Source organism: Staphylococcus equorum, from assembly GCF_029024965.1.
Classification (GTDB): domain Bacteria; phylum Bacillota; class Bacilli; order Staphylococcales; family Staphylococcaceae; genus Staphylococcus; species Staphylococcus equorum.
Window position 1 is genome coordinate 1,095,760 of record NZ_CP118982.1, and the last position, 57,671, is coordinate 1,153,430.

Sequence of the window (57,671 nt, forward strand, 5' to 3'; positions counted from 1 at the left end):
GAGCTCAAATTGAAAAGTAGAAAAAGTAGTGAGTGCGCCTAAAAATCCAGTAGTTATACCTTTTTTAAGTAATGGATTATTTCTAAAATACTTTATTGTCAAAGTTCCAATAAGGCCCATTAAGAAAGCACCAACAATATTAGCAATAAATGTGCCTGTTGGAAATTCAGCAGTTTGATTGATGAATGTTAATAGATATCTTAGTAGAGCACCAATCGCACCACCTATAAAAATATATAAGTATTGCATTGTTTTTATTCTTCCTCTCGACAAAAAATAAAAAACTACAAAAGTATTATAACTTTTGTAGCATTAATTAGAAAATAATACCAAATGTTGAAAGTGAAGCAACGATATGGATGATAAGCACTACTAATATTACGTAAGGTAATATCTTACTAGCTTTTCTAACCCACCCAGAATTTTCATGTAAGTGTTTAATTGATTTATCTGCTAAAATAATTGAAATTATTAAAATAATAGCGTTAATAATACTACAAACAAAAATTAATTTGATCATTGAACTAAAATGCATAGTAATTAGAGGATTTCTAGTATTAAAATACAAGCTAATAATAACCAATAAACTAGATAAATAAAAATAAAGTTTTGAACGTGCCATAGTTACCTCCTAGTACAATTCATTAAATAATAATACCATAGATTTACAAAAAATTAACTAATTTGTAAATTTAGAATATATATAAATTTAGATTTACTGTAAATCATAACTGAATAGAGCTTCAAGTACGCGTAATGCTTCTTTTTACTCTAAAGATTTTGACAATTCAAGCAAAAAATTAGAATTTATTGATTAATGGTGGTATAAATGAGTTGTATGGTTAATAACCGTTATAAAAATAATTCTTTATTGAATTATTTATTTAAGTCAGGAGGAATTAGTAATGGCAAAATTAAATGTTGAAGTGTTTGCAGATGGTGCAGATATTGAAGAAATGAAAACAGCTTATAAAAATAAACAAGTAGATGGTTTTACTACTAACCCTAGTTTAATGGCAAAAGCAGGTGTAACAGACTATAAAGCTTTCGCAGAAGAAGCTGTTCGTGAAATTCCTGATGCTTCTATTTCATTCGAAGTATTCGCAGATGATTTAGAAACAATGGAAAAAGAAGCTGAGATTTTGAAACAATATGGTAAAAACGTATTTGTTAAAATTCCAGTTGTAAACACAAAAGGTGAATCAACTATTTCTCTAATTAAAAAATTATCAGCAGACAATGTGCGTTTAAATGTAACTGCTGTTTATACTTTAGATCAAGTTAAAGAAATTACAGAAGCTGTAACAGAAGGTGTTCCAACTTATGTATCAGTATTTGCTGGTCGTATTGCTGATACTGGGGTAGATCCAGTTCCATTGATGAAAGATGCAGCAGAAGTTACACATAGTAAAAAAGGCGTTAAATTACTTTGGGCAAGCTGTCGTGAAGTAATCAATGTAATCCAAGCGGATGAAGTGGGCGCAGATATCATTACATGTCCTGCAGACGTTGTGAAAAAAGTAAATAACAACCTTGGCCGTGATGTTAACGAATTATCAGTTGATACAGTACAAGGATTTGCTAAAGATATTCAAAGTTCAGGATTATCTATTCTTTAATAGAAGATTAAGAAATTTAAATTTCAGATAATAATAGGCTGAGGCAATTCATTCTAAATGAGTTGCCTCAGCTTTTTTATTGAGCATAAGTATAGGATGCTAAGATATCTGTTATACTGTTGAATGTCTTGAATTTCAAATACATATAACTACTTGTTCAATTAAACTATGAATAATAAAGAGGGGAAGATTATTTATGAAAATACAACAACCCAAAATTAGTGCAAATTTAGAACTTAAAGAATTAGAAGAAATTTTTCAAGATGAAGATGATATAGTTGAAGTCGCGAAAATAGAAAATGCTAATTTAAGTAATAAAGTTTTACAAAGATTTGTAGTTTATGGTTCTTATATCAAGGATTGTGATTTTTCTAACTCTGATTTAGGTCGCGCTGATTTTACAGATGTTATTTTTGAAAATTGTGATTTTTCGAATACGAAAATGGATCATGGCTCCATACATAGAGTGACATTTAAAAACTGCCGTATGACAGGAACTTTATTTAATTATATGAGATTTGGCAATATAGTATTTGATGAAGTGAAAGCTGATTTTATAAGTGTTGTGGATTCTAAAATAGAAGCACTAGTGACCCAAAAAAGTAACTTTGAAAATGCAGAATTTCATAATTCAACTTTGAAAAAGGTAGTTTTTGATGATAGTAACTTTGAAAATGCAGAATTTCATAATTCAACTTTGAAAAAGGTAGTTTTTGATGATAGTAACTTAGAGCATTTATCAATTTATCAAACCCCATTAAAAGGTTGTGATTTAAGCCAATCTTATTTTGAGTCATTTGTGGTTAACAAAGAAGACTTATTAGGTTGTAAAGTTTCTAGAAATCAAGCTGTACAATTTGCTGCATTAATGGGCTTAGTTATCGTAGAGTAGATAATATAACAATCAATAAAATTAAAGATAATAAAAATATTTTAAAATTTAATTGAATAACCTAGATAATTGATTTATTATTTAATGAGTATAAAGTTCTGCGTAAGTTCTAAAGGAGAAACATTTATGAAACTAGATATCTTTAAACAAAAAGTTAAAAAGCAATTATGGTTTTTAAATAAAAAAGAAAAAAATCAATTGAATGAAGTGTTAGAAGAAGTTACTAAGTCTAGTGATGGACAAAGTTTAAATCGTCCTATTGCATTTTCAAACCAATTTTTAAAGGAATATGTCTTTAAAGAGAAAGTTGTATCATCAACACAATTATTTGCATTGCTTATAGGTATTTTAATCACTTATATCGTGCTATTAGGTTTGTTTTTATTTGGGTTTTTGACAAGTCTATCATCTGTACAGTACTTTATTAAACCTGAAGTGCAATTATCTACTACAACTGTTATTTTGACCTTGATTGGCTCAATATTACTATTAATCGTCAGTTTATATTTGATTAAAATGGTAACAGCTTATTTTACGAAAAAATTATTAGAATATAAACATAATAAGGCGTTATAGTTGGATAGCGCTATGTTGAATGGTGAGAAAGCGTTAAACTTTCTTGCCATTTTTTATGAATAAATAGATAGGGAGCATTGACTGTAATATAGGTAGCGTTCTCAAAATATATAATTGTTTGTGTCCCCTTTGACTTTAGTCCCGTGATTGGAATTGCATTAATATAATATTGAATTGGTGAGCGCTGTGGCTTTATTGGGAATAATGTTATATCGCTATTAATAAATATTGGAACGAGTTTACGTATTTTTAGTAAATGTTTGGCTTGTTTTGTCTGAAGAGTTAAAGATAAATGTCTTGATTCTAAAAAATACTGTAATGTGAGATTAATTGTAGTAGGGTAAGTGAATTGGTGTGTCGTATATTGGCTTATTGTTAATATTTCTGGCCCAACAACTGTTTTGAAATAGAGTAGTTTAGTAAGTGGAGTCATATCATATTCACCTCAATCATGGGTATAAAATTTTAAATGTTTTTGTCGAATTCGTTTTTGATAGTTTTTTAAAGTTGAGACAGAACAATTAAGAAGTTTTGCAATTTCATATTGTTTAAGTCCTGCAAATTTTAATAGTAGCCATTGCTGTTCTTTATCAGTCAATAACGATAAAAATTGTTGAAATACTAGCATGTTGTCATAATCATCATTAATTAAAGAAGATTTAACTTCTTGTTCTGAAATATCAACTAGAGTTAGAGCTTGGTGTTTGCGGAAAAGGTCTATCAAATAGAAATTTAATCGTGAATATAAGAAAGTGTTTAATGAGCTGCGTTTTTGTGAATTGTAGATTTTACTTAGCTCCCACATTTTAATTAAGAGGAGTTGAGCATATTCATCATAATTGTACTGAATATTGTATTTTTTTAATAGATAATGAATAATATATTTGTATTTTTTATAAACTTCTTCGAAGGTCATTCATTCTCTCCATTGTCGTATATACAACATGTATTTCCGGATGTTATTATTTTATTATAAGAAATAGTAATTTTCATTTGCCAAATAGGGATAATAGGTGTTAAATAGTAGTCATAAGATAGATAAATTTTAAGTTTTATAACATTAGCGCGTATTCAACTTAAAGATATAACACTTTAGAGGTATATTATTATCTTCGGACAATTATCAGGAGGTTTATATGGATTACGCATATTTAAATTTAGAACATTTTTTTGCAAGGCATGATGATTTGGATCTGATTAAAGATAAATCAGATTTTGTTATGATAAACAACATGGCAAAAGAAATGATGTATCGGGACGGGGAAATAGAAGGTACGATTGATTTAAATCGTTATTTTTATAAAAATAGATCACAAGCTGCAAGCTTTATTATAATGGATTATTATAAAAGTCAAGAGTAATGAAATTAAAATTTCATTACTTTTTTTATGAATATGTAACAACGTTCATATTAAATTGTCTGTTCAAGTAATTAGTGTTAAACTTTATTATCGGATAGCTTTAAAGCTATGATACATATGACGAAGGCGTGTCCTTCCTAATTATTACCTAAGAGGTGTAAACATGACGAAGCATAAAAAAGGCTCAATTCTATCAATCATTGGTTTATTGATAGTCTTAGGTGTAGCTGCGGTTGTTGTTTTTTCAATGATCTCAGATCAAATCTTTTTTAAAGAAGTTGACGAACAAGAAAAAGTGGAAAATCTTAAAGTAACTTTGGATAAAGCATCTAAAAAACAAATCGATAATTATACTAGCCAACAAATTTCAAGTAAAGATAATAAAACATGGAGAGATGCGTCATCTACTGAGATAAAATCTGCGATGAATAGTAGTGAATTTATTGAAAGTGATACGCAAAAATACCAATTTTTAGAATTAGATAAGTATCAAGGTATTGATGAAAATAGAATAAAACGTATGCTCATAGATAACCCTACACTGTTAGAGCATTCAGATGATTTTATAAAAGCCGCACAAGACAAGCACGTTAATGAAGTTTATTTAATTTCACATGCGCTACTTGAAACAGGCTCTGCTAAAAGTGAACTTGCAAGTGGTGTAGAAATTGATGGTAAAAAATATTATAACTTCTTTGGTGTAGGTGCACTTGATGAAGATCCAATTAAAACAGGTTCAGAATATGCTAAAAAACATGGCTGGGACACACCACAAAAAGCAATTAGTGGTGGGGCTAACTTTATTCATGATCACTTTTTATCTAATGAAGATCAAAACACGCTTTATAGTATGAGATGGAACCCTAAAAATCCAGGAGAACATCAATATGCTACAGACATTAAGTGGGCTGAAAGTAATGCGACTTTAATGGCTCATTTCTATGAAGATATGAAAACAGAAGGCAAATATTATAAATATTTTGTTTATAAAGATGATGAAAAACACAAAAAATAGATAAGCGTTTGAAATAATAATTTCTACTACAATAGAAAATTAAGAGAACGTAGATAAGAGGCTGATACAAAATACATGTATCAGCCTCAATTATTATATTGGCAGTGGCTGACTGATTTGAAAATGCGCTTTTATCAAGCTTTTAAAGAACTACTACTTCATTTATGAAGAAAAGTAGTGCTTATGCAAGAGCTTCAACTCTTGTATTCCATTTTCTAGTCAGCTTTGCCGAACTGTCTCATACGACGAAATCTTGTTGAAAAATAGATTTCTGTCCCACTCCCATCAGGCTGTCGACAAAGCCCCTGACTTTGTCGACAGTCTTTTGTGCAGGCTTTCCGCGGCACTACCTTAGACTGTGATCTTCGGCTAGTACTTTATAAACGAGTCAAAAGTCAGCCCAAATTACTGCCAATATTATAATATATACAAAAGAGTCTCCAATTTTGGAAACTCTTTATTGTTATTCTATTTTATTTTTTTGGCTTATAAGAATGAAGAACATGAGTGCTGATATAAACACTTTTATAGTAAATTTCATATTATCACTTCCTAGTCTATGCCAACATATTAACATTAATTGGGTTTGAAGATACATCGATAACTACTCACAAGTGCATATACTGTGCATTATTCTTTTTCAAAGTAATTGTGCTCTTTTAAAAATTCTTCTGCAACAACTGCTGGTTCTTTGCCTTCTCCATCTGCTTCATAATTTAATTTTTGCATTTGCTCCGTACTTATTTTATCGTTTAATTTATTAAGTGCTTTCCTAACTTCTGGTTGCTCTTTTAAAAGTTTGTTTGGTGCTACAGCACTTGCATCATATGTTGGGAAGAACTTTTTATCGTCTTCAAGTACTACTAAATCATAAGCTGCAATTCTACCATCGGTCGTATAGCCTAGTGCAACATCTAATTTTTTGCTTTTCAAAGCATCGTAAACGAGTCCAATTTGCATCGGTTTAATTGAATTAAAAGCAAAACCATAATGCTCTTGGAAAGGTGCGTATCCATCACCACCACGTTTAATCCAAGTTGTATCTGTTCCTACGTCTACTTCATCTTTTACTTTTTCTAAATCTGAAACAGTCTGTAAATCATATTTTTCTGCAGTTTCTTTAGTTACCATAAAGGCAAAGGTATTTTCAAAACCATATGAATCAAAAAAGGTCTGATTAAATTTTTGCTGAAACAACTTTTTAGTTAAATCCATCGCTTTTTTAGGATCAGTAATGGGCTCAGACTCAAGGACACCCACTAAATCTGTTCCAGTATATCGGGTGCTCGAGATATCTGCATCGCCATTCATTAGTGCATTATGCTGGATTGTTGCTGAGCCTAAGTTATTAATGATTGAACCTTTAATTTCACCTTCTGTATCATGTTCGATAAGGTTTATTATCATATATGCCATGATTTGAGATTCACTCGTAGCCAACGCTGAAACTTTAATCTCGTCCTTTGACTGGCTACCACCAAGCCCTGGCAATCCACAACCGGATAATAATATTGTGCTTGCTATAATTAAAAAAAATAAATGTTTTGAAAATTTCATTGTCTAGCTCCTTAAAATAAGTACAGAAATAATATTTTGATGAATATATTAATATTAACATATTCATCAAAATATTATAACAACGCTAAATTGTACGATAGTTGAATAGATTAGCATGTAATATAAGGTTAATCATTGCTATAATGAATATAAATAAATTTAATAAGGATGTGTACAATGCGAATAGCTATCATAGGAATGGGCACAGCAGGTGTAAGCTTGCTGAAAGAATTAGTGAAACATGATAATTTTGCAACGATGAATATAGACATGTACGATAATCCTAAAAATATGGGGCAAGGTGTACCTTTTCAAAATGACAGTGATCAATTATTAATAAATGTACCTGCCAAACAAATGACTTTGAATTTAGAGAATCAAGGCGAGTTTTATGAATGGTACAAATCACAATCGATATTTAAGTTTTCAAACCCGGAGTATTTACCTAGGTTTATATTTGGACATTATATGAAAGATTTTTTAGAAAAATATAATCACCAATTTGAAAATATCCAGATGATTAAAGAAGAAGTGTCAGAAGTTTTCATTGAAGCTGATGTAGGTCAAATAGATGTTAAATATTATGTTTGTACTTCGAAAGACATGTCAAATTGTCAAAAGTATGATGTTGTATTTTTAACAATTGGTACAATGTCATACCATGACCCGTATCATTTGAAAGGGAAAAAAGGATATATTCATACACCTTATCCAACTTATAATACGTTAGATGATGTAAATGAAACTGACAGAATTGCAATCATTGGCACAGGTTTAGCATCTTTAGATGTAATTCGTTATGTTACTGCACATCATCCTAAATTACCAATTACTTTAACTAGTCGCAAAGGTCAATTGCCAAGTGTAAGAGGTGAAATGCCTGACATTGAATTTAAATACTTAACACCTGAAAATTTTAATGCAATAAAGAATGAAAATTTCGGAAACGTACCTTTGGAACAAGCGCTAAGTTTATTTTTGAAAGATTGTGCATATTATAATGTTGCAATTGAAAAATTAGTGCATCGTAGACAAAATGACCCGGTGAAGGATTTAACATATGATTTAGAACACGAAACTGAATTAGGGGCATTCCAAAGTATACTTGAATTAGTAAAAGAAAATTTAAATTGGATATGGAATAGTTTCAGTAGAGAAGATCAAAAACAATTTTTAAAAGATTACCAATCTATATTAAAAGATAATTCTAATCCTATGCCTCCACGTACGGCTAAATTAATAATAGATCATATTAAAAATGGGACTATTGAAATTAAAAGTGGTTTAGAGAATGTTCAGTATGAAGCAAGCCAATTTTATTTCAAATACAAAAATGAAACAGAGGCAGTTCATAAATTCGATGTCGTAATTAATGCTACTGGTTCAAAAACGCAACTTTCAGATCTTGATAGTGATGATCAATTGATTTTAAATCTTGAAAATAGACAGGTTGTACAAGCACATCCGCTTGGTGGTATCCAAATTATTGCTGAAACAAATCAAGTTATAAGTCCACGCTACGGAACTCTTAAACACATGTACGCATTAGGTCAACTAACAAATGGAATCAATCAGTCTCGTAATGGTGTAGCTATGATAGTTAAACAAGCGGTTAGCGTAGTAAATCAGTTGTTAGCAGATAAGTGATTGTAAAATGAATTCTTTAGCAGTATATTTTGTGAGAGTTTAATTTTTTAATAATAACTAAATTATAAAGCGTATAAAAGTCATAATAAAAAATTAATTTATTTTTTATTAATTTGAGTAAAAAGCTTTTTTATTAGTATTTAAAGCATTTTAATAATAATAATACGTTGAAAATAAAGCCGACTTAGATAATATGAATTGTCATTCTGCCTAAAATGTAGTACGATATTGATGTAACTTAATAAGAGTTACTTGACTCAATCATTATTTACAATTTCATAGATATTCTTTCGGGGCAGGGTGAAATTCCCAACCGGCAGTAAACAAAGCCTGCGACCTGCATTTGATTATTCAAATGTGGCTGATCTAGTGAGATTCTAGAGCCGACAGTAAAGTCTGGATGGGAGAAAGAATGAAGTATAACAAAAATGACACTTTTTAAGTGTTTATTTGGCATACACTTATATTTGAAAGTGGATAAGTGTATTTAGTTTGAAGCTAATGATGTTATATCAATATATATCCCACACCTGAAATGTTTTATTTCAGGTGTTTTTTATTATTTAGAGGTGATAATGTGAGTCAATATTTAAATTATGCAATCCAATTAGCAAAAATGGTAAGTGGTCAAACGGGTGTAAACCCGCCTGTAGGCGCGGTAGTTGTTAAAGACGGCCGAATCGTAGGTATGGGCGCACACTTGAAAAAAGGCGATAAACATGCTGAAGTACAAGCGTTAGATATGGCACAAGATGAAGCTAAAGATGCTACTATATTTATTTCATTAGAGCCATGTACACATTTTGGTTCAACGCCACCTTGTGTGAATAAAATTATCGATTTTGGCATAAAGAAAGTCATATATGCTGTTAAAGATACGACTTTACCCTCTAACGGTGACGAAATATTACAACACGCAGGAATAAAAGTTGAATTTCGTCATAATACAGAAGCAGAAGACTTGTATAAAGACTTCTTTATAAGCAAAAGTAAAGAGGTACCTGTAGTGTCAGTTAAAGTTGCTTGTAGTTTAGACGGTAAACAGGCTACTGACGAAGGTGAAAGTAAATGGATTACGAATAAAGCCGTCAAAGCTGATGTATTCAACTTACGTCATACGCATGATGCTGTACTTACAGGTAGAGGCACATTAGATGCAGATAACCCTCAATATACAACACGAATTGAGGAAGGTAAGCATCCAACAAAAGTAATTTTATCGCAATCAGGCCAAATTGATTTTGAATTAGACATGTTCAAAAATACTCATACACCTATTTGGATTTATACACAAAATGAAAACTTAAAAACAGATATTGAACAGGTGGAAATTATTATTTTAACTGATTGTTCAATTGAAAATATTTTAATAGATTTATATCAAAAGGGAATTGGAAAATTATTGGTAGAAGCAGGTCCAACCGTAACTTCAGCATTTCTTCAATCTCAATATACGAATGAACTTATCTTATATTATGCCCCGAAAATTATAGGTGGTTCTGGTAATTATCAATTTTATCAAACTAAAAATATTTTTGGATTATCAGAAGTACCACAATTCGAAATTGTTAATACCCAAATGCTTGAGCAAAACATTAAATTAGAGTTGCGAAAGAAGTGAATAACCATGTTTACCGGTATTGTTGAAGAAATAGGCACGATTAAAAAAATAACGACACAACAATCTGTAGTTAACTTAACAATTGATTGCGAGACCATCTTATCAGACATGCATATAGGAGATTCTATAAGTGTGAATGGCGCATGTTTAACTGTTGTTGATTTTAATAAGCATTCGTTCTCTGTACAAGTAATTAAAGGTACAGAAAATAAAACTTATCTAAATCATTTAAACCAATCTACAGAAGTGAATTTAGAAAGAGCGATGAGTGGTCAAGGTCGTTTTGGAGGTCACTTTGTGCTAGGACATGTAGATGAAGTAGCTAAGATTACACGTATACAAGCATCAGATAATTCTAAAATTGTAACAATTAAGCCTACTACTACGCTTATTAAACAAATGGTGCCACAAGGGTCCATAACTGTAGATGGCGTAAGCTTAACTATTTTTCAATTAAAAGATGCTGAATTCGATATCCATCTCATTCCTGAAACGCGAAGATCCACAATTTTAAATCAAAAACGTGTAGGTGATCCGGTCCATATTGAAACTGATATGTTATTCAAATATGTAGAGAGAATTGTCAGTAATAATGAATCAGGATTAAATACCGAAAAACTTAGAGCATTTGGATTTTAGGAGGGGTAGTATGAAATTAGATAGTATAGAGACAGCACTTATAGAACTGAAAAAAGGTAAAAGTATTGTTGTCGTTGATGATGAAAACAGAGAGAACGAAGGCGATTTAGTAGCTGTGACAGAATGGATGCAAGATAATACCGTTAATTTCATGGCGAAATATGGTAGAGGACTCATTTGTGCGCCAATTAGCAAAGGTATAGCTGGAAAGTTAGAACTCAATCCAATGGTGAATGATAACTCTGATATCTATGGTACGCAATTTACTGTGAGTGTCGATCATATTAATACGACGACAGGTATCAGTACTGGAGAAAGAACAATGACAGCAAAAGCGTTAATAGAGGAAAATGCAACAGCTAGTGATTTTAATAAACCAGGCCACTTATTCCCCTTAATTGCACAAGATGATGGTGTGTTAGAAAGACGTGGCCATACAGAAGCATCTGTAGATTTAGCTAAACTAACTGGCGCAAAACCAGCAGCATTAATTTGTGAAATTATGAATGAAGATGGTTCTATGGCTAAAGGTAAAGAATTAGAAGCCTTTAAGGAGAAGCATGCGCTTGTAATGATTTCTATTGAAGATTTAGAAACATATAGAAAATCATTAACATCTAAGTTAGAAGCAAAAGCAAAAGTGAAGTTGCCTACTAAACATGGTAAGTTTGATATGTATGGTTTTACTTCTCAGACGAATGAAGAAGAACTTGTGGCTATTGTAAGTGGAGACATAAAGAAAACAGAAAATGTACGTATTCATTCTTCTTGTCTGACAGGCGATATTTTTCATAGTCAAAGATGTGATTGTGGTGAACAACTTGAAGCTTCAATGAAATATATAAGTGAGCATGGTGGCATTATTTTATATTTACCTCAAGAAGGTAGAGGTATTGGTTTAATTAATAAGTTAAAAGCATATGAACTTATTGAACAAGGTTATGATACTGTGACAGCTAATATTGCTTTAGGTTTCGACGAAGATTTGAGAGATTATAAAGACGCCGCGAGAATTTTAAAATATTTTGGCATTGAAAGCGTGAATTTGTTAAGTAATAATCCCAAAAAATTTGAAAGTCTAGAAACTTATGGTGTGAATATTAATAAAAGAATTGATCTTGTAGTTCCAACAAATAAATTTAATCAAGATTATATGGATACGAAAAAAGAAAAAATGGGTCATTTAATATAGGAGGTCAATAGGATGAATTTTGAAGGTAAATTAATAGGTTCCGATTTAAAAGTAGCAATTGTTGTAAGTAGGTTTAATGATTTTATTACAAACCGTTTATTAGATGGTGCAAAAGATACTTTAGTACGACACGAAGTACCAAAAGAAAATATTGATGTGGCATATGTACCAGGCGCATTTGAAATTCCATTAGTAGCTAAGAAATTAGCTCAAAAAGGTGAATATGATGCAGTGATTACGTTAGGTTGTGTAATAAGAGGATCTACTTCTCATTATGATTATGTGTGTAATGAAGTGGCGAAAGGTGTTTCTAAGGCAAATGATGTTGCTGATACACCAGTTATCTTCGGTGTTGTAACAACTGAAAATATTGAACAAGCAGTAGAACGTGCAGGCACAAAAGCAGGGAATAAAGGTGCAGACGCAGCAATTAGTGCAATAGAAATGGCTAATTTATTAAAAGAAATATAATAGAATAAGATTGAAACGTCAACATTTATATAACTGGATATAGGCGTTTCTACTAAAATAAAAAGAATTGGACAATAACGATTTCGTTAAGTCCAATTCTTTTTTGTTCACTATTATTTTTTGAAAAGGCGATATACTAAGGCACTAGCTGCTCCAAAGGCTGCAACTATACCTGTAACAACGCCCGCTTTTTTCATTACTTCGGGTTTCATTAATTCTTTAAACATTAAATTTAAATTTTGAGGTCGTTCAGCTAGTCGCCTCATAAAGTAACTAAACCAATCATCCCCATATGGTACATAAATACAGAAATTGTTACCTTCCCCAGCTATTTTCTCCGCTAAATCAGTACGGAAACCATACAACATTTGAAATTCATACTGATTTTTTTCGATATTATTATCTTTGATAAATTGTTTTATATGTGTAATAACTTTATCATCATGAGTTGCAATTGACGTTACATTTTTAGCGTTTAATAATCTTTTTTCAATTAAACGTATGTAATTTTCGTCAATGTCTTCTTTAGTTTGATAAGCTATTGTATCACTTTCTTTATATGCGCCTTTAACCATGCGCAATCGTAATTCTGGATATTTTTCTACAAGTGTATCAGCTTCATATAAATAACCTTGAATTACGGTACCTACATTTTTGAATTCACCTTTTAAACGGTCTAACACTTGCGTGATGTCAAATAAACTATCATACTTTTCAGTATCGATATTAATATGCATATTATTAAACTCATTCGCTTTTAATAATATTTCACGTAGATTGCGATAAGCAAGATCCAAATCAAATTCAGAGCCTAACTGGCTTAATTTAATAGACATGTGACCATCTAAGCTATTATTATAAATAGCGTACATCACTTCTAATATTTGATCTTTTGATTGAATTGCTTCACCTTCAGTTACAACAAATTCTCCAAGGCAATCTACAGTAACTGTAATTCCCTTGCTGTTTAGACGTTCAATTGTGTTTAATAAGGCTTCGATTGTATTGCCAGCAACCACTTTATTAGCACCGAGCATTGGACCGATTTCCTTAGCAGTCTTATTTAAAAAAGGGTTGTTAGATAACCCGATAAAAAAATTTTTCACAATTGGCATATTAATTCCTCCCATTCTGCTTACAGCTGATCTTTCAATATAAGTGTAGCATGAATCTAAAGGGAATGAAATCGTTTACAATAGAATATATTACACTTTATTTTATTAAATACACTTATAGCAAAGTGTTGATTATAAGATGCTTTTTATTTTTAAAACAAATTGAGTTTTTCACGTCCATGGCTATCTTTAAAATGGAAAAAGTACATCATATTTTGATACAATAAATATAATGAAATTTAACGAGAAGGGGAAGTATGTATTATGTGGAAATGGGAAACCGAAAAGGAAGCTAAAGGTGTCGTTGTAATTGCACATAACATGCTTGAACATACGGGAAGATACGCATATGTAATTACGATGCTTCGCCGAAATGGATATCATGTTATTATGGGCGATTTACCTGGCCAAGGGCAAACGTCACGTTCTAACAAAGGTCAAATTGACAGTTTTGATGTATATCATGAGCATATTTTAGAGTGGATTAGAATAGCGAATGAGTATAAAATACCTACTTACGTGTTAGGTGTCGGTTTAGGTGGTTTAATTACACTTAATTTACTTGAAAAAGTAGAAGTACCAATTGAAGGTTTGATGCTTTTATCTCCACTTTTAGAATTTAAAAAGAGTAATAAATCTCGTAAAGATAAAATAATTTCAAATATAGGTAAAGTAGCTAAAGATACAAGATTTAAAGTGGGAATCACGGTTGAAGACTTAACACGAAACGAAGAAGTAATTGAAGAAATAAAAAATGACCAGTTGATGTTGCAGAAAGTAACTTATCACTGGTATAAACAAATCATAGAAATTATGAAAGAAACAGTAACACATTTAACTGATATTAAACCGTTACCACTACTGTTAATGTATGGTCTAGAAGATCAAGTTGCAGATACATCAACAATGGAATTAATTAAAGACAAAGTGAAAACGGATGAATTATATTTCAAAGCATGGGAAGGACTTTATCATGAGGTACATAATGAACCCGAAAGAGATGAAGTAATGAGATATATATTGGCATTTTTAAATAATAGTGCAAGCAATAACGGCTTTATTGTACATGATGAACATGAAGTATCTTAATTAAAAGCATCACCACACTAAAATAGAGTAAGAAAAGCGTCAGATACCATAAAATGTTATCTGACGCTTTTCTTATAAAATATCATTTAGAATAAAGAGTATGTACCACGCTATAATGAAGGTTGTTGAAATAATTTTGTGAAATAAATCACAATTTTATTGAAAAACTCATAGAATACTGTTATATTTATATTGTGAAATAAATCATAAATAATAACTTAACGATTGAATACGTGAGGAGCGTCATATAATGAAACAAGTTAAAAATAATAAAGTAGTTTTAATAGGTGATGGGGCAGTAGGCTCAAGTTATGCTTTTGCGTTAGTAGCTCAAGGTGTTGCAGATGAATTAGTAATTATTGATTTAGACGAAGAAAAAGTTAAGGGCGACGTCATGGATTTAAATCACGGTGCGCCATATGGTGATTCACCAGTGAAAATCAAAGCAGGTACATATAATGAATGTACAAATGCAGATTTAGTCGTCATTACTGCTGGTGCAGCTCAAAAACCAGGTGAAACACGCTTAGATCTTATTGAAAAAAACACCAAAATTTTTAAAGGAATTGTTTCTGAAGTTATGAAATCTGGATTCGATGGTATTTTCTTAATTGCTACAAATCCAGTAGATGTCTTAACATATGTGACATACAAAGTATCAGGTTTACCAAAAGAAAAAGTGATAGGTTCTGGTACAATTTTAGATACAGCACGTTTTAAATATGAGTTAGCTGAAGAATTTGGCGTTTCATCAGGAAGCGTGCATGGTCAAATTATCGGTGAACATGGTGATTCAGAATTAGCGGTATGGTCTCAAGCTAATATTGCTGGTCAATCTTTATATCAACTTTTAAAAGATGATCCTGAAAAGCAACACAGAGTTGAAGAGATTTTTACAAACACGCGTGATGCAGCTTACGATATAATACAAGCAAAAGGTGCGACGTATTATGGGATTGCAATGGGGTTACTACACATTACTAAAGCAATTTTAAATAATCAAAATGTTGTATTAACAGTTTCTAGTTATTTAGAGGGTGAATACAACCAAGAAGAAGTCTATATTGGTGTACCAACACAAGTAAATAAAGAAGGTGCTGTAAAAGTTTTTGAAATGCCTCTAGACAGCCATGAGCGCAAGTTATTCGAAAAATCAGCCACTATTTTGAAAGAAATGCAAAATAAAATAACTCATATAATTGCATAATTCATAGTTTAAATTTAAACTGTATATAAGATTAATTTTATTAAAAATTCTAATGTTAATTCAGTGAAGAATTTATTTACTAAGAATGATGTTTTTTGATAAATTAATTTTACATGTTTAACTTTATACTATGATTGGGGGATTATTCTATGGGGAAGACATTTACTGATAATGTTGATGGTGTTTTAAGATTAGAAATGGTGTTGAATGACATCGAAGATATCTTTAACAAAGTTCAAAAGCAGTACAAGATGTCGAAAGAAGAAATTTTGATTCTTTTAACACTTTGGAAAGAAGGATCGATGACTTTAAAGGAAATGGATGATTTTGTACACATTAAATCTTATAAGCGTACAAGAACTTATAATGATTTAGTGGAAAAAGCGTGGATCATTAAAGAAAGACCACAAAATGACGAACGTACAGTTATCATTCATTTCAATGAAGATTTAAAAGCGCAACGGGAAAGCCTTTTAAATTTCTTCAAAGAAGAAATTGAATCAAAATCAACTAGCATTCAAACTAGTCTTAAATCTATCATTAACTTATAGGGAATAAGCAAAGCCTCGGTAGTCAAATACCGAGGCTTTTGTTTGTCTTTTTTATTTTATTATAAATAAGGTTTGTGCATACTTTCCTCAGGGCTAGCTTTAGCCTGTAGTCTTTAGCTCATTCCTTCCACACAGAAGTCGTGCTAAATCATTGATAGTAATTAAAAATCTCAAACAAACTAAACGTAAATAATACAAGTTTGGTTTGTTTGAGATTTAAAATAGTTATTTTATCTTCGAATAAATTGTTAATAACCGTGGTTGCGTTAAGAAATATACCTTGAAATCATGGGGTATTCACAGTCTAAATTTTTTCAAGTGCACAGATAAACGGCGGGTTATTCTGTTGATTAATAAATTGATATTGCAATACATGTGCTTTAGTTTGGTCAAACTGTGATAAATAATCAATTAAAGCATCACGTTCTAACTTGCCTTCATCATGACCATGATAAATCACTAATATAATGACGCCTTCTGGAGCTAATATATCAAAAATTGCGTTGATAGCTGACAATGTACTTTCAGGTTGGGTAACAATCGATTTATCACCTTTAGGTAAATATCCTAAATTGAAAATGGCAGCATCCACTTTACCAACTTCAATATCTGGAATATGCTGTTTTACATGTGCATGGCTATCTTGAATCAACGTTACATTGTGATAACCTTCAGTTTTTAGTTTTGTATTGCTAATAGCTTCTGTTTGGATATCCAATGCATATACTTTACCGTGAGGCACTTGTTGCGCAAGAAAAAGTGTGTCATTGCCATTACCACAAGTAGCATCTATGACAATGCTTTCTGATGTAACATGTTGTTGAAGCAACGTTTTCGCAAATGGTAAAATACGTTCTAATTTCATGATTTTATCTTACTTTCAAAATGTTTTCCTTGATATGATTCTCTGCGACCAAGTTCATTATCGATTTCGTTCAGTACTTCCCATTTATTTACGCTCCACATTGGACCTACCATTAAATCAATCGGACCATCACCAGTAATTCTATGAACAATCATTTCTTTTGGAATAATTTCTAATTGGTCACAAACTAATTTAGTATATTCATCCTGTGACATAAATTCTAACATGCCTTTATCATACTGTTTCACCATTGGTGTGCCTTTAAGTAAATGTAGTAAATGGATTTTAATACCTTGGACGTCCATTTGAGCGACTTCTTTAGCCGTCTCCATCATCATTGTATAGTCTTCACCTGGCAAACCATTAATAATATGTGTACAAATATTAATGTTATGTTTCCGTAATTTGGCGATACCTTCATGATATGTTTGCATATCATGTGCGCGATTGATTAAATCTGATGTTTCTTGGTGAACTGTTTGTAAACCAAGTTCTACCCATAAATATGTACGCTCGTTTAACTCTGCCAAATACTCAACCACATCATCAGGTAAACAATCAGGTCGTGTACCTATTGAAAGGCCAACAACACCCGGTTCCTTTAAAGCAGTTTCATATTTTTCACGTAATTCTTCGACAGGTGCATGCGTATTTGTAAATGCTTGGAAGTAAGCAATGTATTGACCGTCACTCCATTTTTCGTGCATTCTATCTTTAATTTGTTGAAATTGTACATCGATTGGATCCACACGATTACCTGCAAAATCTCCGCTACCTGCAGCTGAACAGAAAGTACATCCTCCATGTGCTACAGTACCGTCTCTATTAGGACAATCAAAGCCACCGTCAATTGCTACTTTGAAAATCTTTTGTCCGAATTTATTTTTTAAGTGATAATTCCAAGTGTGATATCTTTTATTCTCGAATGCGTAAGGGAAAAATTGTCCCATAAAACATTTTCCTTTCTGAATTCATTCTAGTTAAAGATTTTAACATATTTTAATGATATAGTGTTTAGTGTAAAATTAGAAATTTTAAAAATAGAGAGGAGCTTACTGTTATGAAAATGCCTAAATCAGTGTGGTGGTTAGTTATTGGGATGGCATTAAATATCACTGGCTCAAGTTTTTTATGGCCCTTAAATACAATTTATATGAATGAACAATTAGATAAAAGTCTTACAATGGCTGGTTTTGTCCTAATGATCAATTCGTTTGGTATGGTTATTGGTAATTTATTAGGTGGTAATTTATTTGATAAATTAGGTGGCTACCCAACGATTATGATAGGTACAGTTATATGTTTAATCAGTACAACGCTATTAAATTTCTTCCATGGGTGGCCTTGGTATGCGGTTTGGCTCGTAGCATTAGGTTTTGGCGGGGGTATGATTATTCCAGCTATTTATGCACTCGCAGGCGCTGCATGGCCTCAAGGTGGCCGCCAAACATTTAACGCAATCTATTTAGCGCAAAATTTAGGTGTCGCTATAGGAGCAGCATCCGGAGGTTTTGTGGCAGAGTTGAGTTTCAATTACATATTTATAGCAAACTTATTAATGTATGTAGCATTTGCAGTTGTAGCAATCACACAATTTAATATTAAACTTGATGTGAAAGTAAAATCGAATGATACGATGTCCTTATTATCTAAACAAAACAGAGTTCAATTTATTGCGCTATCACTTTTATGTGTGATGTTTAGTATTTGTTGGATTGCATACATTCAATGGGAGAGTACGATTGCTTCTTTCACTCAAGAAATTAATATGTCAATGAGCCAATACAGTTTGTTATGGACTGTTAATGGTATTATGATTCTGGTTGCACAACCGCTAATTATGCCGGTAATCAGGTTACTAAAAGGTAATTTAAAATATCAAATGTTGGTAGGTATAGCGATTTTTATAATGTCGTTCTTAGTGACAAGTTTTGCTGAACAATTTTCAGTGTTCATGATAGGTATGATTATACTAACATTAGGTGAAATGTTTGTTTGGCCAGCCGTTCCAACAATTGCAAATCAATTAGCTCCAAAAGGAAAAGAAGGGGCGTTTCAAGGGTATGTTAACTCAGCAGCAACTGTAGGCAAGGCTTTTGGTCCGCTTATAGGCGGAGTTCTTGTAGATACATTTAATATGCAAGCGATGTTTTTAAGTATGATAGGTTTACTTGTTATCGCAGTGTTTTTCTTAATGATTTATGATAGGAAATTACCAAAAGATGTATAAATTTTACATGGAAAATAAAAATTATAATCATTTTCTCGAACAGGTGTAAGGTTGCTTGTTCGATTTTTTTATAAAAACTAATAAATCGCAACATAGAAACTTTTAGTGTAGCTTTATTTCGCGTTTTCCACTTGAAATAAAACCTTTTTTCAAATATCATTAGTAATGTATAGGAGTAGTAACTTGAAAGCTTTTCTACAGAGAACTAGGAAAGGTGGAACCTAGTGTTAAGCATTGAGTGAACTTACCAGGACTTAAATGAATTTATAACATCTCTAACTATTAATTTAAATGAGCGCACATTTAATGTGAAACTGGGTGGTACCGCGGTGAAAGTCGTCCCTTTTGAAATCGATAATAGTTTGAGGTGTTTTTTTATTGAATAGGAGGAAAAGTAGTGAACTACAATCATAATGAAATTGAAAAGAAATGGCAGGATTATTGGGCAGAACATAAAACTTTTAAAACGAGCGATAATTTAGGTCAAAAAAAATTCTATGCGCTAGACATGTTTCCATACCCATCAGGTGCAGGACTTCATGTAGGCCATCCAGAGGGTTATACAGCTACAGATATTATTTCTCGTTATAAACGTATGCAAGGTTATAATGTGTTACATCCAATGGGGTGGGATGCATTTGGTCTTCCTGCAGAACAGTATGCCTTAGACACTGGTAATGATCCTCGTGAATTTACTAAAAAAAATATTGAGACGTTTAAACGTCAAATTAAAGAATTAGGTTTCAGTTATGATTGGGATAGAGAAGTGAATACTACAGACCCAGAATATTATAAATGGACGCAATGGATTTTTATTCAATTATATAATAAAGGACTCGCTTACGTTGATGAAGTTGCAGTAAACTGGTGTCCAGAACTTGGTACAGTACTTTCAAATGAAGAAGTTATTGACGGTGTGTCCGAACGTGGCGGTCACCCTGTGGTAAGAAAACCAATGAAACAATGGGTATTAAAAATTACTGAATATGCAGATCGTTTACTTGAAGATTTAGATGACTTAGATTGGCCTGAATCATTAAAAGACATGCAACGTAACTGGATTGGTCGTTCAGAAGGGGCTGCTATCTCATTCGATGTAGAAGACAATGATGCCCAAATTGAAGTATTTACAACACGTGCAGATACTGTGTACGGTGCAACATTCTTAGTGTTAAGTCCTGAACATGAACTTGTAAATCAAATTACAACAGCAGATCAAGAAGTGGCTATCAAAGATTATCAACAAGAAGCGGCTAAAAAGTCAGACTTAGAACGTACAGGTTTATCTAAAGAAAAATCCGGAGTATTCACTGGTGCATATGCAACGAATCCTTTATCTGGACAACAAGTTCCAATTTGGATTGCCGATTATGTACTTTCCACATACGGAACTGGTGCAGTTATGGCAGTACCAAGTGGAGACCAAAGAGACTATGAATTCGCACAAACATTTGATTTGCCAATTTTAGAAGTTATCGAAGGTGGCGATTTATCGCAAGAAGCCTATGATGGAGATGGACCACATGTTAATTCTGGCGAGTTGAACGGTTTATATAACGAAGAAGCGATTGCTAAAGCAATTGAATTGTTAGAACAAAAAGGTGCGGGTACTAGAAAAGTAAATTATAAATTACGAGACTGGTTATTTAGTCGTCAAAGATATTGGGGCGAACCAATACCTGTAATTCATTGGGAAGATGGTTCAATGACCACTGTTCCAGAAGAAGAATTGCCGTTACTTTTACCTGAAACGGATGAAATTAAGCCTTCAGGTACAGGCGAATCTCCATTAGCTAACATTGCTGATTTTGTTAATGTGGTTGATGAAGAAACTGGAATGAAAGGTCGTCGCGAAACAAATACTATGCCACAATGGGCAGGTAGCTGTTGGTATTATTTAAGATATATTGATCCAGATAATGATCAAATGCTTGCTGATCCAGAAAAATTAAAACACTGGCTACCGGTTGATTTATACATTGGTGGTGTAGAACACGCAGTACTTCACTTATTATATGCGAGATTCTGGCATAAAGTTTTATATGATTTAGGTGTAGTCCCTACGAAAGAACCATTCCAAAAATTATTTAACCAAGGCATGATACTCGGTGAAGGTAATGAAAAAATGAGTAAGTCAAAAGGTAATGTAATCAACCCAGATGATATCGTGAAATCACATGGTGCTGATACTTTACGTATGTATGAAATGTTTATGGGACCACTTGATGCAGCAATTGCATGGAGTGAAAATGGTTTAGACGGCTCAAGACGTTTCTTAGACAGAATCTGGCGCTTATTAGTTACTGATGATGGTTTGATTTCCGATAAAGTGGTAAATATTAATAATAAAGCTTTAGATAAAAGTTATCATCAAACAGTGAAAAAAGTTACTGAGGATTATAATACTTTGAATTTCAATACCGCGATAAGTCAACTTATGGTATTTATCAATGATTGTTATAAAACAGATGAAATTTACAAACCATATATTGAAGGATTCATTAAAATGTTGGCACCAATTGCACCACATATATCTGAAGAATTATGGACGCAACTTGGACATGAAGAAACAATCACTTATCAACCATGGCCTTCATATGATGAATCATTGCTCGTTGATGATGAAATCGAAATTGTTGTTCAAGTGAACGGTAAAGTACGTGCTAAGATTAATATTCCAAAAGACACTTCAAAAGAAGAAATGGAACAATTAGCACTTGATAATGATAATGTTAAAGCTGAAATTGAAGGTAAAGATATCAAGAAAGTCATTGCAGTACCAAAAAAATTAGTTAACATTGTAGCTAAATAATAGTAGGAGGAATTATTTATGGAATCTATTACAATTGATGAGTTGAAAGATAAGGTCCTAAATTCTGATCCAATTCATATCGTTGATGTTAGAACAGATGAAGAAACAGCTATGGGTGTAATACCAGGCGCAGAAAAAATACCAATGAATCAAGTTCCAGATAAATTAAATCATTTTAACAAAGATGAAACATATTATATCATTTGTAAAGTGGGCGGACGTAGTGCACAAGTTGTTCAATTCCTTGAACAAAACGATATACATGCAGTTAATGTTGAAGGCGGTATGGACGCGTGGGGCGACGAAGGTTTAGAAATCAATAGTATTTAAGTTGAAATAAAGCTTAAAATATTGAATTGAAAATGTTTGATTTAATAAATTCTAATTAGCTTTCTTTTTAGAGCGTTAATTGTAATTTTAAAGTGTCGACAAAGTCTCTGACTTTGTTGGCATTTTTTTGTGCAAGTATTCCACAAGCGCAGCGTCATCCTATAGTCTTCAGCTATGAACTTGTCAAAGGCAAATATTGTCTCGATGACAATATAAATCAAAAAAACAAACAAAATGCTATAAGAGCATTTTGTTTGTTTTGATTTGTGAAGATTATATTTAAGTATTAAAGATGAAATTCACCCGCGTTTGAGCCAGCAACATTACCAGTGACTAAAGCGCTTGTGATATTATATCCACCTGTGTAACCATGTATATCTAATACTTCACCGCACAAAAATAACCCTGGTACGTGTTTTGACATCATAGTTTTAGGGTGTATTTCTTTTAATGACACACCACCACCAGTTACAAAAGCTTTATCAATGGGCAACGTTCCGTTGACAGTAAAAGTAAAACCTTTAAATAATTCAACTAACTTATTAATTTGTGCATTTGAAATATGATGGGCAGTTAAGTCATCACTAATTTGTGCTTGTTCAATAATGAATAATAAATAACGTTCTTCGATTAACCCGTGCAAGCTATTTTTAATATATTTGTCAGGTGTATCTTTTAATATATTTCTAATTTGTGCTTCTAATTGAGCGACACTCAGATTTGGAAAAGCATCAAGTTGCATCTGAATCTCTTTTTGTTTTTGACTTTTTTGCTCTTTATATACAAATTGACTACATCTCAGTGCGGCAGGTCCACTTATACCAAAATGTGTGAATAACATATCCATTTGATGTGTGATACGTTGTTTGCCATTCTTTTTCAATACGGATAGTGCAACATCCTTTAAACTTAAACCTTTTAAACGCTTGTTCTTAATAAAAGGTTCAGAAGACGTAATAGGGACTTCGGTCGGAAATAATTCTGTAATCGTATGACCTAAATGTTTAGCAAATTTATAACCATCTCCAGTAGACCCCGTTTTGGGTACACTAGTACCACCAGTCGCAATAATGAGACTCTTACTTTCAAATTGTTGTTGCTCATTTAGTGTAACTTGAAACGTTTGTTGTGGTGTATATTCAATAGATTGGACAGTAGATTCTTCTTTAACGTTTACATTGTTTTGTTGTAACGTATGAATGAGGGCATCTACCACGTCTTGTGCTTTATTAGATACTGGAAACATACGACCATGATCTTCTTCTTTTAAACCTACACCTCTTGATTCGAAAAATTGAATGATGGATTCATTATCAAATACAGAGAAAGGACTGTATAAAAATTTTCCATTGCCAGGTATGTTTTTAATAATTTCATCATAAGGAAGGCGGTTAGTAACATTACAGCGGCCGCCACCAGAAATTTTTAGCTTGCGACCCAATCCTTTTTTCTTCTCAATTAATAAAACATTTTCGCTATTTTGACTTGCTGCAGCGGCAGCCATGAGTCCACTTGGCCCACCACCGATTATAATTGTTTGATACATTTTATTGCCTCCCTTAGCTATATAGTGTTATTTTATAGTAATATACTTTTGAAAAAAAGTAGTTATAACGTTATTATTAAAGTTATGAGTGTAAAAATTAATTTGAGATAGGAAGATCTGAATGAGTGAAAGTAAAGAATTAGTGAGGGGCACCTTTTTAATTACGCTTAGTATTTTGATTACTAAGGTTTTAGGTGTTATATATATTATTCCATTCTACTCGATTATTGGTGGAGAGGAAAATTTGGCGCCTTTCAACTATGCATACACCCCGTATAATATAGCGATTGCTATTGCAACTGCGGGAGTCCCATTAGCAGCGTCTAAATATGTTTCTAAGTATAATGCAATGGGTGCATATAAGGTCAGTGAAAAACTGTATAAATCAAGCTTTCTTGTTATGACTGTAACAGGATTTATAGGATTTTTCATCTTATATTTATTAGCTCCAACAATTGCATCTATTACTTTAGCAAATAAAGCAGGTGCAAATGGCGGGTGGTCAGTAGACGAAATTACATGGATTATTAGAATTATTAGTATGGTAGTTATTTTTATTCCGCTACTTGCTACATGGCGCGGTGTGTTCCAGGGTTACAAATCTATGGGACCAACAGCAGTGTCAGAAGTTATTGAACAAATTGCACGTATACTATTTATTTTAGTTGGTAGTTATTTAGTTCTTAATGTATTTAACGGCAGTGTACTTGCAGCTAATGGTATTGCTACATTTGCAGCGGCTGTAGGAGCAATTGCAGGGATTTTCACACTATGGTATTACTGGAGAAAAAGAAAACCTAATATTGAAAAAATGGTTGCAACGGATACAACGGGCATTGATATATCATACGGTAAAATGTACAAAGAGATTATTTCTTACAGTATTCCGTTCGTCATCGTGAGTCTGAATTTCCCATTATTTAATTTAGTCGATCAATTTACACATAATAGCGCACTCGGTTTAGCAGGTGTGTCTAGCAATATGCATGACTATTTCTTTACAATTTTAAATATGACGACAAATAAAATCGTTATGATTCCAACAGCACTATCAGCTGGTTTTGCAGTAAGTTTAATTCCATTTATTACTAAAACGTATGCAAAAGGTGAATTACATGAGATGCACAGACAAATACGTACGTCATTAGGGGTTCTAATGTTCATCACAGTGCCTGCAAGTTTAGGTATTATGGCATTAGCATTACCATTATATACAGTCTTTTATAGTTATAATGTTGATGGTAGCCAAATGCTATTCTACTATGCGCCAGTAGCAATTCTAATTGGTTTATTGAGTGTAACAGCATCAATGTTACAAGGTATTGATAAACAAAAATTAACAGTATTTGTTATATTAGCGGCAGTTGTAATAAAAGTAGTGTTAAATACACCATTAATTATAGCGTTCCATTCTGCTGGTGCGATATTAAGTACGGCAATTGCATTATTATTTGCAGTGTCATGTAATCTGTATATACTTAAAAAACATGCTAAATTTGATTTTTCAGAAACATGGTTACACTTTGGTAAAATATTCTTGTATAGCTTAATTATGATGATATCAGTTGAATTAACATTCTTTATCTTACAATTCTTTATTTCAACACAATCTAAATTTGGATCGCTGATTATAATTATTGTTAGTGTGATTGTTGGTATGTTAGTTTATGCTAGCATGACTATGAAGACAAGACTTGCAGATCAGTTTTTAGGTGATATTCCACAGAAAATTAGACGTAAATTAGGTATCGCAGAATGAGAATAGATAAATTCTTAGCTAATATGGGCGTAGGAACACGTACAGAAGTGAAACAACTACTAAAAAAAGGCAATGTTACCGTGAATGATAAAAAAGAGAAATCACCAAAAACACAAATCAATCCAGATACGGATACTGTAAGCGTTAATGAAACGCAAATTCAGTATATAGATAAAATCTATTTGATGTTAAATAAACCAAAAGGGTATTTATCAGCTACTGAAGATAATAATCAACAGACAGTTATAGACTTAGTAGAAGAATTTAGATATTTAGAACTATTTCCAGTTGGACGTTTGGATAAAGATACTGAAGGGTTATTGCTCATCACTAATGATGGGCAGTTTAACCATCAATTGATGAGTCCAACAAAGCATGTTTCTAAGACATATGAAGTAATTTCTGAAAAAACTATTACAAAAAATGATATAGAATCCTTTAAAACGGGTATTGAATTAAATGAGGGATTGGCGAAACCTGCTCAATTAGTTGAAGGTGATGAAAAGAACAAATCATTTGTCACAATATACGAAGGAAGGTATCATCAGGTTAAGCGTATGTTTCATGCTATAGATAATGAAGTTTTAGCTTTGAAACGTATTAGCATTGGCGACTTAAAGCTAGATTCAGCATTAGCGCCAGGAGAATATCGTCATCTAACTCAACAAGATTTTAAACAATTAGGATTAAAATAATGAAGAGGTGTTTTTATGTCAAATTTATTTAAAGCAGTATTAGGTATCGGCGGAGCAGCGGCTGCAGTTGTTCTTTCTAAAAAAGAAAATAGAGATAGATTAAAAGACGAGTATGGCAAATACAAGTCTAATCCAGAATCATATAAACAAAACGCGAAAGATATCGCTAGTCAAATTAGTTCAAAAGCAGGCGAAACTTATAGTGAAGTAAAACAAGATCCTAAAGGCTATGCTTCAAAAGTAAAACAAGACCCTAAAGGTTACCTTAAAGATCAAAAAAATCATTTCAAAAATGGTGTCAAAAAAGAAGACGTAGAAATTGAAGAAGCTAGATTCGATGATGAAGGCGGAGATCCTTCTAATAATCTACGTGTCGTAACTGAAGAAGAATTAAAAAATAATAGTAATAAACGTGATAATAAGTAGTAGATTACGTTTTGACGGCCTAGTTCATTTTAGTGAACTAGGTTTTTTTATGTAAGTGCGACAGAAATTTATATTTTTTAACGAGATTTCGTCGTATGAGCCGAGTCCCACAAAGATAACTAGAAAATCGAATACATGAGCTGGAGCGCTTGCATAAGACCTACTTGTCTTCATAAATGAAGTAGTAGTGCTTTAAAAGATTAATATAAGCGCATTTTCAGTTCAGTCAGTCACTGCCAATATAATAATTAAGGATGAGACATGTATTTTGTCTCACTTCTTTTTTATATTAATACAGTTTTTGAAATATATTAATATATATAGGTTGAACTGTTTTCTTTGTTGACTAAACAGTTGGAATTTTTAAATAATAATGACATCTCACTGTAGTTTCTTCCACACTTCATGTAAAATATTAAATATATAAGTTTGGAGAAGGAAGTGGATCACAAATGTGGAAAGACAAAGTGAAAGAGTATGAAGATCTAATCGTTGATGATTTGAAAGGTTTATTATCTATTGAGAGTGTTAGGGAAGATAATAAAGCAACAGCAGAATATCCAGTTGGACCTGGTCCACGAAAAGCCTTAGATTACATGTACAAAATAGCTGAACGCGATGGATTTGGCACACATGATGTAGACCATATCGCTGGTCGTATTGAAGCGGGTGCTGGAGAAGATGTTTTTGGTATATTATGCCATGTTGATGTTGTACCTGCTGGAGAAGGTTGGGATTCTGATCCGTTTGATCCAGTTGTGACAGACGATAGAATTATTGCAAGAGGTACGCTTGATGATAAGGGTCCAACAATTGCAGCGTACTATGCAGTTAAAATATTAAATGATATGAATGTAAATTGGAAAAAACGTATACATATTATAATAGGTACTGATGAAGAATCTGATTGGCAATGCACTGAGCGTTATTTTGAAACTGAAGAAATGCCTGCATTAGGATTTGCACCGGATGCAGAATTCCCTGCAATTCACGGCGAAAAAGGTATTACTACTTTTGATGTGATACAAAATGAAAAAGCAGAAGACCAAGACGAGCCAGAATATGAATTAATTTCATTTAACTCAGGTCAAAGATATAATATGGTACCTGATGAAGCCGTGGCAAATGTATCTGTAAAAGAAAACATGACTGACGTCATTCAAAATTTCGAACAATTTGTTCAAGAGAACAATATTGAAGGGGAAAGTATCGTTGATAGTGGTGTACTTGTATTAAAAGTTCAAGGAAAAGCTGTACATGGTATGGATCCTTCTATCGGTGTCAATGCTGGTTTATACTTGTTAAATTTCTTATCAAGCCTAGATTTAGATAAAACAGCAGCTAATTTCGTAGATTTCAGTGAAAAATATTTATTCAATTCTCATTTCGGAGAAAAAATGGGTATGAAATTCCACACAGATGTTATGGGTGATTTAACGACGAATATTGGTGTTATGTCTTATGACAATGTCAAAGGTGGGACATTTGGTGTTAATTTAAGATATCCGCAAGGATTTGAATTTGAAGAAGCAATGACGCGTTTCAAGAGTGAAGTTCAATCACTTGGATTTTCAATTGAATTAGGTAAAAATCAAACACCACACTATGTAGAAAAAGATGATCCATTTGTTCAAACGCTCGTACAAGCCTATAGAAACCAAACAGGCGATGAAACTGAACCATACACAATTGGTGGTGGCACATACGCCCGTAATTTAGATAAAGGTGTTGCCTTTGGAGCAATGTTCAATGATTCTGAAGATTTAATGCACCAAAAAAATGAATATATCAGTAAGAAGCAATTATTTGATGCGACGAGTATCTATTTAGAGTCACTATATACTTTGTGTGTGGAGGAATAAATATGACAAAAGTGTTAATAAACGAAAGATTACTAGAAGAAAAAGATGCAAATGTAGCTTATAACGATAGAGGTTATGTATTTGGTGATGGTATTTATGAATATATAAGAGTTTATGACAATCATCCCTTTACTGCCAATGCACATTTTGAAAGATTATTAAGAAGTGCTAAAGAAATTGGCTTAGAATTAAACTATACTGTTAATGGCCTTATAGAACTCGTACGCGAACTGATAGCTGCAAATGGTGTAGTTAATGGCGGTGTATATATTCAAGTAACACGTGGTACTGCACCACGTGACCATGCCTTTCCTACGCCATCAGTAAAAGCGAACATCACAGCTTTTACAAAGACTTATGATCGTCCATATAAGCTATTAGAAGAAGGCATAAATGCCGTGACAACTGAAGATATCCGTTGGTTAAGATGTGATATAAAAAGCTTGAATTTATTAGGCAATGTATTAGCAAAAGAATATGCTGTTAAATATAATGCACAAGAAGCAATTCAGCACCGTGGTGAAACTGTTACAGAAGGATCTTCAAGTAATGTTTACGCAATTAAAGATGGAGTGATTTATACACACCCAATCAACAACTATATTTTGAACGGCATTACACGTATGGTTATAAAAGAAATTGCTCAAGAAAAAGGTGTTTCGTTTAAAGAAGAAACATTTACTTTAGATTTTTTGAAAAATGCGGATGAAGTTTTGGTTTCAAGTACATCAATTGAAGTGATGCCAGTTGTTAAATTAAATGGTGAAGCTGTGGGTGATGGAAAAGTAGGGCCAATCACTAAATCGTTACAAGAAGGATTTAATAGATATATTGACACGCATAGTTAATAATTTCAATAAATGGATAGAAAATGTAACATATATTAAGGTCAAATTATGTTATAATTCTTACTGAGCCGTTTAATAGAATTCCATAAAGGTATGGAATCAAAATGTGAATTTTAATTTCTCATTTATAGTTGAAATAAAGTATTAAAGATTATAAAATCTTTTATATGTCATGAAATTTGGAAGTAAAAAATTTCACAAAAAAAGATAAAGAAATATTAAATTAATACTCTGTTAAGAGCTAATTTATGATATGATGTAAAAGTTATTGTAAATTAGCTCAGATAGTATGAGTATTAATAAATTAAAAAGGACTTGAACCACGATGGGACAATGTGTCAGTCATAAAACTTGAGGCTGCACAATTTTGGTTGGAGTTTATAATTTTGAATTAAAAATTATTATATATGGCTCTCGAAAATTCTTTTCAGGAGCCATTTTCTAGTTGAAAGTGAGGTGAACGTGTTGGAGCAGTTTTATCAATTAGGATGGACGCTTGATTCAGCAGGTGGTGCATCTGGTGAAGCTTATATGGCTGAACAGGATGGACAGAAATTATTTTTAAAAAGAAATTCAAACCCTTTTATTGCAGCCTTATCTGCTGAAGGTATTGTGCCAAAACTAGTTTGGACGAAACGTATCGAAACTGGAGAAGTTGTAACGGCGCAGCATTGGAAAAATGGTAGAGAACTTACTTTCAATGAAATGTACGAACAAAGAGTAGCTAATTTATTGAAAAAAATTCATAGTTCAAGAACACTATTGAATATGTTAAAACGAATGGAAATGGAGCCGATCACACCCGATATTTTGTTAAACAAAATTAACGCTTCATTATCTAGAGAAGTTTTAACGCATCATGTAGTAAGAAAAGCATTGACGTATTTAGAAGATCATATGCCTAATTTAGATCCACGTTTCTTTACGGTTGTGCATGGCGACGTCAACCATAATAATTGGTTATTATCAGATCGTGACGAGCTTTACTTGGTTGATTGGGAAGGTGCGATGATTGCTGATCCTGCAATTGATTTAGGTATGCTGCTATACAATTACGTTCCTGAAAAGAAATGGCCTCACTGGTTAGATGTATATGGAACAAAAGATTCAATGGACTTACAAAAACGTATGAAATGGTATACAGTTATCCAGTCTATAGGTATGGTTCAATGGTACGAAGAACAAAAGCGCTACAAAGATATGAATATGTGGCTTAAATTCTTAAATGAAGTAATGAATAACAATGCTTTTATATAAGGAGTTATCAGAATGAGAATGCGTTACAAGCCTTGGGCAGAAGATTATTTAAAATCACATCCTGAATTAGTGGATATGGATGGTAGTCATGCAAGGCACATAAGTGACTGGTTTGATAAAGATCAAGAAATATATATTGAAATAGGGTCAGGAATGGGACAGTTTATTACGACACTTGCTGGTCAAAATCCTGATATAAATTTTATTTCTTTAGAACGAGAAAAAAGTGTAGTAGTTAATATTGTAGATAAAGTTAAAGAACTTGGCCTTACAAATATTAAATTGATATGTAATGATGCACTGGAGCTCAATGAATATTTCAAAGATGGCGAAATTGATCGTATATATTTGAATTTTTCAGATCCATGGCCTAAAAAACGACATACTAAGCGTAGATTGACGTATCATACGTTTTTAGCACTGTATAAGCAAGTTTTGAAAGAAGATGGGGAACTTCATTTTAAAACTGACAACAGAGGTCTTTTTGCTTATAGTTTAGAGAGTATGTCTCAATTCGGTATGTATTTTACTAAACTCAATTTAAATCTTCATCAGGAAGATGACGAAGATAATATAGAAACTGAGTATGAAAGAAAGTTTTCTGACAAGGGCTCAAGAATTTATCGCATGGAAGCAAAATTCCATAAAAATTTATAATTATTAAAAAATGCCAACAGAGTTATATAACTTTGTTGGCATTTTTTATATTATTCATAATAGTATTGATTGCGTAGAGGAAGGAAATTGAAGAATCAGTGTTTTCAAATCATATCCATTATTTTACGTAGTAAATGTATTGTATTACTATAGAAAGTAATCGACGTTGTTAAATGGAAGATGAGGAGGAATTAAATGATGAAATTAGGCAATTATAAAGTACATTATTTAAACGGGGGTATTACTCATATTGATGGGGGTGCAATGTTTGGCGTTGTACCAAAAGCACTATGGACAAAAAAATACGAGGTGAACGAAAAAAATCAAATCCCATTACCTACACATCCGATACTTATCCAAACTGAGGATAAAAATATTATTGTTGATACTGGTATTGGTACTGGAAAATTAACTGATAAAGAACGTAAAATATTTGGTGTCCATTATGAGAGTGATATGGAAAATGATCTAAAAGCATTAAATCTAACACTAGAGGATATTGATTATGTATTAATGACTCATCTTCATTTTGACCATGCAGCTGGGCTAACGGATAACGATGGACATGCTATTTTCAGTAATGCAATACATGTCCTTCAACAAGATGAATGGCATGAATTCCAAAGTCCCAATATACGTAGTAAATCGACTTACTGGCAGAAAAATAATGGAGATTTTAAAAATAAATTAATATTATTTGAGGACGAGATAGAAATATATCCTGGCATTCAAATCCGTCATACTGGAGGGCATAGTTATGGACATTCAGTAGTCACAATAGAAAGTGAAGGAGAAAAAGCAGTGCACATGGGAGACATCTTCCCGACGCTAGCTCATAGAAATCCATTGTGGGTAACAGCATATGATGACTATCCTATGCAATCCATAAGAGAGAAAGAACGTTTAATTCCAAATTATATCTTGCAAGATTATTGGTTCTTATATTATCATGATGCGAAATACTTTGCTGTGAAATTTGATAAGCATAAATTGAATGAGATAGAAACTTATATTACGAGAAATTAAAAAGGCTAAAGTTATGAACGAAGAGATACGGACTATTACTGTTTTAAAAAAGGATGGGTGTAGTCCTATGTCTAAACAGCGTTAATCTTTATCTCTCGTAATGTATAATCAGTGCTTTAAGCGATTGATACATTACATGTTCAAAACTTTAACCTTTTACTTTTATGATTCACATTCAAGAATATCTATAACTTCTCCACTTTTTGCATCTGCAAAAAAGTCATAATATGTTAATGTTTTATTGTTTTGTGTGGTAATACCACCTTGAAAAACAATAAAATTATTATCGGATTTTTTATACGTAATCGGTTCATTCAATATATAAGATCCTACAACATTCATAAAGTATGTTCTTACTTCAGTAATAATTTTATCTGGATCGTGATATTGTAGATCTTTTTGACGTTTATAAAAATAAGTCGCTCCGACAATTGTTGTTAGTGAAATAAATAAGATGATAAGCCTATTCTTTTTATTTAACATAACACAATCTACCTCCAATAAAGTCATATTTATAGTTTACCATAACGAAGATGATATAATAAATAGTAAGGAGTGAGAGACATTGAATATAGACAATAATAAAACATTAGCTAGAATGAAAACATTAACAGAATTACATGGCGCACCTGGTTTCGAAGATGATGTAAAAGCATACTTGAAAACAGAATTAGAACCATTCGTAGATGATTTTGTTTATAATCGCATGGGTGGCATTTACGGTGTTAAACGTTCGAAAGTAAAGAATCCAAAGCGTGTAATGGTGGCTGCTCACATGGATGAAATTGGTTTTATGATCACAAATATTACAGAAAATGGTATGATACAATTTACAAATTTGGGCGGCGTTGCTACAGATATTTGGCAAGGTCAACGACTTAAAGTAAAATCGCGTAAAAATGAAGAAATCACCGGTGTGGTTGCGAATATACCTAAACATTTTAGAACAGGTAATGAAGGTGCACCGAAAATTGAAGATTTACTTTTAGATATTGGCTGTGAAAATCAAAAAGATGTAAGAAAACGTGGCATTGAAATTGGTGATTCAATTGTTCCAGAAACACCCTTCACACAATTATCAGAGCATCGTTTCTCAAGTAAAGCGTGGGATAATCGTTATGGTTGTTTGCTTGGTATTGAATTATTGGAATTATTAAAAGATGTAGAGCTTGGCTATGACTTATATGTAGGTGCCAATGTTCAAGAAGAAGTTGGTTTAAGAGGAGCTAAAGCATCTGCTGAATTGATAGACCCTGATGTGGCTTTTGTAGTAGACTGTTCACCAGCCAATGATATGAAGGGTAAACAAAATTTATCTGGAGAATTAGGTGCAGGTACACTAATTAGAATTAAAGATGGTACGATGCTACTTAAGCCAACTTTTAGAGATTACTTACTAGATTTAGCTGATGAATTTAAAATTAAGCATCAATATTATATTTCACCTGGTGGCACTGATGGTGGCGAAATTCACAAAGCAAAAATCGGTATCCCAACCGCAGTAATTGGAGTTTGTGCACGATATATTCATAGTACAAACGCAGTGTTTGATATAAGAGATTACGAAGCTGCAAGAGAATTATTAACACAAGCTACTACCCAATTAGATGATTCGAAAATTGAAGAATTACAATATAAATAACACATGAAGGAGAGATTAGATGCAACAATTAGAAACTGAACAACAATTTGAGCAACTTAAAAACGAGCAAACAGTATTTTTATTTACGGCTGATTGGTGTCCTGATTGTAAAGTGATTGAGCCCGAATTACCACAGTTAGAGGATAAATACACTGATTATAAATTCATTTCAGTTGATAGAGATAAATTTATAGATATTTGTGTGGAAAATGGCATTATGGGCATACCGAGTTTTCTAGTTTTTCGTAACGGCTCACAAATCGGTAGTTATATTGGAAAAGAGCGAAAATCCATCGAACAAATTGATGACTTTTTAGCATCTTTATAAAAAAATTTATTTTGTAAATAATTCATGTTGAAATATAAAAATATATACCCTTAGAACTTACATTTTTTCTGTTCCTAAGGGTGTATTTATTGTAAACTATAATAAGGCACGTAAATAGGAGTGTTAACAATGAATGTCTTTCAAATGAGAGATAAATTAAAAGATCGATTAAGCAAACCAGAAGTGAAGTTTACTTTTAATCGAGAAGATGAAACGCTACGTATATCTAGAGTAGACAATGGCAAAGGTGTCACTGTAAAAGTTGCTACGATAGTAGCTAAATATAAAGAACAAAAAGAAAATATAGTAGATGAAATTGTATATTATGTAGAAGAAGCTATTGAACAAATGAAAGGGGAGGGGCTATCAGAGGTTAATAGTGCCCAAATCATGCCAGTATTGAGATCCCCAAGTTTTGATAAAAAAGATAAAGATGGTAATGCATTTGTTATAGAAGAACACACTGCAGAAACAAATATTTACTACGTAGTTGATCTAGGGAAATCATATCGTCTTATGGATGAAAAAATGTTAGAGTCAATGAAGTTATCTAAGCAACAATTAAAAGAAATGGCCTTATTTAATGTGCGAAAATTAGATAATAAATATACTACGGATGAAGTAAAAGGCAATATATTTTATTTTATTAACTCTAACGATGGCTATGATGCGAGTAGAATCTTAAACACGACGTTTTTAAATGAAATCCAAGACCAATGTGAAGGTGAAATGTTAGTTGCAGTGCCACATCAGGATGTGTTAATTATTGCAGATATCCGTAATAAAACGGGTTATGACGTAATGGCGCATTTAACTATGGAATTCTTTACAAAAGGTTTAGTCCCAATTACATCATTATCATTAGGTTACGACAAAGGTCATTTTGAGCCTATTTTTATATTAGGAAAAAATAATAAACAAAAAAGAGATCCTAACGTGATACAAAGATTAGAAGCAACAAGAAAGCAATACGAAAATAAAGATAAGAAATAAGGAGTCTATAGACATGAATTTATTTTATAACAAAGAAGCAGTAGGAGACGTTGCGTTTCTACAAGTTGAACCAGCTAGTGGTGAGTTCAATTATGAGTATAAAGGTGATGTTGTTGAAATTAAAAATGAATCTCAAGTTGTAGGTTATAACATTTTTAATGTATCAGAAAAATCAACTATAAGTGGAAATGGGCATGTTAAGTTAACTGAAACACTAGTTAATGAATTTCAAAAAGCCATTGAAGATGCTGGATTTACATTTAAATTAAATGCAGATTTGTCTCCTAAGTTTGTTGTAGGCTATGTTGAAACTAAAGAAAAACATCCAGATGCAGATAAATTAAGTGTACTCAGTGTTGATGTAAGTTCTGAAAAGTTACAGATAGTTTGTGGTGCAGCTAATATCGATGCTGGACAAAAAGTAGTAGTAGCTAAAGTAGGTGCTGTAATGCCAAGCGGTATGGTTATTAAAGATGCTGAGTTAAGAGGCGTAGCTTCAAGTGGTATGATTTGTTCTATGAAGGAACTTGATTTACCAAATGCACCTCAAGAAAAAGGGATTATGGTCTTATCTGATGATTACACAGTTGGCCAAGCATTTTTTGAAGAATAGAAGGAGGTAATGTACGAATGAGCTGGTTCGACAAGTTATTTGGAGAAGATAATGATTCTACAGAAGATTATCTTAGTAAAAGAAACCAACGACGTCAAAAAGCTACACAACAAGAACAAGATTCATTACTTCCTCAGAACAATGATGTTTATGAAAGACCCAAAGGAAAATTCAGGTTTCCAATGCGTATTTTAGAAGAAGCGAATGAAGCACAGCATCCAGAAGAAGATTCAATTTCAAAAGATAGTTCGAATCATAGTGATCAACAACACAGTGATCGTCATACTTCAGACTCTATAAATGCCAATCATAAGCAGAGAAGACGTAGACATTTGTATGATAAGACAGCTTCTAATGATGTTAATACACAAACAGAAAATCAGGAGTCACCAAAAGAAACATATTCAGAACCAAAACGAGAATCAAAATCTCATAAAGGTCAACGAATGAGAATACAAACTGATGTTTTACGTGCAAATGCTTCTAAGAAAACTAAAAGAGATACACCTATGTATCATGAGAGTGATTTTAAAGCGAGTGAAGTGCCATCTGCTATATTTGGTACTCAAAAACCCCACCCGCTGGAAAATGGTGTTATAAAACCTTCAGATGAAACTGAAAACGGCAATAACGAGCAAGTTTCAAATTATGAAGGTAACAAAACGCAATCGCAAACTTCAGCACAGGAATCTTCTGAAATACATGACACTAAAATTTATAATGATCAATTTGTAGAACCATCAATTGATGTAGCAGACGACGAAACTTCACAAGTTGATAATAAGCAACCATACTCTTTTGAAGGTAATGACTATATAGAAGCGCAAGTGGAAAAAGATAATAAACAACCACAACAACCTTCTGAACAAAAGCAGCAATCTTCAAATGAACAACCTAAAGTAAACAACACAATTAATATTGAAAATATTTACGCATCACAAATCGTAGAAGAAATTCGAAGAGAACGTGAACGTAAAGTACTCCAAAAACGCCAATTCAAAAAAGCGTTGCAACAAAAACGTCAAGAAAACCAAGATAATAACGAAGACAGCATACAAAAAGCAATAGATGAAATGTATGCCAAACAAGCACACCATTTTATTGGTGAAAGTTCTTTAGACGAAGAGAGCAAAGCCAAAAATGTTTCTGAAAATCAAACAGAAGCATCGATTCAAGACGCTCAACTGTCTGATGATAGTCAACAAAATGAGGATGATACCCGTATAGGTGCTACATCACCATTTAATTATGAAGAAATTGATTTAGATAATGTGCGCGATGTACATAAAATTAATGATGAATATGTAAATGTAGATGCAGATTTAGAATCAGAATCACCTGATAGTGATAATGACATTGAACATCATACATCAGCTGAACACAAATCACTAAATGATGATGTCGAAACAACCATTTCAAACGATGATACTTTAAATACAGTTGAAGATAATAATGAAAATATTTCTGATGAAGATCTTTATGTAGAAGTAGAAGATAATGACGATATATCAGACGCTCAATATAGAGAAGTGACAATGCCACAAAATGAATCACCAGAAGCGGAAAGTATTATACTTGAGTCTGAGACAGAGAGAGAGTTTGAAGATCAGGAATCAGCGACTGAAACAGAACTAAACAGTGCTCAAGATATGACACAACCATCAGAATCAGACATGTCATCGGAGTCTGTATCTAATGAAATAGCTGAAGTGCAACAAGGTTCAGCACAATACAATACAGCGCAATCTGATACTGATCAAGTTGAAACCGAAGATGAAGTTGCTAGTAAAGAAACACAGCTCCTTTCTAGTAGTACGCAATCAAATGCACTTGATAATGAAACAACTGAATCTAACGAATTGACTTCAAACAGAAAACAAACATCAATTAGAAAAGGTAGCAAACCGTTTAATGTTGTTATGACACCTTCTGATAAAAAACGTATGATGGATGCTAAAAAACTTAAGAATAGTAATCAGCATTTTACAAATTCAAGTAACACATCACAATCGTCACGAAATGAAAGTAAAGAAATTGAATCCAATGACCTTGGTACTGAAAGCGTAGTTAAAGCTGAAACAGTTGGACAAGAGCAACCACAGCAAAATCTGACATCGACGTCCGAAACGACAGAACATCCATCAAATTCAATAGATGCATCAAATCATAGTGAACAATCTATCAATCATGGAACGTCAGAAAAACATGACAATGAAATGAATCCATCTTCAGTGGATGGCAATCAATACGTAAGCCATGATGAAACTAAATTTAATAAAAACAATAATGAACATGTGTCACAAATAACACAAAATCAAGAACCAAAATTAAAACCTGAGAAGGTACACAATCAGTTAGATGCTAGTAAGACAACTGATGACAGTGGTAAGCCAACAATTAGAAGAGGGCCTAATATTAAGTTGCCTAACTTAGATTTATTAGAAGAACCTAAACAACACGAAATTGATAACGTTTGGATCGAAGATAAAAAACAAGAGCTTAATGATGCATTTTATTATTTTAATGTTCCAGCTGAAGTTCAAAATGTTACTGAAGGACCAAGTGTCACACGTTTTGAATTGTCAGTAGAAAAAGGTGTCAAAGTTTCTAGAATAACTGCATTGCAAGATGACATTAAAATGGCGCTAGCAGCTAAAGATATTCGTATAGAAGCACCAATTCCTGGTACTAGCCTTGTGGGCATAGAAGTTCCTAATCAGAATGCTGCCACAGTCAATTTACGTTCAATTATTGAAGATCCTACATTTAAAAATGCAGAGTCTAAATTAACTGTTGCTATGGGGCTTAGAATTAATAATGAACCATTACTTATGGATATATCTAAAACGCCACACGCACTTATTGCTGGTGCAACAGGTTCTGGTAAATCTGTATGTATAAATAGTATTTTAATGTCACTATTATATAAAAATCATCCAGAAGAGCTAAAATTATTACTTATTGATCCTAAAATGGTAGAATTGGCACCATATAATGATTTACCACATTTGGTAGCGCCTGTAATTACTGACGTAAAAGCGGCTACGCAAAGCTTAAAATGGGCTGTAGAAGAAATGGAACGTCGTTATAAAGTGTTCGCAAAATATCACGTAAGAAATATTACTGCTTTTAATAAGAAAGCAACATATGAAGATAGAATGCCAAAAATTGTTATAGTTATAGATGAATTAGCTGATTTAATGATGATGGCTCCACAAGAAGTAGAACAATCTATCGCACGTATTGCACAAAAAGCACGTGCTTGTGGTATTCATATGTTAGTAGCAACACAACGCCCATCAGTGAATGTCATTACAGGTTTAATTAAAGCAAATATACCTACAAGAATTGCATTTATGGTATCGTCTAGTGTCGATTCAAGAACAATTCTAGATAGTGGCGGTGCTGAACGCTTGTTAGGATATGGAGATATGCTTTATTTAGGCAGTGGTATGAATAAACCGATACGTGTTCAAGGCACATTTGTATCGGATGATGAAATTGACGATGTTGTTGATTTTATAAAACAACAAAGAGATCCAGAATATTTATTTGAAGAAAAAGAATTATTGAAAAAAACGGAAGCACAACCTCAGGATAGTTTATTTGATGATGTATGTAGATTTATGTTGAAAGAAGGTCATATTTCCACTTCATTAGTCCAACGCCATTTCCAAATCGGTTATAATCGTGCAGCGAGAATTGTAGACCAATTAGAACAATTAGGTTATGTTTCTGGAGCAAATGGTTCAAAACCAAGAGATGTATACATTACAGAATTAGATTTGAATGAGAATTAAATAGAGATAAAGGAGTGTTACAATGACACATTATCATTTTGTCGGCATAAAAGGTGCCGGCATGAGTTCATTAGCACAAATAATGCATGATCTTGGAAATGAAGTACAAGGTTCAGATATAAATAATTATGTTTTTACAGAGGTGGCATTACAAAATAAAGGTATTAAAATATTACCTTTTGACGAAAATAATATAAAAGAAGACATGGTAATTGTTCAAGGTAACGCATTTCCAAATTCACACGAAGAGGTTGTTAAGGCGAATGAATTAAAACTTGATGTCATACGTTATCACGACTTTTTAGGTCATGTTATCAGTCAATATACATCTGTAGCTGTAACAGGTGCACATGGTAAAACATCTACAACCGGTTTATTGTCACACGTGATGAATGGGGATAAAAAGACATCATTTTTAATTGGAGATGGCACTGGTTTAGGTATTCCTGCAAGTGATTATTTCGCATTTGAAGCTTGTGAATACCGTAGACATTTCCTAAGCTATCATCCAGATTATGCTATTATGACAAACATTGATTTTGATCATCCAGATTATTTTAAAGATGTTGAAGACGTGTTTAGTGCTTTCCAAGAAATGGCACATAACGTAAAAAAAGCAATTATTGCGTGGGGTGATGATGATCACTTACGTAAGATAGAAGCAGATGTCCCAGTATATTATTATGGTTTTTCAAAAAATGATGATGTATATGCGGATAACCTACAAATTAGTGAAAATGGAACTAAATTTGATGTATACATTAAAGATGAATATTATGATACGTTCTTATCTCCACAATTTGGAGATCACAATATATTAAATGGACTTGCCGTTATTACAGTTAGCTATCTTGAAAGTTTAGATATAAATAATATAAAAGAAGCCTTAGAAACTTTTGGTGGCGTAAAAAGAAGATTTAATGAGACAAAAGTGGGAAAACAAGTATTAGTTGACGATTATGCACACCATCCTAGAGAGATTAGTGCTACAATTGAGACAGCTAGAAAGAAATATCCAAATAAAGAAGTTGTAACTGTATTCCAGCCTCATACTTTTAGTCGAACGCAAGCATTCTTGGATGATTTTGCTGAAAGTTTAAATTTAGCAGATAAAACTTTCTTATGTGAAATTTTTGGTTCAATAAGAGAAAATACTGGTAATTTAACAATTCAAGATTTACTCCAAAGAATTGATAATGCGACATTAATTGATGAAACCACTGTGAATGCGTTAGAACAATATAGTGATGCAGTTATTTTATTTATGGGCGCGGGCGATATTCAGAAGATTCAACGTGCTTATATGAAAGAAATGGGTGTTACTACCTCATTTTAATATGTTTATGTTAAAATGATTTGGGTATTTATATTAAATAACAACATATGATTAATAGGAGGCGTTTTAAATGGAATGGATTTTACCTATAGCTGGTATTATTGCGGCGATTGCTTTTCTTATTTTAGTAATTGGTATCGTTGTAATTTTACTTTCAGTTAAGAAAAACTTAGATCACGTTGCAAAAACTCTTGATGGTGTTGAAGGACAAATTCAAGGTATTACACGTGAATCTACGGACTTACTTCATAAAGCAAATCGCTTAACTGAAGATATCCAAGACAAATCAGATCGTTTGAATTCTGTAGTTGATGCAGTGAAAGGCATCGGCGAATCAGCTCAAACGTTAAATGGTTCAGTTGATCGAGTTACAAACTCAATCACGCACAATATTTCTCAAAATGAAGATAAAATTTCTCAAGTAGTTCAATGGTCAAATGTAGCAATGGAAGTTGCTGACAAATGGCAAAACAGAAGAAATCGTAGAGATAGTGCAAATTATAAAGCGAGCAGTGTAGCAGATGATTCTAATCATAGCTATACTACACGTGTAGATAATAAATAATTCGTATATTTAAACAAACAAATGCACTTAAATGAGGTATGAAACTTATTTAAGTGCATTTGTTATAGGGGGCATTCAATTATGAAGTACTATAACCGTGATAATTACGAAAGAAATGTAGAAAGCTATGAAGTACCGGAATATTTTACTAAAGGTGCCAGAAATGATTTTGTTTACGGATTTCTCATAGGCGCATTTATTGGTTCAGCTGTTGGTTTAATTTCTATAAGCAAGTCACGCACTAAAGATAAATCTCAAGTTGATTCTGAAGATGAATCACGCTTTAAATCTAGTATTATTGAGCAGTCTGAAAGTGAACATGCTGACGCTGAACAACAAGTAGATGGTATTAAATCTACTGTTGCAGATGCGCAAAACAAAGATACTGAAATAACAGATTCTGAACTTGCTGCTCAAAAAGTGGCAATTCAGCAAGAAACTTCAGACAACAATTTAGCAGATACGTCACCACAAGCACAAGACCTTCAAGATGATAATAATTTGGAGCAGAGTGACGATACAACAACACATATTGATCCTAATTCAGAACCGACTGAGGACGAGGTCAATGCGCAACAGAATGCTATTAAAGAAGAATCTGCAGATAATAACTTAGCTGATTCTAGTACTACACCTTCAAATAATAATGGTGCACAAACTGCAGCTGCAGCAACAGGTGGTGCAATAGCAGCAGGTAGTTTAGCTAAAGTTGCACATGATAAAAAGCAATCATTAAATAATGATTCACAAGTTTCAGAAAACACTGATAATCTTTTGAAATCTGAAGAAACAACGAAAGGTGATACTCAAAAAGATGCGCCTAACCTAGAAACTAAAAACTCAAAAGAAGATGAAAGCAAAAATAATAGTCATTTGAAAGCAGGCGCTTTAGCAGGTACTGTCACAGCATCTGGATTAGCGTTAGCAGCTAAAAATAAAAACAAAGCTTTAAATGACGATGATAAAGTTGCAGAAAACACAGCAAGTTTATTAAAACCAGAATCACCTAAACAAAGCATCAAAAAAGATGTGCCTAATTTAGTAACACCAAAAGTTGGTCATGCTGTAGAATCAACTGATAAAGTAGAAAACTCTGCAGACAAAAATAAAAGTAATGCGATTGTAAAACCAGAAAAAGCTGAACAACGTGTAAAACAAACACATAAATCTGTAAATTTCAAAGATGGTATTATTGTTCATAATGAAGCAGAAACTGGTCTTAGCAATCAAACTGCAAACACAGCACATCAGAGCGAAGCTACTACAAATGAAACAGATAAAACGTCAACATTTAAAGATGGTATCCTTGTGCATGATAAAGCAGAAACTGATATTAGCAATCAAAGTGCAAGCAAAGAGCAACAGAACGAAGCCACTACAAATGAAACAGATAAAACATCATCATTTAAAGATGGCATCCTTGTGCATGATGAAGTAGAAACTAATAAAACAACAAATAATAGTGAGACACAACAAAGTAAAGATGTAGATAATGAACCAACTTACTCTAAAAACAGATCGCAATTGAAAAAATCAGAAAAATCTCAAAGTAAAATAGATAAAAGAACTTTTAATGATTAATCATTACTACAAATGAAATATAATAAAAGGCATCGAACAAAACTTGTTCGATGCCTTTTTAATTTATACTTTTTAGGATCTAGGTTATGTAAAGTGTAATACGAATTAGAATTTATTATACTCATTGTGTCTCTTGAAACGATTATTTTGCCATTTTTGAAGTATTATAATTACACAAATAACTAGGATGCATCTAGAACGTTATTTAAGTCATCTAGAATGCTTATAAATGCTTTATTGCATATATTTGATTGATTAGACGATATAGCTATATTTTGATGCCTCAACGTGCAATATGCTTTAAAAATTTAATCGGACGCTTAAAATTAACGAGAACCTTTTTTTAGTGCTTTTTAAAGGAAAAAACTGTGTGACATAAATGTATTTATTTAATAGATGAATGATTAAATCATCATTTAGAAAGTACAATTCAGCATTTATATGAAAAATAAATTGAATTAAATGAAACTTAAGTTAATAAAGTATAGAAAATGAATGAATAGTGTAAAATATTACTGGTAAATGACTGAAAATTCAGTTACCATTAGGGATATTCACTTGCAGAAAGTGAAATTTTAACAATCATGACTTGAACTTATAACTAGTTATTGTTAGAATTACGTTTAACAAATATTTTATCGCTTTAAAGCAGAATAAAATATCGATTTTAAATTTTTCATAGAGGTGAATAAAATGACAGACAAATTACAAGAATTCAGAAGCGAGATTGTTAATATTAATGAAGAAATTTTAAATCTTTTATCTAAAAGAGGAAAAATAGCACAAAACATTGGTGAGGAAAAACGTAAGCAAGGTACAGCTGTGTACGATCCTCAACGTGAAAAAGAAATGATTAACAAACTAATAGATAAAAATGAAGGTCCATTTAACGATAATGTGATCAAACAATTATTCAAGGAAATTTTTAAAGCCTCTACTGATTTACAAAAATCTGAAAATGAAAAACATTTATATGTATCAAGAAAATTAAAACCAGAAGATACAATCGTTCAATTCGATAATGGAGGTATTATTGGAAGTGGTAACAAATCATTCGTATTTGGACCATGTTCAGTTGAATCTCAAGAGCAAGTTGATGCAGTTGCAGCTAATTTACAAGCTAGAGGCGAAAAATTCATTAGAGGTGGTGCTTTCAAACCACGTACATCTCCATATGATTTCCAAGGCTTAGGTGTTGAAGGTCTTAAAATTCTTAAAAATACTAAAGATAAATACGGTCTAAATGTAGTAAGTGAAATTGTAAATCCTGCAGATTTTGAAGTAGCAGATGATTATTTAGATGTATTCCAAATTGGTGCACGTAATATGCAAAACTTTGAATTATTAAAAGAAGCAGGTCGTTCAAATAAACCAGTATTATTAAAACGTGGTTTATCTGCAACAATTGAAGAATTTATCTTTGCAGCAGAATACATTGCTTCTCAAGGTAATGAAAACATTATTCTTTGTGAACGCGGAATCCGTACTTACGAAAAAGCAACAAGAAACACATTAGATATCTCTGCAGTACCTATTTTAAAACAAGGTACTCACTTACCAGTAATGGTTGACGTTACCCATAGTACAGGACGTAAAGATATCATGTTACCAACAGCTAAAGCTGGCTTAGCAGTAGGTGCAGATGGTATTATGGCTGAAGTTCATCCTGACCCATCAGTTGCATTAAGTGATAGTGGACAACAAATGGACTTCGATGAATTCGAGAATTTCTATAATGAAATTAGACCATTAGCTGATATGTACAATAACAAACAATTAAAATAAGAAATATAAAAAAGCCCCTGTTACGTTACTACTTAAGTAGTGAACTGTAATAGGGGTTTTTTTGCTTTCATATTGTTTTTAAAATGAATGAAGTATAATGTTAGCAATTTATAAAATGCTCATACTTTGGAGTGATATGACAAATGTATAGAGTATTTAAATATAAAATAAAAAATAAATGATGAATCATCATATTACGCTTGATTTTAATGAAAAACATAAAAATTTAAACGAAAAAGGTTTGTTTTCACTGGAAATAAGAAATATAATACATTTAGTAGGTTTATAATTTTATAAGATGACATAATTATGACATTCAAAACAAAACTATTTTACATTTAGTAAAAATATGGTAAACTTTGAAAATATTATGAAAACAGAGTATAATAATAAAGAAATCGCTTTCAAGGAGGAAATTATGACTGTAACTATATATGATGTAGCTAGAGAAGCAAGAGTTTCTATGGCAACTGTCTCACGTGTTGTTAATGGCAATCAAAATGTTAAACCCGAAACACGTGACAAAGTAAACGATGTTATTAATAAATTGAACTACCGTCCAAACGCAGTAGCAAGAGGATTAGCTAGTAAACGAACTACAACAGTAGGCGTTATTATTCCAGATATTTCTAATGTCTATTATTCGCAACTTGCTCGAGGGTTAGAAGATATAGCAACAATGTATAAATATCATTCAATTATTTCAAATTCTGATAATGATCCAAGTAAAGAAAAAGAAATTTTTAACAATCTTTTAAGTAAACAAGTAGATGGTATTATTTTCTTAGGTGGAACAATTTCTGAAGAAATTAAAGAATTGATTAATAAATCTTCAGTACCTGTAGTAGTTTCAGGTACAAATGGTAAAGATGAAGGTATTTCATCTGTAAATATTGATTTTAAATCAGCAGCTAAACAAATCACGAACCAATTAATCGAAAACGGCGCAAAAACATTTGCTTTTGTCGGTGGCGATTATTCTAAAAAAGCACAAGAAGATGTGCTAGTAGGATTAAAAGACGTTTTAGCAGAGCATAAACTTTCATTAGATGAATCATTGATTTTTAATGGTAATGAAACATATAAAGATGGTCTACGTGCATTTGATGCATTGAAATCTGCTAAGCCAGATGCAATTCTATCAATCAGTGATGAACAAGCAATAGGTCTAGTTCATGCTGCTCAAGATGCAGGTATTAACGTTCCAGAGTCATTACAAATTGTAAGTTTTAACAATACTAGACTTGTTGAAATGGTAAGACCTCAATTATCTAGTGTAATCCAACCGTTATACGATATTGGGGCAGTGGGTATGAGACTTCTTACTAAATATATGAATGATGAAGAAATCGAAGAGCCTAATGTGATTTTACCTCATAGAGTTGAGTATAGAGGTACTACAAAATAGATTTTTTATAGATTCAACAATGTATAATTAACAATAACTTCAGTGTTAATAAATGATAATGAAATATAAAAAACGAAATTCTTATTAATTAAGAATTTCGTTTTTTTATTTAAATTGAAAACTTAAACCAGTATGATAAGATGTTGATTTATTTAAAACCAACTCAGTACTTGTTTGGCATATTTTAAATTTGTTTCTGTAATTTCTTTTTGCCTAGGTATTATTTGATAGTCAGTTTTTTCATCGGTCCAAGTTTGTGGTAGTTCGCAAGGCGCGTATTGTTGCCATTTTGTTAACCATTTATCAGGCAAACGGCCAGTTTGTGGTTTTTCTCCGATTAAAGCTAAAAAAACGTGGCTCCAAGCCCGTGGGACAACTTTCCATATATTATAGCCGCCGCCACCAAACATTAATACTTTACCTTTTGTGTATTTATCTGCTAAATCTTTAATGATATATGGAATTTCATAGAGTGATTCTAGAGTACAATTCAAATGCGTGAGTGGATCTAAGTAGTGAATGTCAACGCCATGTACACTCACAATAATATCTGGTTTAAATGATGCCACTATAGGTTCTATCGTTTCTTTAAAGGTTTCTAAAAATGAATCATCTTCTGTATAAGGTTCAAGTGGAATATTTACTGTATAACCGAAACCTTGTTCACTACCTCGTTCCGTGTAACGTCCTGATCCAGGGAAAAGAAATTTTCCAGTTTCGTGTATCGAATAAATTAAAGCTTGATCATTTGTATAAAAACTCCATTGTGTTCCATCACCATGATGTGCATCTGTATCAATACATAGCACGCGTTGGTCATATTTTTGTATGAGATAAGCGATAGTAACTGCAACGTCATTGTAAATACAAAATCCATTCGCACGACCTGGTAGGCTATGGTGTAAACCGCCACCTAAATGGCAGCCATTGGTGACTGTATCATCCATGATGTGATCAGCCAAATTCAATGCTCCACCCACAATACGTGCACTGTGCTTGTGCATCATTCTAAATTGCATCGTATCATCACCGTCTAATCCATACTTCTTAGCTTCATTGTCACTTAAAATACCATGTGAAGCACGTCTGATAGCTTGGATATAATCATGAGAATGAATTAATGATAATTCGGTATCATTAGCTATACGTGGTTTAATAATATGATGTGATTTTAAATAACCTAAATCTGTTAATAATTCTGTTGTTAATTTTAATCTCATTTGGTTAAATGGATGGCTATTACTAAAACGATATTGCAGTATTTCATTAGAATAGACAAAGCCCGTTGATTGTTGCGTATTACTCATATGTTTCTCCCCTTTAAAAGAAAAAGCGATTCATGAAGCGAATGTCATCAAATGCTTGTAATTGTTCTATAGAAATTCTTGAACCAATTCTTGCCATAAGACAATTAGCAGGATGACTTGTAATTTCTGGGTCATCTGTGGCAAATACTTCAAGGCCCCCATAACCCATCAGTTTTTGCATTAATTTTTTATATTCATATACATCAAGCCCAGAATTTTTCAAATCCCAATGCCAATAATATTCAGTAGTTAACACGATGTAATCTTCATATTCATCAGCAGCTAAACTGACTTTGATAAGCTCACTTCCTAAATGTAAATCGCGATAAGCTAAACTTAATTCTATAGCTCCTAATTCTATTAAGTATTCCAAATTACCACTAGACCAACGTTCTAATGGATCTGGGTAATGATAAGTGACATAACCGATAATATGTTGTGAATTGCGCAACACAAAAATTCTACCTTCTTCTAATTCACTAATTTCTTTTATTGCTTCAAATTGATCCGTAGGTGGGCGAAATGCAAAGAGCCCATCATCAAATGTCATAGATTCAAGACTACTTCTTAAAACAGGACCTTCTATCACAAATGTTCCTTCATCCAAGTGATAAGTTTGAGATTGATATGTTTTTATATGTTCCATTTTTTCACTCCAAACTACCGCATACACATACAGTAAACAATCTAATATAAGTCTATTATAAGTTAAAAAAGTTTAAAATAACACAATAATGTATTCGTTTACACACTATTATTTTGAAAATTTTGACAATATTAGTTATAATAATTTTTAAGCAAGCGATTTCATTAAGAGGGGGATTCAAAATGAAAGTAGAAGTATACAAAGGGGAAAATGGAAATTTTAACCTTAAAGACTATGAAAAAGAGTACGCTAATTTTGACTGGAAAGAAATAGAAAAAGCATTTTCATGGTCAGAAACTGGTAAGATCAATATGGCACACGAGTGTATTGATCGCCATGTGGATGAAGGTAATGGTGAAAAAGTTGCGTTACATTATAAAGATGATAAACGTAAAGAAAGTTATACTTTTGAAGAAATGAAATCAAATTCTAATAAAGCGGCAAATGTATTAAAAGATAAAGCAAATATTGAAAAAGGTGATCGTGTTTTTGTATTTATGCCTAGAACGCCAGAACTTTATTTTGCTTTATTCGGTATATTAAAAATAGGTGCAATTGTAGGACCATTATTTGAAGCATTTATGGAAAAAGCTGTTGCAGATCGACTAGAAAATAGTGAAGCAAAAGTGATTGTGACAACGAATGCATTATTGCCACGTATTCCTAAAGATAAATTACCACATTTAGAAACGATTGTAGTTGTAGATGAGGAAGTAGAAAGTGAATATGTTGATTTTAATAGTGAATTAAAAAATGCTAGTGATCAATTTGAAACAGAATGGCTAAACTTAGATGACGGTTTGATATTGCATTATACTTCAGGTTCAACAGGCCAACCTAAAGGCGTGCTACATGCTCAAAAAGCTATGCTCGTTCATTACATTTCTGGTAAATATGTACTAGATTTTAAAGAAGACGATGTATATTGGTGTACTGCTGACCCTGGATGGGTAACAGGTACTTCATATGGTATTTTCAGTCCTTGGTTAAATGGTGTGACAAATTGTATTGTTGGTGGTAGATTCTCACCTGAAGCTTGGTACGGTATGATTGAAGAGTATAAAGTTACAATATGGTACACAGCGCCAACGGCATTAAGAATGTTGATGAGTGCAGGCGATGATGTTATAGACAAATACGACTTATCATCACTAAAAAGTATCTTATCCGTAGGTGAACCACTTAATCCTGAAGTCATTAAATGGTCCAAAGATGTCTTTGGCAAACGTGTCTTAGATACGTGGTGGATGACTGAAACAGGGGGCCATATGATTGTTAACTATCCATCCATGGATGTTAAATTAGGCTCTATGGGTAAACCTTTACCAGGCATAGAAGCATCTATTGTTGATGATCAAGGTAACGAGTTGCCACCGAATCGAATGGGTAACCTCGCAATTAAAAAAGGATGGCCATCTATGATGGTTTCCATTTGGAAAAATCCTGAAAAATATGACTCATACTTCATTGGTGATTGGTATGTTTCTGGAGACTCTGCTTATAAAGATGAAGATGGTTATTATTGGTTCCAAGGTCGTGTAGATGACGTTATTATGACTGCAGGCGAACGTGTCGGTCCATTTGAAGTCGAATCAAAATTAGTGGAACATGAATCGGTTGCAGAAGCAGGTGTGATTGGTAAACCAGACCCAGTAAGAGGAGAAATTATTAAAGCGTTCGTTGCTTTACGACCTGAGTATGAAGCATCAGATGAACTGAAAGAAGAAATTCGTGTATTTGTCAAAGAAGGTTTAGCCGCACACGCTGCACCACGCGAAATAGAATTTAAAGAAAAACTTCCTAAAACACGTTCTGGTAAGATTATGCGTCGTGTCCTTAAAGCTTGGGAACTTGATTTACCTGAAGGCGATTTAAGTACAATGGAAGACTAATTAAACAAAATAGTAGTTTAATCAGAAATAGCTAACCTGTATTTCCAATTTAAAATTAAGCAAGTTATTTCCAGACTCCCTTTATATCATCAACTTTAAGTATGTGTTTATTCGACACACTAGAGATTATGATGATATCTAGGGAGTTTTTTGGTGTAAAATAACATTTTCAGCGTAACATAGGACACATAAGGTGAAAATATTCACTAATTATTTTGAAAGCGCTGTCTCTGTTAATCGACAACACAACATAAGTTAGTTAATATTAATATGTAAGGATTTATTTTTATCAGTAGCATATATGGGAAATATATTTATTGATTTAAAATTTATTTAAGAAGGGGCGAACGAATTTGGCACACTTATCTGATTTAGATATTGCAAATCAATCAACATTAAAACCGATTGGAGATATTGCTAAACAGGCGGGTATCCCTGCAGATGCATTAGAACCATACGGGCACTATAAAGCTAAAATTGATATTAATCAAGTTCAACAAAAAAATGGTAAGGGTAAAGTAGTATTAGTTACTGCGATGAGTCCAACGCCAGCAGGTGAAGGTAAATCAACAGTTACAGTTGGATTAGCAGACGCATTCAACGAACTTAAGAAAAGCGTCATGGTAGCGTTACGTGAACCGGCTTTAGGTCCTGTTTTCGGAATAAAAGGTGGTGCAACTGGTGGTGGCTATGCACAAGTATTACCAATGGAAGATATAAATCTACACTTCAATGGCGACTTCCACGCAATCACTACTGCAAATAATGCACTGTCAGCATTTATTGATAACCACATGCATCAAGGTAATGAATTAGAAATCGATCAAAGACGTATTGAATGGAAACGTGTTTTAGACATGAATGACCGTGCATTACGTAACGTAAATGTAGGTTTAGGTGGACCAACGCAAGGGGTCCCAAGAGAAGATGGTTTTAATATTACTGTTGCTTCTGAAATAATGGCAATTCTTTGTTTATCTAATGACCTTAATGATTTAAAAGCAAAAATCAGTAGAATTACTATAGGTTATACTAGATCACGTAAACCTGTTACTGTAGCTGACTTAAAAGTAGAAGGCGCATTAGCGATGATTCTTAAAGATGCAATTAAACCAAACCTAGTACAAACAATTGAAGGCACACCAGCTCTTGTACATGGTGGGCCATTTGCAAATATTGCACATGGTTGTAATTCAATTTTAGCGACAGAAACTGCGAGAGATTTAGCAGATGTCGTTGTAACTGAAGCAGGCTTTGGCTCAGATTTAGGCGCTGAAAAATTCATCGATATTAAAGTACGTGAAGCAGGATTTGAACCTTCAGCAGTTGTAGTAGTTGCGACAGTTCGTGCGCTTAAAATGCATGGTGGTGTAGCTAAAGACAACTTAAAAGAAGAAAATGTTGAAGCGGTTAAAAAAGGTATCGTGAACTTAGAACGCCACGTTAAAAATGTTAAAAAATATGGTTTAGAACCTGTAGTTGCATTGAATGCGTTCGTACATGATACTGAAGAAGAAACACAATATGTACAACAATGGGCAAAAGAGAATGGTGTGAGACTTGCTTTAACTGAAGTATGGGAAAAAGGTGGCAAAGGTGGTGTCGATCTAGCGAATGAAGTGCTAGAAGTACTTGATGAACCACAAGATTTCAAACATTTATATGAATTAGATTTACCACTTGAAGAAAAAATCGAAACAATTGTTAAAGAAATTTATGGTGGATCAAAAGTCACATTTAGTAGTAAAGCACAGAAACAGCTTAAACAGTTTAAAGAAAATGGCTGGGATAACTATCCAGTATGTATGGCTAAAACACAGTATTCATTCTCAGATGATGCAACACAATTAGGCGCACCTGAAGGTTTTGAAATCACTATTCGTGAATTAGAAGCTAAAACAGGCGCAGGATTTATAGTTGCATTGACTGGAGCAATCATGACTATGCCTGGTCTCCCTAAAAAACCAGCAGCATTAAACATGGATGTTACTGATGATGGACATGCAATTGGACTATTCTAAATTTTAACTATTATATGATACAAACATATTAAAAATAGCTGTAAGGAAATCTATAACGATAGATTTCTTCACAGCTATTTTTTATTTGCCTGAGTAGTTTATGAACTAGCCATTTTATTTTGTCATTAAATGTTGTTTGATATCGTATTTTTCAGCCTTTTTAAAATCATAAGCAGTAATTTCACCTTCAACCAACATCCGTTTGAGCACATAGTGTTGGCGATCCAAACCAATCTGTATCTGAGCGTCAGATTTGAGTGAACCATCCGTGTCATAAGGGGTATAATAATAAGGGCTTTGTAAAAGTCCAATCAGATAGGCTGATTCAGCAATATTTAAGTTTGTAGCGGCTTTTCCAAATAAACTATAAGATGCTGAAGCGATACCTGTGATATCAGAACCATTATAATCACGTCCAAAAGGCACGATATTCAAATAAGTATAGATAATTTCATCTTTGGTTAAAATCTTTTCAGTTCGCATAGATAAGATAAGTTCATTAGCTTTGCGATTATATGTTTTTTCATTTGTCAGTAGTTGATTTTTTACGAGTTGCTGGGTGATGGTACTACCTCCAGTTGCAGCTTCTGTATTAAATATATCTTGCCCAACTGCTCGAATGATAGCTTTTGGTAAAATACCATTATGATAGAAAAATAAGCTGTCTTCTGAAGAAGTCAATGCCTTTATCACGTTGCTATTTACATGTTTAGGTCCTACAATGAGTGAATTTGTCGATTTATTGTATTCTGCTAAAATATGCTTATTGTTATAATTTATATCTTGGTTACCAGCAATGCTCAGCAATTTTGTACGTAATTCATTATCTGACATGTTTACAGATTCATCAGTCAAACTTTGGAAGTAAAATACTGATATGGCCAATAAAATAATAAAGGTACATGCGAAAATTGCAAACAAGCCAATGAAAAGATGCTTTAATTTTTTATAGATAATTTCAAATTTAGAGAATTTAGAGTTATGTAAATGATTGTGAACATTATTTTCATGTGTTTGATTTTCCATGTTTGACCTCCTTACGTATGCAATATTATAACATAATAAATGATGTTGACTTTTAAAATAGAGTTACTTATAATTAATATCAATTCGATATCGTTTTTGGATAAAGGAGAAGTAACATATGGTGTCATCTTCAGAGAGTTAGTGGTTGCTGTGAACTAACGATGATTAATATGTGAATACACCTTAATGATTTCAATCATCCAAACGTTTAAGTTAATGAACGTATCATTAATAAAGTTGTTTGACTTAGAGTATGGTGGTACCGTGCGCATGCGCCCTTACATTAATTTGTAGGGGCGTTTTTTTATTTTTTAAGTGTTATTCGGTCGTACTTGCTAAAAGTGACTTGAACTTTGGACGGTATTTAAAATCTATTCAAAATAATATCTTAATAAATATAGGAGGTAAATACAATGACAAATGCATTATTAGAAGATTTAAAATGGAGAGGCTTAATTTATCAACAAACAGACGAATCTGGTATAGAAAATGTATTAAATAAAGAACAAGTTACATTATACTGTGGTGCCGATCCAACTGCAGATAGTTTACACATCGGTCATTTATTACCATTTTTAACTTTACGTAGATTCCAAGAACATGGGCATCGTCCACTTGTATTAATAGGTGGGGGAACAGGAATGATTGGTGATCCATCAGGTAAATCTGAAGAACGTGTCTTACAAACAGAAGAACAAGTTGAATTAAACGTACAGGGTATCAGTGAACAAATGCATAAAATTTTTGAATTTGGTACTGATAAAGGTGCTAAACTTGTTAATAATAAAGATTGGTTAAGCCAAATTTCATTGATTGATTTCTTAAGAGATTACGGTAAACATGTCGGTGTAAATTACATGTTGGGTAAAGACTCAATTCAAAGTCGCTTAGAATACGGCATTTCGTTCACTGAGTTCACATATACAATACTCCAAGCAATTGATTTTGGTCATTTAAACAAAACTTACAATTGTAAAGTACAAGTTGGTGGTTCTGATCAATGGGGCAATATCACAAGTGGAATTGAATTAATGCGTCGTATGTACGGTCAAACAGAAGCATACGGACTGACGATTCCTTTAGTCGTTAAATCAGATGGTAAAAAATTCGGTAAATCAGAAGGTGGCGCAGTTTGGTTAGACGCTACAAAAACGAGTCCATACGAATTTTACCAATTTTGGATTAACACTACAGACGATGATGTAATCAAATTCTTGAAATATTTTACATTCTTAGAAAAAGAAGAAATTGAAGCATTAGAAAAATCCTTAAATGAAGCACCGCATTTACGCGAAGCACAAAAAGCTTTAGCAGAAAATGTCACACGTTTCATCCATGGTCAAGCTGCATTAGATGATGCAATTCGTATCTCAAAAGCATTATTTGCAGGTGACTTACAATCATTGTCAGCTTCAGAATTAAAAGCAGGATTCAAGGATGTGCCACAAGTTGAATTGAGTAAAGAAACTACAAATATTGTTGAAGCGATTGTTGAAACTGGTATTTCATCATCTAAGCGTCAAGCACGTGAAGATGTGAATAATGGTGCAATTTATATCAATGGTATAAGACAACAAGATGTGAATTATGAATTAAACGATGACGATATAATCGAGAATGAATTTACTATTATTCGTCGTGGTAAGAAAAAATATTTCATGGTTAATTATAAATAATATTTGAAGATAGATAGATGAATAACGCGATATATATATAAATTATCGTCAAAACAGCCGACAAAACCTTATGATTTTGTTGGCTATTTTTGTGTAAGTTTTTCTTGGAATAGACTCATCTTGGATTCCTCTGCGAGTGTATTTCCTGTAGTAGTAGGCCTAAAGCATTGTCAATTTTTAAAATGAAAATTGTCATTTTGTATACTTTATGTAGTATTGAACTAAACATACTTTATACTGAAACAAATATTATTAGAGAACTAGATAAGGATAATTTATAAAATATAAAAAACCAATCAAGTAAACTAATCTTACTTGATTGGTTCAAAATAACTATTAAGTTTAAGTTATTGTTTTAATTAAATGGTGCAGGACTTTCATTTTCTTTTTCAGATGACTCTGAAGATGTTGATTTTTGTTCTTTTAATGGTACTTCCACTGTTTGCTCCTTACCATTTCTTTCAATAGTCATTTCTACTGAATCACCAGGTTTTTTATTTTCATATAAATAAGAGCGTAAGTCAGCATCTTCTTTGACTTTTTTATCATCTATCGCAGTGATGATATCACCTTCTTTAAGCTCGTTATCAGCATGAACTTTGGCAATATAGACACCATCATTGCGTTTTGTATTCAGTTCTTCTTTATATTGTTCTGGTATCTCACTTACATTAAGTAAACTAATACCAATGGAAGGGCGCTCAATCTCGCCATTTTCTACAAGTTCTTTAATGGTAACTTTAACTTCATTACTTGGGATTGCAAAGCCAATACCTTCAACTTGTTCACTTGCAATCTTCATTGAGTTAATACCTACGAGATTACCATTAATATCTACGAGTGCACCACCGGAATTACCAGGATTGATTGCCGCATCTGTTTGCAATACGTTTACTTTATTCGTACCAGCAGATGTTTTCGTATCAATTGTACGTTCGCTAGCAGAAATAATGCCTGAAGTCACTGAGTTAGCAAATTCTAGACCTAGGGGATTACCCATTGCAAAAACACTATCTCCTGTATTTACTTTTGAAGAGTTGGCAAAGTCAATTGCTTTAGTGCCTTTCGTATCATTGATTTTTAGTACTGCTATATCAGTTAAGGCATCTTTGCCTACTAATTTCGCATCGACTTGTTTAGAATTGTGCAATTGTACCTTGATTTCATTCGCACCATCGATAACGTGATTATTCGTTACGATATATGCAGAACCATTATTTTTTTGATAAATGACACCTGATCCAACACCAGCTTCTTCTGATTTAGAAGAATCACCTTTTAGCAAACTATCTAAATTTTGAGCTTTTTGCATATTAATAACACCTACAATAGCAGGGGAGACATCGTTAATCATTTGGTTCACAGAATCATATTTTTCACTTTTTCCATCGAGTGTATTGCCACCATTACTACTATTAGAAGCTTCTTGAACGGAAGAACCGTTATCATTTAAGCCTGTGCTTTCCATGATTTTCCCAATACCTAATACCAAAAGTGCGCCTATAATACCGGCAACTAAGGCCACAATTATCGTTTTAAACCATGGGAATTTGGTTTTGTTTTTTGACCTTTTATTGTGAGCTTGTTCCGGTTGTTGCGGCTGCCGAGGGTTTTGTGTTTCATTAGAGTTATGATCGTTATTAAAATCTGACATACTTTACCTCCGATTTATTCTATATAACCTATTATGATAGGTTTATACAACTTTTTCTAGTATAGCACTATACAACTTTAGACTGAAATATAAATATTCTTGTTCATAAGGTGACTAAATGATAGAATCAATAGGTAAATATAATGGAAAATGAAGTAGGTGGAGAAATGTATAAATTCATTAGCGGTTTGTTAAATATAATTATTACTAAGCTAAGTAAATCATTAGAAGTGCAAGGTAAAGAAAATATACCTCAACTTCACAGATATGTAGTGACTTGTACGCATGAAAGCTATAATGAAGTTATCATGTTAGCTACTGCGATTTACCCAAATCAAACACATTACATGGCGAAAAAAGAGTTATTCAATAATAAATGGTTTGGTAAGTTTTTAACTTCTTTAAATGCTTTTCCTGTAGATAGAGAAAATCCAGGACCTAGCACATTGAAAAAACCGGTTAAATTATTAAAAGAAAATAAAACAGTAGGAATATTCCCAACTGGTCATCGCATGAAGTATGATGAGGGATCA

Annotated in this window: 52 protein-coding genes and 1 riboswitch (2 of these 53 only partly in view); of the genes, 38 read left to right on the plus strand and 14 right to left on the minus strand. The window is 32.6% G+C overall.

What is annotated here, in order from left to right; genetic code table 11:
* Together crcB and PYW44_RS05390 are read right to left on the minus strand one after the other, a co-directional pair.
* Nucleotides 1-249 carry the 5' portion of a fluoride efflux transporter CrcB gene (crcB, locus tag PYW44_RS05385; protein WP_021339028.1) on the minus strand. 117 nt of this gene lie to the left of the window's left edge, so the window shows 249 of its 366 coding nt (coding positions 1-249); it begins with the start codon at nucleotides 247-249; its stop codon lies off the left edge, out of view.
* A gap of 67 nt (nucleotides 250-316) precedes the next feature.
* A complete protein-coding gene (locus PYW44_RS05390; protein WP_002507278.1) occupies nucleotides 317-622 on the minus strand; it encodes a hypothetical protein in 306 nt (101 codons plus the stop codon).
* 283 nt (nucleotides 623-905) lie between these two features.
* On the opposite strand from PYW44_RS05390, the gene PYW44_RS05395 reads away from it, so the two are divergent.
* The 3 genes from PYW44_RS05395 to PYW44_RS05405 all read left to right on the plus strand — a co-directional run bounded on the left by PYW44_RS05395 (nucleotide 906) and on the right by PYW44_RS05405 (nucleotide 3,087).
* Nucleotides 906-1,619, plus strand: a complete 714-nt coding sequence (locus PYW44_RS05395) for a transaldolase (RefSeq protein WP_002507279.1) — start codon at nucleotides 906-908, stop codon at nucleotides 1,617-1,619.
* A 196-nt stretch (nucleotides 1,620-1,815) separates the two neighbouring features.
* Nucleotides 1,816-2,511 carry a pentapeptide repeat-containing protein gene (locus PYW44_RS05400; RefSeq protein WP_115075981.1) on the plus strand — a complete coding sequence of 232 codons (696 nt, stop codon included), beginning with the start codon at nucleotides 1,816-1,818 and terminating at the stop codon, nucleotides 2,509-2,511.
* 126 nt (nucleotides 2,512-2,637) lie between these two features.
* Entirely contained in the window at nucleotides 2,638-3,087 is a 450-nt protein-coding gene (locus tag PYW44_RS05405) for a hypothetical protein (RefSeq protein ID WP_002507281.1), read from the plus strand.
* A 10-nt stretch (nucleotides 3,088-3,097) separates the two neighbouring features.
* On the opposite strand, the gene PYW44_RS05410 is transcribed toward PYW44_RS05405, so the two are convergent.
* Nucleotides 3,098-3,520, minus strand: coding sequence for a competence protein ComK (locus PYW44_RS05410; RefSeq protein ID WP_021339030.1), 423 nt, complete (start codon nucleotides 3,518-3,520; stop codon nucleotides 3,098-3,100).
* 12 nt (nucleotides 3,521-3,532) lie between these two features.
* Entirely contained in the window at nucleotides 3,533-4,003 is a 471-nt protein-coding gene (locus PYW44_RS05415) for a sigma-70 family RNA polymerase sigma factor (protein WP_065367463.1), read from the minus strand.
* Nucleotides 4,004-4,223: 220 nt separating this feature from the next.
* Here PYW44_RS05415 and PYW44_RS05420 point away from each other — a divergent pair, with 220 nt between their 5' ends.
* Entirely contained in the window at nucleotides 4,224-4,448 is a 225-nt protein-coding gene (locus PYW44_RS05420) for a hypothetical protein (protein WP_002507285.1), read from the plus strand.
* Nucleotides 4,449-4,611: 163 nt separating this feature from the next.
* Nucleotides 4,612-5,463, plus strand: coding sequence for a peptidoglycan release complex glucosaminidase SagB (sagB, locus tag PYW44_RS05425; protein WP_002507286.1), 852 nt, complete (start codon nucleotides 4,612-4,614; stop codon nucleotides 5,461-5,463).
* A gap of 630 nt (nucleotides 5,464-6,093) precedes the next feature.
* Here sagB and PYW44_RS05430 read toward each other — a convergent pair.
* Nucleotides 6,094-7,020, minus strand: a complete 927-nt coding sequence (locus PYW44_RS05430) for an osmoprotectant ABC transporter substrate-binding protein (RefSeq protein ID WP_021339033.1) — start codon at nucleotides 7,018-7,020, stop codon at nucleotides 6,094-6,096.
* A 177-nt stretch (nucleotides 7,021-7,197) separates the two neighbouring features.
* Here PYW44_RS05430 and PYW44_RS05435 point away from each other — a divergent pair, with 177 nt between their 5' ends.
* The 5 genes from PYW44_RS05435 to ribH all read left to right on the plus strand — a co-directional run bounded on the left by PYW44_RS05435 (nucleotide 7,198) and on the right by ribH (nucleotide 12,590).
* A complete protein-coding gene (locus tag PYW44_RS05435; protein WP_021339034.1) occupies nucleotides 7,198-8,667 on the plus strand; it encodes an FAD/NAD(P)-binding protein in 1,470 nt (489 codons plus the stop codon).
* A gap of 282 nt (nucleotides 8,668-8,949) precedes the next feature.
* Nucleotides 8,950-9,083, plus strand: a riboswitch (FMN riboswitch).
* Nucleotides 9,084-9,244: 161 nt separating this feature from the next.
* Complete coding sequence (ribD, locus tag PYW44_RS05440; protein ID WP_021339035.1) at nucleotides 9,245-10,288, plus strand: bifunctional diaminohydroxyphosphoribosylaminopyrimidine deaminase/5-amino-6-(5-phosphoribosylamino)uracil reductase RibD; 1,044 nt, start codon at nucleotides 9,245-9,247, stop codon at nucleotides 10,286-10,288.
* Between the two features lie 6 nt (nucleotides 10,289-10,294).
* Nucleotides 10,295-10,927, plus strand: a complete 633-nt coding sequence (ribE, locus tag PYW44_RS05445; protein ID WP_002507290.1) for a riboflavin synthase — start codon at nucleotides 10,295-10,297, stop codon at nucleotides 10,925-10,927.
* A 10-nt stretch (nucleotides 10,928-10,937) separates the two neighbouring features.
* Complete coding sequence (locus PYW44_RS05450; RefSeq protein ID WP_021339036.1) at nucleotides 10,938-12,119, plus strand: bifunctional 3,4-dihydroxy-2-butanone-4-phosphate synthase/GTP cyclohydrolase II; 1,182 nt, start codon at nucleotides 10,938-10,940, stop codon at nucleotides 12,117-12,119.
* Between the two features lie 12 nt (nucleotides 12,120-12,131).
* Entirely contained in the window at nucleotides 12,132-12,590 is a 459-nt protein-coding gene (ribH, locus tag PYW44_RS05455) for a 6,7-dimethyl-8-ribityllumazine synthase (RefSeq protein WP_002507292.1), read from the plus strand.
* Between the two features lie 113 nt (nucleotides 12,591-12,703).
* Here the strand turns inward: ribH and PYW44_RS05460 are convergent, their stop codons facing one another.
* Nucleotides 12,704-13,705: a proline dehydrogenase family protein gene (locus PYW44_RS05460; protein ID WP_002507293.1), complete on the minus strand. Its 1,002-nt coding sequence runs from the start codon at nucleotides 13,703-13,705 to the stop codon at nucleotides 12,704-12,706.
* Nucleotides 13,706-13,969: 264 nt separating this feature from the next.
* On the opposite strand from PYW44_RS05460, the gene PYW44_RS05465 reads away from it, so the two are divergent.
* The 3 genes from PYW44_RS05465 to PYW44_RS05475 all read left to right on the plus strand — a co-directional run bounded on the left by PYW44_RS05465 (nucleotide 13,970) and on the right by PYW44_RS05475 (nucleotide 16,552).
* Entirely contained in the window at nucleotides 13,970-14,794 is an 825-nt protein-coding gene (locus tag PYW44_RS05465) for an alpha/beta fold hydrolase (RefSeq protein ID WP_021339037.1), read from the plus strand.
* 250 nt (nucleotides 14,795-15,044) lie between these two features.
* Complete coding sequence (locus PYW44_RS05470; RefSeq protein ID WP_021339038.1) at nucleotides 15,045-16,001, plus strand: L-lactate dehydrogenase; 957 nt, start codon at nucleotides 15,045-15,047, stop codon at nucleotides 15,999-16,001.
* A 149-nt stretch (nucleotides 16,002-16,150) separates the two neighbouring features.
* The gene (locus PYW44_RS05475) at nucleotides 16,151-16,552 is read left to right on the plus strand and encodes a transcriptional regulator, SarA/Rot family (RefSeq protein WP_021339039.1); all 402 of its coding nucleotides are present in this window, start codon (nucleotides 16,151-16,153) and stop codon (nucleotides 16,550-16,552) included.
* A 304-nt stretch (nucleotides 16,553-16,856) separates the two neighbouring features.
* Here PYW44_RS05475 and mnmM read toward each other — a convergent pair whose 3' ends face one another.
* Nucleotides 16,857-17,417: a tRNA 5-(aminomethyl)-2-thiouridylate-methyltransferase MnmM gene (gene mnmM / locus PYW44_RS05480; protein ID WP_021339040.1), complete on the minus strand. Its 561-nt coding sequence runs from the start codon at nucleotides 17,415-17,417 to the stop codon at nucleotides 16,857-16,859.
* The gene (gene mnmL / locus PYW44_RS05485; RefSeq protein ID WP_021339041.1) at nucleotides 17,414-18,367 is read right to left on the minus strand and encodes a tRNA modification radical SAM protein MnmL/YtqA; all 954 of its coding nucleotides are present in this window, start codon (nucleotides 18,365-18,367) and stop codon (nucleotides 17,414-17,416) included. The genes mnmM and mnmL overlap by 4 nt, the downstream gene beginning before the upstream one ends.
* A gap of 110 nt (nucleotides 18,368-18,477) precedes the next feature.
* Here mnmL and PYW44_RS05490 point away from each other — a divergent pair, with 110 nt between their 5' ends.
* The 3 genes from PYW44_RS05490 to PYW44_RS05500 all read left to right on the plus strand — a co-directional run bounded on the left by PYW44_RS05490 (nucleotide 18,478) and on the right by PYW44_RS05500 (nucleotide 22,789).
* Nucleotides 18,478-19,647 (plus strand): MDR family MFS transporter, encoded by a 1,170-nt coding sequence (locus tag PYW44_RS05490; protein ID WP_002507299.1) that lies wholly within the window; start codon nucleotides 18,478-18,480, stop codon nucleotides 19,645-19,647.
* Between the two features lie 397 nt (nucleotides 19,648-20,044).
* On the plus strand, nucleotides 20,045-22,459 hold the full coding sequence (leuS, locus tag PYW44_RS05495; RefSeq protein WP_021339042.1) for a leucine--tRNA ligase: 2,415 nt from the start codon (nucleotides 20,045-20,047) through the stop codon (nucleotides 22,457-22,459).
* A gap of 18 nt (nucleotides 22,460-22,477) precedes the next feature.
* Nucleotides 22,478-22,789, plus strand: a complete 312-nt coding sequence (locus tag PYW44_RS05500; RefSeq protein WP_002507301.1) for a rhodanese-like domain-containing protein — start codon at nucleotides 22,478-22,480, stop codon at nucleotides 22,787-22,789.
* A gap of 286 nt (nucleotides 22,790-23,075) precedes the next feature.
* Here the strand turns inward: PYW44_RS05500 and PYW44_RS05505 are convergent, their stop codons facing one another.
* Nucleotides 23,076-24,335: a BaiN/RdsA family NAD(P)/FAD-dependent oxidoreductase gene (locus PYW44_RS05505; RefSeq protein WP_002507302.1), complete on the minus strand. Its 1,260-nt coding sequence runs from the start codon at nucleotides 24,333-24,335 to the stop codon at nucleotides 23,076-23,078.
* Between the two features lie 121 nt (nucleotides 24,336-24,456).
* Between PYW44_RS05505 and PYW44_RS05510 the strand changes: the two genes are divergently transcribed.
* From PYW44_RS05510 to PYW44_RS05545, 8 genes are all read left to right on the plus strand, one after another.
* The gene (locus PYW44_RS05510) at nucleotides 24,457-26,094 is read left to right on the plus strand and encodes a putative polysaccharide biosynthesis protein (protein WP_021339043.1); all 1,638 of its coding nucleotides are present in this window, start codon (nucleotides 24,457-24,459) and stop codon (nucleotides 26,092-26,094) included.
* Nucleotides 26,091-26,789, plus strand: a complete 699-nt coding sequence (locus PYW44_RS05515; RefSeq protein WP_002512504.1) for a pseudouridine synthase — start codon at nucleotides 26,091-26,093, stop codon at nucleotides 26,787-26,789. The genes PYW44_RS05510 and PYW44_RS05515 overlap by 4 nt, the downstream gene beginning before the upstream one ends.
* Nucleotides 26,790-26,804: 15 nt before the next feature.
* Nucleotides 26,805-27,215 carry a YtxH domain-containing protein gene (locus PYW44_RS05520; RefSeq protein ID WP_021339044.1) on the plus strand — a complete coding sequence of 137 codons (411 nt, stop codon included), beginning with the start codon at nucleotides 26,805-26,807 and terminating at the stop codon, nucleotides 27,213-27,215.
* Between the two features lie 452 nt (nucleotides 27,216-27,667).
* Nucleotides 27,668-29,077: a dipeptidase PepV gene (gene pepV / locus PYW44_RS05525; protein ID WP_021339045.1), complete on the plus strand. Its 1,410-nt coding sequence runs from the start codon at nucleotides 27,668-27,670 to the stop codon at nucleotides 29,075-29,077.
* A gap of 2 nt (nucleotides 29,078-29,079) precedes the next feature.
* Nucleotides 29,080-29,925 (plus strand): D-amino-acid transaminase, encoded by an 846-nt coding sequence (gene dat, locus PYW44_RS05530; RefSeq protein ID WP_021339046.1) that lies wholly within the window; start codon nucleotides 29,080-29,082, stop codon nucleotides 29,923-29,925.
* A gap of 465 nt (nucleotides 29,926-30,390) precedes the next feature.
* On the plus strand, nucleotides 30,391-31,182 hold the full coding sequence (locus tag PYW44_RS05535; RefSeq protein WP_002507308.1) for a phosphotransferase family protein: 792 nt from the start codon (nucleotides 30,391-30,393) through the stop codon (nucleotides 31,180-31,182).
* 12 nt (nucleotides 31,183-31,194) lie between these two features.
* Nucleotides 31,195-31,839 (plus strand): tRNA (guanosine(46)-N7)-methyltransferase TrmB, encoded by a 645-nt coding sequence (gene trmB, locus PYW44_RS05540; RefSeq protein ID WP_002507309.1) that lies wholly within the window; start codon nucleotides 31,195-31,197, stop codon nucleotides 31,837-31,839.
* Nucleotides 31,840-32,037: 198 nt separating this feature from the next.
* Nucleotides 32,038-32,865, plus strand: coding sequence for a YtnP family quorum-quenching lactonase (locus PYW44_RS05545; RefSeq protein ID WP_031265958.1), 828 nt, complete (start codon nucleotides 32,038-32,040; stop codon nucleotides 32,863-32,865).
* A 162-nt stretch (nucleotides 32,866-33,027) separates the two neighbouring features.
* On the opposite strand, the gene PYW44_RS05550 is transcribed toward PYW44_RS05545, so the two are convergent.
* A complete protein-coding gene (locus PYW44_RS05550) occupies nucleotides 33,028-33,348 on the minus strand; it encodes a hypothetical protein (RefSeq protein ID WP_021339048.1) in 321 nt (106 codons plus the stop codon).
* Nucleotides 33,349-33,463: 115 nt separating this feature from the next.
* Between PYW44_RS05550 and PYW44_RS05555 the strand changes: the two genes are divergently transcribed.
* The 10 genes from PYW44_RS05555 (at nucleotide 33,464) to ccpA (ending at nucleotide 46,916) form a co-directional block, all read left to right on the plus strand.
* Entirely contained in the window at nucleotides 33,464-34,507 is a 1,044-nt protein-coding gene (locus tag PYW44_RS05555; protein WP_369965107.1) for a M42 family metallopeptidase, read from the plus strand.
* A gap of 19 nt (nucleotides 34,508-34,526) precedes the next feature.
* Nucleotides 34,527-34,835 (plus strand): thioredoxin family protein, encoded by a 309-nt coding sequence (locus PYW44_RS05560; protein WP_021339050.1) that lies wholly within the window; start codon nucleotides 34,527-34,529, stop codon nucleotides 34,833-34,835.
* 129 nt (nucleotides 34,836-34,964) lie between these two features.
* Nucleotides 34,965-35,828 carry a DUF1444 domain-containing protein gene (locus tag PYW44_RS05565; RefSeq protein WP_021339051.1) on the plus strand — a complete coding sequence of 288 codons (864 nt, stop codon included), beginning with the start codon at nucleotides 34,965-34,967 and terminating at the stop codon, nucleotides 35,826-35,828.
* A 13-nt stretch (nucleotides 35,829-35,841) separates the two neighbouring features.
* Nucleotides 35,842-36,441, plus strand: coding sequence for a YtpR family tRNA-binding protein (gene ytpR, locus PYW44_RS05570; RefSeq protein ID WP_002507315.1), 600 nt, complete (start codon nucleotides 35,842-35,844; stop codon nucleotides 36,439-36,441).
* Nucleotides 36,442-36,458: 17 nt separating this feature from the next.
* Nucleotides 36,459-40,241 (plus strand): DNA translocase FtsK, encoded by a 3,783-nt coding sequence (locus PYW44_RS05575; RefSeq protein ID WP_021339052.1) that lies wholly within the window; start codon nucleotides 36,459-36,461, stop codon nucleotides 40,239-40,241.
* A gap of 22 nt (nucleotides 40,242-40,263) precedes the next feature.
* Nucleotides 40,264-41,577, plus strand: coding sequence for a UDP-N-acetylmuramate--L-alanine ligase (gene murC, locus PYW44_RS05580; RefSeq protein ID WP_115075982.1), 1,314 nt, complete (start codon nucleotides 40,264-40,266; stop codon nucleotides 41,575-41,577).
* A gap of 70 nt (nucleotides 41,578-41,647) precedes the next feature.
* Nucleotides 41,648-42,142, plus strand: a complete 495-nt coding sequence (locus PYW44_RS05585; RefSeq protein ID WP_002507318.1) for a DUF948 domain-containing protein — start codon at nucleotides 41,648-41,650, stop codon at nucleotides 42,140-42,142.
* 81 nt (nucleotides 42,143-42,223) lie between these two features.
* Complete coding sequence (locus PYW44_RS05590) at nucleotides 42,224-43,723, plus strand: hypothetical protein (protein WP_115075983.1); 1,500 nt, start codon at nucleotides 42,224-42,226, stop codon at nucleotides 43,721-43,723.
* Between the two features lie 693 nt (nucleotides 43,724-44,416).
* Nucleotides 44,417-45,508 (plus strand): bifunctional 3-deoxy-7-phosphoheptulonate synthase/chorismate mutase, encoded by a 1,092-nt coding sequence (locus tag PYW44_RS05595; RefSeq protein WP_021339055.1) that lies wholly within the window; start codon nucleotides 44,417-44,419, stop codon nucleotides 45,506-45,508.
* Between the two features lie 418 nt (nucleotides 45,509-45,926).
* Nucleotides 45,927-46,916: a catabolite control protein A gene (gene ccpA, locus PYW44_RS05600; RefSeq protein WP_002507321.1), complete on the plus strand. Its 990-nt coding sequence runs from the start codon at nucleotides 45,927-45,929 to the stop codon at nucleotides 46,914-46,916.
* A 152-nt stretch (nucleotides 46,917-47,068) separates the two neighbouring features.
* Here the strand turns inward: ccpA and PYW44_RS05605 are convergent, their stop codons facing one another.
* Both PYW44_RS05605 and PYW44_RS05610 read right to left on the minus strand, forming a co-directional pair.
* A complete protein-coding gene (locus PYW44_RS05605) occupies nucleotides 47,069-48,223 on the minus strand; it encodes an acetoin utilization protein AcuC (RefSeq protein WP_002507322.1) in 1,155 nt (384 codons plus the stop codon).
* A gap of 13 nt (nucleotides 48,224-48,236) precedes the next feature.
* The gene (locus tag PYW44_RS05610) at nucleotides 48,237-48,869 is read right to left on the minus strand and encodes a hypothetical protein (RefSeq protein ID WP_021339056.1); all 633 of its coding nucleotides are present in this window, start codon (nucleotides 48,867-48,869) and stop codon (nucleotides 48,237-48,239) included.
* A gap of 182 nt (nucleotides 48,870-49,051) precedes the next feature.
* Between PYW44_RS05610 and acsA the strand changes: the two genes are divergently transcribed.
* Together acsA and PYW44_RS05620 are read left to right on the plus strand one after the other, a co-directional pair.
* Nucleotides 49,052-50,761, plus strand: coding sequence for an acetate--CoA ligase (gene acsA / locus PYW44_RS05615; RefSeq protein ID WP_021339057.1), 1,710 nt, complete (start codon nucleotides 49,052-49,054; stop codon nucleotides 50,759-50,761).
* A 353-nt stretch (nucleotides 50,762-51,114) separates the two neighbouring features.
* A complete protein-coding gene (locus PYW44_RS05620; RefSeq protein WP_021339058.1) occupies nucleotides 51,115-52,782 on the plus strand; it encodes a formate--tetrahydrofolate ligase in 1,668 nt (555 codons plus the stop codon).
* A 114-nt stretch (nucleotides 52,783-52,896) separates the two neighbouring features.
* Here the strand turns inward: PYW44_RS05620 and PYW44_RS05625 are convergent, their stop codons facing one another.
* Entirely contained in the window at nucleotides 52,897-53,808 is a 912-nt protein-coding gene (locus PYW44_RS05625; protein ID WP_021339059.1) for a transglycosylase domain-containing protein, read from the minus strand.
* A gap of 413 nt (nucleotides 53,809-54,221) precedes the next feature.
* Here PYW44_RS05625 and tyrS point away from each other — a divergent pair, with 413 nt between their 5' ends.
* Complete coding sequence (gene tyrS, locus PYW44_RS05630; RefSeq protein WP_021339060.1) at nucleotides 54,222-55,484, plus strand: tyrosine--tRNA ligase; 1,263 nt, start codon at nucleotides 54,222-54,224, stop codon at nucleotides 55,482-55,484.
* 355 nt (nucleotides 55,485-55,839) lie between these two features.
* On the opposite strand, the gene PYW44_RS05635 is transcribed toward tyrS, so the two are convergent.
* On the minus strand, nucleotides 55,840-57,138 hold the full coding sequence (locus PYW44_RS05635) for a S1C family serine protease (RefSeq protein ID WP_021339061.1): 1,299 nt from the start codon (nucleotides 57,136-57,138) through the stop codon (nucleotides 55,840-55,842).
* 167 nt (nucleotides 57,139-57,305) lie between these two features.
* Between PYW44_RS05635 and PYW44_RS05640 the strand changes: the two genes are divergently transcribed.
* Nucleotides 57,306-57,671, plus strand: partial view of a lysophospholipid acyltransferase family protein gene (locus tag PYW44_RS05640; RefSeq protein WP_002512495.1) — the 5' portion only. It continues 255 nt past the right edge of the window; 366 of the gene's 621 nt are visible here — the first part of the coding sequence; it begins with the start codon at nucleotides 57,306-57,308; its stop codon lies beyond the right edge, outside the window.

What these genes read in the sequence shown, in the direction of transcription:
- PYW44_RS05390 (WP_002507278.1), bottom strand. Translation starts at nt 622, where the DNA reads ATGGCACGTTCAAAACTTTATTTTTATTTATCTAGTTTATTGGTTATT.
- PYW44_RS05395 (WP_002507279.1), top strand. Translation starts at nt 906, where the DNA reads ATGGCAAAATTAAATGTTGAAGTGTTTGCAGATGGTGCAGATATTGAA.
- PYW44_RS05400 (WP_115075981.1), top strand. Translation starts at nt 1,816, where the DNA reads ATGAAAATACAACAACCCAAAATTAGTGCAAATTTAGAACTTAAAGAA.
- PYW44_RS05405 (WP_002507281.1), top strand. Translation starts at nt 2,638, where the DNA reads ATGAAACTAGATATCTTTAAACAAAAAGTTAAAAAGCAATTATGGTTT.
- PYW44_RS05410 (WP_021339030.1), bottom strand. Translation starts at nt 3,520, where the DNA reads ATGACTCCACTTACTAAACTACTCTATTTCAAAACAGTTGTTGGGCCA.
- PYW44_RS05415 (WP_065367463.1), bottom strand. Translation starts at nt 4,003, where the DNA reads ATGACCTTCGAAGAAGTTTATAAAAAATACAAATATATTATTCATTAT.
- PYW44_RS05420 (WP_002507285.1), top strand. Translation starts at nt 4,224, where the DNA reads ATGGATTACGCATATTTAAATTTAGAACATTTTTTTGCAAGGCATGAT.
- sagB (WP_002507286.1), top strand. Translation starts at nt 4,612, where the DNA reads ATGACGAAGCATAAAAAAGGCTCAATTCTATCAATCATTGGTTTATTG.
- PYW44_RS05430 (WP_021339033.1), bottom strand. Translation starts at nt 7,020, where the DNA reads ATGAAATTTTCAAAACATTTATTTTTTTTAATTATAGCAAGCACAATA.
- PYW44_RS05435 (WP_021339034.1), top strand. Translation starts at nt 7,198, where the DNA reads ATGCGAATAGCTATCATAGGAATGGGCACAGCAGGTGTAAGCTTGCTG.
- ribE (WP_002507290.1), top strand. Translation starts at nt 10,295, where the DNA reads ATGTTTACCGGTATTGTTGAAGAAATAGGCACGATTAAAAAAATAACG.
- PYW44_RS05450 (WP_021339036.1), top strand. Translation starts at nt 10,938, where the DNA reads ATGAAATTAGATAGTATAGAGACAGCACTTATAGAACTGAAAAAAGGT.
- ribH (WP_002507292.1), top strand. Translation starts at nt 12,132, where the DNA reads ATGAATTTTGAAGGTAAATTAATAGGTTCCGATTTAAAAGTAGCAATT.
- PYW44_RS05460 (WP_002507293.1), bottom strand. Translation starts at nt 13,705, where the DNA reads ATGCCAATTGTGAAAAATTTTTTTATCGGGTTATCTAACAACCCTTTT.
- PYW44_RS05465 (WP_021339037.1), top strand. Translation starts at nt 13,970, where the DNA reads ATGTGGAAATGGGAAACCGAAAAGGAAGCTAAAGGTGTCGTTGTAATT.
- PYW44_RS05470 (WP_021339038.1), top strand. Translation starts at nt 15,045, where the DNA reads ATGAAACAAGTTAAAAATAATAAAGTAGTTTTAATAGGTGATGGGGCA.
- PYW44_RS05475 (WP_021339039.1), top strand. Translation starts at nt 16,151, where the DNA reads ATGGGGAAGACATTTACTGATAATGTTGATGGTGTTTTAAGATTAGAA.
- mnmM (WP_021339040.1), bottom strand. Translation starts at nt 17,417, where the DNA reads ATGAAATTAGAACGTATTTTACCATTTGCGAAAACGTTGCTTCAACAA.
- mnmL (WP_021339041.1), bottom strand. Translation starts at nt 18,367, where the DNA reads ATGGGACAATTTTTCCCTTACGCATTCGAGAATAAAAGATATCACACT.
- PYW44_RS05490 (WP_002507299.1), top strand. Translation starts at nt 18,478, where the DNA reads ATGAAAATGCCTAAATCAGTGTGGTGGTTAGTTATTGGGATGGCATTA.
- PYW44_RS05500 (WP_002507301.1), top strand. Translation starts at nt 22,478, where the DNA reads ATGGAATCTATTACAATTGATGAGTTGAAAGATAAGGTCCTAAATTCT.
- PYW44_RS05505 (WP_002507302.1), bottom strand. Translation starts at nt 24,335, where the DNA reads ATGTATCAAACAATTATAATCGGTGGTGGGCCAAGTGGACTCATGGCT.
- PYW44_RS05510 (WP_021339043.1), top strand. Translation starts at nt 24,457, where the DNA reads ATGAGTGAAAGTAAAGAATTAGTGAGGGGCACCTTTTTAATTACGCTT.
- PYW44_RS05515 (WP_002512504.1), top strand. Translation starts at nt 26,091, where the DNA reads ATGAGAATAGATAAATTCTTAGCTAATATGGGCGTAGGAACACGTACA.
- PYW44_RS05520 (WP_021339044.1), top strand. Translation starts at nt 26,805, where the DNA reads ATGTCAAATTTATTTAAAGCAGTATTAGGTATCGGCGGAGCAGCGGCT.
- pepV (WP_021339045.1), top strand. Translation starts at nt 27,668, where the DNA reads ATGTGGAAAGACAAAGTGAAAGAGTATGAAGATCTAATCGTTGATGAT.
- dat (WP_021339046.1), top strand. Translation starts at nt 29,080, where the DNA reads ATGACAAAAGTGTTAATAAACGAAAGATTACTAGAAGAAAAAGATGCA.
- trmB (WP_002507309.1), top strand. Translation starts at nt 31,195, where the DNA reads ATGAGAATGCGTTACAAGCCTTGGGCAGAAGATTATTTAAAATCACAT.
- PYW44_RS05545 (WP_031265958.1), top strand. Translation starts at nt 32,038, where the DNA reads ATGAAATTAGGCAATTATAAAGTACATTATTTAAACGGGGGTATTACT.
- PYW44_RS05550 (WP_021339048.1), bottom strand. Translation starts at nt 33,348, where the DNA reads ATGTTAAATAAAAAGAATAGGCTTATCATCTTATTTATTTCACTAACA.
- PYW44_RS05555 (WP_369965107.1), top strand. Translation starts at nt 33,464, where the DNA reads ATGAAAACATTAACAGAATTACATGGCGCACCTGGTTTCGAAGATGAT.
- PYW44_RS05560 (WP_021339050.1), top strand. Translation starts at nt 34,527, where the DNA reads ATGCAACAATTAGAAACTGAACAACAATTTGAGCAACTTAAAAACGAG.
- PYW44_RS05565 (WP_021339051.1), top strand. Translation starts at nt 34,965, where the DNA reads ATGAATGTCTTTCAAATGAGAGATAAATTAAAAGATCGATTAAGCAAA.
- ytpR (WP_002507315.1), top strand. Translation starts at nt 35,842, where the DNA reads ATGAATTTATTTTATAACAAAGAAGCAGTAGGAGACGTTGCGTTTCTA.
- PYW44_RS05575 (WP_021339052.1), top strand. Translation starts at nt 36,459, where the DNA reads ATGAGCTGGTTCGACAAGTTATTTGGAGAAGATAATGATTCTACAGAA.
- murC (WP_115075982.1), top strand. Translation starts at nt 40,264, where the DNA reads ATGACACATTATCATTTTGTCGGCATAAAAGGTGCCGGCATGAGTTCA.
- PYW44_RS05585 (WP_002507318.1), top strand. Translation starts at nt 41,648, where the DNA reads ATGGAATGGATTTTACCTATAGCTGGTATTATTGCGGCGATTGCTTTT.
- PYW44_RS05590 (WP_115075983.1), top strand. Translation starts at nt 42,224, where the DNA reads ATGAAGTACTATAACCGTGATAATTACGAAAGAAATGTAGAAAGCTAT.
- PYW44_RS05595 (WP_021339055.1), top strand. Translation starts at nt 44,417, where the DNA reads ATGACAGACAAATTACAAGAATTCAGAAGCGAGATTGTTAATATTAAT.
- ccpA (WP_002507321.1), top strand. Translation starts at nt 45,927, where the DNA reads ATGACTGTAACTATATATGATGTAGCTAGAGAAGCAAGAGTTTCTATG.
- PYW44_RS05605 (WP_002507322.1), bottom strand. Translation starts at nt 48,223, where the DNA reads ATGAGTAATACGCAACAATCAACGGGCTTTGTCTATTCTAATGAAATA.
- PYW44_RS05610 (WP_021339056.1), bottom strand. Translation starts at nt 48,869, where the DNA reads ATGGAACATATAAAAACATATCAATCTCAAACTTATCACTTGGATGAA.
- acsA (WP_021339057.1), top strand. Translation starts at nt 49,052, where the DNA reads ATGAAAGTAGAAGTATACAAAGGGGAAAATGGAAATTTTAACCTTAAA.
- PYW44_RS05625 (WP_021339059.1), bottom strand. Translation starts at nt 53,808, where the DNA reads ATGGAAAATCAAACACATGAAAATAATGTTCACAATCATTTACATAAC.
- tyrS (WP_021339060.1), top strand. Translation starts at nt 54,222, where the DNA reads ATGACAAATGCATTATTAGAAGATTTAAAATGGAGAGGCTTAATTTAT.
- PYW44_RS05635 (WP_021339061.1), bottom strand. Translation starts at nt 57,138, where the DNA reads ATGTCAGATTTTAATAACGATCATAACTCTAATGAAACACAAAACCCT.